Here is a 50,907-nt window from a genome sequence, read left to right on the forward strand (position 1 = left end):
CCCCTGAAGGCATGCGCTCCGCGCAGCCTTCCCCCTGGAGGTAGCGCACGCAGTGCGCATCTCCAGGGGCGCGGGGAACTGCGCGACCAGCCACGGACGGCCCGCGGCCCGCGACGAAAGGTCAGAGGCAGACGCTACGGCGCACCCGCACCCTCACCCTGACGAGCCCGAGCCCAATGACACGCCACCTGCGCCCCACCCCCACCCGACAACACCGGCAGATCCACGGACCGGCAGGAATCGGCGACGCCAACCCGCTCGGCCTCCCCGCCGGCCAGCACCTGACACCGCGCATGGAACCGGCAGCCCCCCGGAATCCGCGACGGATCCGGCGGCTCCCCGGTGAGCACGACGGGCTCACCCGGCGCCTCCGGCAGCACCGACAACAGGGCCTGCGTGTACGGGTGCTGAGGCGAGGTCAGCACCTCCTCCACGGCCCCCGTCTCGACGATGCGCCCCAGATACATCACAGCCACCCGGTCCGCGATGTTCCAGGCAAGCCCCAGATCATGCGTGACGACCAGCGCGGACAGCCCCAACTCGTCGCGGAGCCGCAGCAGGAGCGCCAGGATCTCCCCCCGTACGGACGCGTCGAGCGACGCCACCGGTTCGTCCGCCACGATGAGTTCGGGTTCCAGGACCAGCGCGCCCGCGATGACGACCCGCTGGCGCTGCCCGCCGGACAGCTCGTGCGGATAGCGCAGGAAGAACCGCTCGGGGGGCCGAAGCCCGGCCCGGGACAGCGCCCCGGCGACGGCCTCGCGCTCGTCACCGCCGTACCCATGGATCCGTAGACCCTCGGCGACCGCGTCGTACACGGTGTGCCGCGGATTGAGCGACCCGCTCGGGTCCTGCAGCACCAGCTGCACCCGCTTGCGGTACGCCTTCAGCGCACGGGACGCGTAGTTCAGCGGCTCACCGGCGAACGTGACCCGCCCCGCCGTCGGCCGTTCGAGCCCGAGCAGCGTGCGCGCCAGGCTCGTCTTGCCGCAGCCGGACTCGCCGACGAGGGCGACGATCTCGCCGGGCGCGATGTCCAGGTCGACCCCGTCCACGGCCCGCGCCTCGGCGGCGCCGCGCCGCCCCGGGAACGTCACCTTCAACTGCTCCGCGGACAACAGGGTCCGGGTCTGTGTCACAACCTGCGCCGTCATGCCGTGGTGCTCCTTGCCTCGACCGAGCCCGCCGCACCGGCTTCGCCCGCTACGTGTACACACGCCGCCCGGCGCCCGTCGCCCGCGTCCCGCAGCGGCTGGTCCTCGACGGCGCACACGTCGAGCGCCACCGGGCAGCGCGGATGGAACGTACAGCCGGACGGCAGCGCCGACGGGTCGGGCGGATCGCCCGGCAGCCCGCGCGGCGCGAACCGGGACGCCGGGTCGCCGATGGTCGGGAACGCCGCCGAGAGGGCGTTGCCGTACGGGTGCAGCGCGTTCTCGTAGACCTGGGCGGCCGGGCCCTCCTCGACGACGCGGCCCGCGTACATGACGGCGAGCCGGTCGCAGGTGTCGGAGAGGACCGCCAGGTCGTGGCTGATCATGATGAGCCCGACCTCCTGCTCCGTCACCAACTGCTCGATGAGGCGCAGGATCTGGGCCTGGATCATCACGTCGAGGGCCGTCGTCGGCTCGTCCGCGATGATCAGCTCCGGCTCGCAGGCGAGCGCCATCGCGATCATCACGCGCTGGCGCTGACCGCCGGACAGCTCGTGCGGGTACGCGGCCGCGCGCGCCGCCGGAAGCCCTACGTGTTCGAGCAGCTCGGCGACCTTCTTCCTCGCGCCCGCCTGCGTCGCCTTCTTGTGCAGCAGGATCGGCTCGGCGATCTGGTCGCCGATGCGGTGCACGGCGTTGAGGGAGTGCATCGCACCCTGGAAGACGATGGAGGCACCGGCCCAGCGCACCGCGCGGACCCGCCCCCACTTCATCGTCAGGATGTCCTCCCCGTTGAGGATGATCTCGCCGGTGACCTCGGTCCCGGCGGGCAGCAGCCGCAGGAGGGCCAGCGCCAGTGTTGATTTGCCGCAGCCGGACTCGCCCGCGATGCCGAGCTTGCTGCCCGCCTCGACGGTGAGGTCCACGCCGCGCACGGCCCGCGCCCCGCCCGCGTACGTCACCGTCAGGTCGTTCACCTGGAGCAGCGTCATGACCGGGCCCCCAGCTTCGGGTTCAGGACGGACTCGATGGCGCGCCCGCACAGCGTGAAAGCGAGCGCCACGACGGCGATCGCGACACCGGGCGGCGCCAGGTACCACCAGTCGCCCGCGCTGACCGCGCCCGCCTCGCGCGCGTCCTGGAGCATGCCGCCCCAGGACGTGATCGTCGGGTCGGAGAGCCCCAGGAAGGCGAGGGTCGCCTCCGTCAGGATCGCGGACGAGATGATCATCGTGGTCTGGGCGAGGACGAGCGGCATCACGTTCGGCAGCACGTGCCGGGTCATGATGTGCCCGTGGCCCCCGCCGAGCGCGCGGGAGCGCTCGATGTACGGGCGCGACTCCACGGCCAGGGTCTGCGCGCGCACAAGGCGGGCCGTCGTCGGCCACGTCGTCACGCCGATCGCGATGATCACCGTCCACATGGAGCGGTCCATCACCGTGGCGAGGGCGATGGCCAGGACCAGGGTCGGCATCACCAGGAACCAGTCCGTGATCCGCATGAGCACGGTCGAGTACCAGCCGCGGAAGTGACCCGCGACGATCCCGATGACCGTGCCGATCGCCACGCACAGGAACGCGGCGAGCAGGCCCACGGTGAGCGAGACGCGGGCCCCGTACACCAGGAGCGCGAGCACGCTGCGTCCGAACTGGTCGGTGCCGAGCGGGAACTCACCGCTCGGGCCTTCCAGGGGGCCGCCGGGCGCGTCCGTCACGTTCTGCGAGTCCGCGCCGACCAGGACGGGCGCGAACACGGCGATGAGCGCGATCAGGATGAGCAGGCCGAGGCCCCACAGCCCGCTGCGGTGGGCGCGGTACGAGCGCCAGAAGCGGGCCAGGGACTGGCGCTTGCGGGCCCGTGCGAGCGCGCGCGGGTTGCCCGTCTTCGTGACGGGCGCGGTCTCGGTCGTCATCGGCCCACCCTCGGGTCGAGCAGCGGATAGAGGATGTCGGCGAGGGTGTTCGCGAGGATCACCGCGGTCGCGAAGACGAAGAACAGGCCCTGGACGAGCGGAAGATCAGGCACGGACAGGGCCGAGTAGAAGAGACCGCCGAGGCCCGGCCAGGAGAAGACCGTCTCGACGAGGATCTGCCCCGCGACGACGTGCCCGAGGTTCACGAACATCAGCGTGAACGTCGGCAGCATCGCGTTCGGCACCGCGTGCTTACGGCGCACCACGTCGTCCCGCAGCCCCTTGGCGCGCGCCGTCGTCAGATAGTCGCTGCCCATCTCGTCGAGGAGTGAGGAGCGCATGACGAGCAGCGTCTGCGCGTACCCGACGGCCACGAGCGTGATCACGGGCAGGACCAGATGGTGCGCGACGTCGATGATGTACGCGAATCCGCTCTCGCCGCCCGATTCGAGGCCGCCGGTCGGGAACATGCCGGGGATCGGGCCGATGCCCACCGAGAAGACGATGATCAGGAGCAGGCCCAGCCAGAACGACGGGACCGAGTAGAGGGTCAGCGCGAACGCCGTGTTGAAGCGGTCGCTGCGCGAGCCGTTGCGCCACGCCGTGCGCGTGCCCAGCCAGATGCCGAGCAGCGAGTACAGGACGTACGCCGTGCCGGTCAGGAGCAGCGTCGCGGGGAGCGCGTCGATGATCTTGTCGATGACCGGCGTGTGGAACTGGTACGAGGTGCCGAAGTCGCCGGTCAGCGCGTCCCCGATGTACGACGTGAACTGCTTCCACATCGGCTGGTCGAGGCCGAACTGGTGGCGCAGGTTCTCCAGTTGCTGCTCGGAGACCCGCTTGCCGCCGGTCATCTGCTTGACCGGGTCGCTCGGGATGAGACGGAAGAGGAAGAAGCTGGTGACGAGGACGGCGAAGAGCGAGACGATCGCGCCCGCGATCTTCGCCGCCGCGTACCTGAGGTACGCCTTGGTGTTGCGGGCCCGTGGGCCGTGGGCGCCCGACGTCGCTCCGGCCGGGGAGGCCGGAGAGCCGTCGGGCGCGTCCGCGGACCGCACGAGCGCGGGGGTGCTGTCAGCTGTCATGGGGCATGCGAACTCTCGTTACTCGTGCGGGTGGTGACCGTCGCAGGCTCGCGCGGGTGCGCGTCTGTTCGCAGGGTGCGCCTACTCGCGGTCGTCCGCCGTGGTCCTCCGCCGCATGGCGAAGAAGACGCCGCCGCCGATGACGACGAGCGCGGCGATCACGATCCCGATCACGACACCGGTCGAGGAACCGGACGAGTCCGAGTCGCTGCTCGACGCCGACGCGGGCTCCGCCGACCACCAGCTCCAGTAGCCGTCCTGGCCGTAGATGTTGCCGGCCGCGGTGGGCATCGTCTGGATGGACTTGATCTGGTCCGTGCGGTACGCCTCGACGGCGTTCGGGTACGCCATGACATTCATGTACCCGGAGTCGTACAGCCACGACTCCATCTGCTTGACATAACCGGCGCGCTTGGCGGGGTCGTACTCGGCGAGCTGCTTGTTGTACAGGTCGTCGTACGTCTTGTCGCAGATGCCGTTGTCGGTCGCAGCCGTCTCGCGCGCCTTGGTGGGCAGGGCGTCACAGGTGTGGATGCCGAGGACGAAGTCCGGGTCGGGGTTGACCGACCAGCCGTCGAAGGCGACGTCGTACTCACCGGCGTACCAGGGCACGGAGACGTCGTCGACGCAGTTCAGCTCGAGGCCGACGCCGATCTTGCCCCACCACTCCTTCAGGTACTTGCCGACCGCCTTGTCGTTCGGGTCGGTGGCGTGGCAGAGCATGCGCAGGTTGATCGGCTTGCCGTCCTTGCCGACGCGCTTGCCGTCCTTGAGCGGGTAGCCCGCGTCGTCGAGCATCTTGCCCGCGTCCGTCGCGTCGTACGTCAGCTCCTGGCTGCCGTTCGGCTCCCAGAAGTACTCCTTGAAGCGCGGCGGGATGTACCCCTCGCCCTGCACGGCGTGGCCCTGGAAGACCTTGTCGACGATGGCCTTGGTGTCGACCGCGCGGAACAGCGCCTGGCGCACCTTCTGGTCGAGCAGCGCCTTGTTGCCGTCGCCGAACTTCTTGCCGTCCTTGGTCTGCCACCCGGGGTTGACCGCGATGGCGTAGAAGCGGCGCCCCGGACCCTCGTTGACCTTGATGTTCTTCTCGCCCTTGAGGGAGGCGGCCTGCGCGGGCGTCAGGGCGGGGGAGCCGGCGACGAAGGAGACCTCGCCCTTGCGCAGCGCCGCGACGGCCGCGTCCTGGTCCTTGTAGGTCTTGAAGACCAGCTCGTCGAACTGCGGCGTCTTCGACTTCCGCCAGAAGTCCTTGTTGACCTTCAGTTTCACGTACTGGTCGGTCTTGTAGTCGGTCAGCACGAACGGCCCGTTGCCGACGATCGGGAACGTCTCGTCGTTGTTGAACTTCGAGTAGTCCTTGACGTCCTTCCAGATGTGCTCCGGCACGATCGGGACGTCGAGCGCCGTCATGGTCGCCTGCGGCTTCTTCAGCTTGATGACGAGCTGCGTGTCGCTCGGCGCGGTGACCTTCTCGAAGTTGCCGACGAACGAGCCGTTGGCCGTCGCCGCGCCCTCGTCGGTCATCATCTTGTTGAACGTGAAGGCCGCGTCCTTGGCCGTCGCCTTCTGGCCGTCCGACCACTTCGAGTCCGACCGGATGGTGTACGTCCACGTCAACTTGTCGGCCGAGGGTTCCCACTTCGTGGCGAAGCCCGGGACTACGTGGTTGTCCTTCGGGTCGTAGTTGGTCAGGAACTCGTTCGTCAGGCGGAGGATGCTCGTGCTGAGCAGGCGCTGCGCCAGGAACGGGCTCAGCGAGTCGACGCTCTGCGCGACCGCCACCGTGAGGGTCTTCTTGCCGCCGTCGGCCTTGGCCTCGGCCTGCTGAGGAGCCGGGTTGAGCGGCGTGGCCAGGCCCGCGGTCAGGGTGAAGGCGGCGGCGCCGGCCGCGAGGAGCACCCGTACGCCGCGGCGGACGGGCCGGGCCGTTCTGTCGTACGTGTCTGGCTGAGCCTGTGTATCCATCGGTCGGGGACCTCACGCATCGCTCGCACTGCATGGCTGGACTCGGGTGTCGGGTGGAGTCTTCAGAGTCTTCAGGTGGAATGAAGTGCCGGTTTATCAGCGGCGGTTGACGCACGTCAACGGCCGGTGAACCCCATGTGGCCTGCGGAAATAACGAGTTGACCAGCAATTCACGCACATTGGACGAGACCTGTGACGCTTTGCAGGCCAGGGGATGGCGCCCAGAAGAGGACGGTACGCGTACGTACCCGCCGGTACGGGCCGGTACACGCGAAAGGCCCGCACCGTCCAACGGTGCGGGCCTGACGAGGAGTTGCCGTCTACTGCTGCTGCGGCGGCTGCTGCCAGCCGGGCGGCGGTCCTGGCTGCGCCTGCTGCGGGGGCGGCGGAGCCTGCTGCCAGCCCGGCTGCGGACCCGGCTGCTGCGGGTGGCCCTGCGGCGGCTGGCCCGGGGCGCCCTGCGGCGGGTACGGCGCGGGCGGCTGCTGGCCCGGGTACGGCGGCTGGGCGGGCGCACCCTGCGGCGGGTACGGCTGCTGCTGGCCCGGGTAGGGCTGCTCCGGGTACGGCTGCTGGCCGCCCGGCATCGGCGGGGCCATGGTGGGCGGCGGGTTGCCGTCCGAGGTCCACAGGCCCTGCTGCTGCTGGGCGCGCGAGAAGTCCTCGGCGACCATCGCGGAGAGGTTGAAGTACGCCTCCCGCACCTTCGGCCGCATCATGTCGAGGTCGACCTCGGCGCCGGCCGCGAGGTGCTCGTCGAACGGGACCACGACGACACCGCGGCAGCGCGTCTCGAAGTGGCTGACGATGTCCTCCACCTTGATCATCTTGCCGGTCTCACGGACCCCGGAGATGACCGTGATCGAGCGCGAGACGAGGTCGGCGTACCCGTGCGCGGAGAGCCAGTCGAGCGTCGTACTGGCGCTGCTCGCACCGTCCACCGACGGCGTGGAGATGATGATCAACTGGTCGGCCAGGTCGAGCACGCCGCGCATCGCGGAGTACAGCAGGCCCGTACCGGAGTCGGTCAGGATGATCGGGTACTGCCTGCCGAGCACGTCGATGGCGCTGCGGTAGTCCTCGTCGTTGAACGTCGTCGAGACCGCCGGGTCCACGTCGTTCGCGATGATCTCCAGACCGGACGGCGCCTGCGAGGTGAACCGCCGGATGTCCATGTACGAGTGCAGATGCGGGATCGACTGCACGAGGTCACGGATGGTCGCGCCGGTCTCACGGCGCACACGGCGGCCGAGCGTGCCCGCGTCCGGGTTGGCGTCGATCGCGAGGATCTTGTCCTGCCGCTCGGTCGCGAGCGTCGAGCCGAGCGCCGTGGTCGTCGTCGTCTTGCCGACGCCGCCCTTGAGGCTGATCACGGCGATCCGGTAGCAGGACAGGACCGGCGTACGGATCAGCTCCAGCTTCCGCTGCCGCTCGGCCTCCTCCTTCTTGCCGCCGAGCTTGAAGCGCGCGTTGCCACCGCCGGGGCGGGTGCTCTTCGCCTTCTGCCTCTTGTTGTTGAGCAGCCGGTCGGCCGACAGCTCCACGGCCGCCGTGTAACCGAGCGGCGCGCCACCGACGTTCGTCGGCTGCCGCTGGTCGTGCTGTACGGGCTGCGGCCAGGCGGCGCCGGTACGCGGGTCAGCGGCGGCCGGGGGCTGGGGTGCGCCGTACGGGGGCTGGGGCTGGGGCTGCGCCGGGGGCTGCGGGAAGCCGTAGCCGGGCTGGGCACCGGGCTGGCCGCCGGGCTGCTGCGGGTGCGGCTGGCCCTGGGCGGGCGGCTGGGGCTGGGCCTGCGGCTGGGCGCCGGGCTGGGCCTGCGGCTGGGGGAAGCCGTAGCCGGGCTCCGGGGCGGGGGGCAGGCCCTGGACCGGCGGTTGCGGCTGGGGCTGCGCTCCCGGCTGGGCGGGTGGCTGGGGGAAGCCGTAACCCGGCTGTGCGGCCGGGGCGTTGGGCGCGGGATGGCCCTGGACCGGCGGCTGGGGGAAGCCGTAACCGGGCTGGGGCTGCGGCTGGGGCGGCTGTGCCTGCGGGGGCACGGTCGGGCCGGGCGCCGCGGCGGCGGGCTGGGCGGGCCAGCCGGGGTGCTGCTGCGGGGCCGGGGCCGCCGGGTCGGTCCACTGCGGCGCCGCGGGCGGCGCGGCGGGCTGGAACGCCGGCGGCAGCGGCGGCACGCCACCGTCCGGGGCGGGCGGGGGAGTCCAGGCCTCACCCGGCGTGCCGGGCGGGTTCGGCGCGTCCGGCATACCGACGGGAGCGGTGGGGGCGGCGGGCGCCGCCTCGGGGGTGGCTGCGGGGGCCGGGTCCGGGGTCTGGGCTGCGACGGGCTCGGAGGCGCCGTCGTCCCCGTTGCCTTCGGCGGCCTCGCCGCTGTCGGCGTGGGCATCGGCGTCGGGGTTCGTAGCGGCAGCGGCCGGAGCGGCAGCGGCCGGAGTGGCGGCGGGGGCGGCCTCCGGGGCGGCGGCCTCGTCCGGCGCCTGCGCTGCGTCCTGGCCGTCCGTCCGCGCGGGTTCGGCGACGGGGGCGGCGGGCTCCGCGGCGGGCTGCGGCAACTCCTCGGCGCCGGTAGCGGCCGAGGCGGCGGCACCCGTGTCGGCACCGGCACCAGTGTCGGCACCGGCACCCGAATCGGCCGAGGGCGCGCTCGGCGCCTGCGCATCCGGCGTCTCCGCCGCGGCCTGCTGTTCGCCGAGAGCCGCCAACTCCTCGAACTCCCGCTTGAGCGAGGCCGCGGAGAACTTCATGGTCGCGCCGGACTCCAGATCACCGGCGCCGGAGTTCGCCTCGGGCGCGACAGGCGCGACAGGCGCGACAGGCGCGACAGGTGCCACGGGTGCGACCGGTGCGGCCGGGGGAACCGGCGCGGGTGTGGGAGCGGGGGTGGGCGCAGGTGTGGGCGGTACCGGCGGGGCCGGCGGCTCGGGCGCCGCGCTCGCCGACGCGTTCTGCGTGTACCAGGCCGGAGGGGCGTAGTCGATGGTGAACTCGCCCGTCATCTCGACACTGGACTCCGCGTCGGACTGATCATCGACGGGTGAATCCCAGCCCCCGCGGATACCGTCCCGATCGCTGTTCACAATGCCTCCTGGTGTGGTCGCGCACCCTCGTGCCGTGCTGGGGGCCGACCGTTCCTGATCGATCCGCCGGGCTGACCCCTGGCCCCCTGACGCCCGCGGCACCCGCACACGAGTACTCACAACACGTCCTGCCCCAGCCTAATCACGAAAACCACGTGCACGGCAGGCCCGTCCGCCCCGGCGCGGATGTCCGCTGCGTCACGTACGGCCCCGGGCCGCCCACGCGCACGTCGGACGTACACCAAAACGTGACGAACGAGCACTGCTCAGCACTGCCAAATGTCCGGATCGTTCGTGAAACGGCCGAAGTTGACCGGGCGTGCGCCCGCGTCCCCGTACGACCGGCGACGCGCCCGCACGCGTCAGTCCATGCGTCGTGCCGTTCCCAACAATCCGGTCTCGGCGTCCGTCGCCTGCGTCATCACGTACTGCCTGTCGCGGTCGGTGCACCACAGGGTCACACCGTCGGCGAGCGTCGGCAGCGACTCGTACTCGGCGCGCGGCAGCCCTATGACGCGGCCGATCTCCGTCGCCTCGTCGGGGGAGACCCGCTGGACGCCCACGAGCCGGGCCTGGCGCATCAGGCGCGGCGCGACCGGACTCAGGTACGGGAGCAGCGTGAGGACGGACTGCCAGGGCGCGGAGGCCACCCGCCCGCGCGGGGGCCGCATGCCGCAGTCCCGGATGACGAGGACAGGGCCACCGGCCGAGGCGCCCTGCGGCGGAACGCGGCCCACGTCGTGCACCGTCATCCCCGACTGCCCGCCGCCGACCGCCTGCACGAGCTGCGCCCACTGCTGCGCGCGGCCCGTCTCCACGGCCACGCGCGCGCCGGTCGCCGCCGCCCGCAGCGCGAGCACCTGCGCCGTCCACAGGCCGCCGATGAGCACGATGTCGTACGGCGTCGGGCGGTTGATGCCCATCACCGCGGGCTGGCCCTCGGCGTCGACGCCGACGACCACACCGTCGTCCCCGATCGGCAGGGCGAGCGTGTCGAGCTGTTCGGGGGAGAGCGCGTGGCGCTGGTGGCGCGGTCCGAGCAGGCCGAACCCGGCCCGCATGCGCTCACCGATGTCGGAGATCTGGCTGGTCACGGCCATCAGCGGGCACCTCCGAGCGGCAGGGTGGCGAGAACGCCGGGCAGTTGCTCACGGTCGAGGCGGACGAGCCCGGTACGCGCCTGGCGCGCGGCCCGCTCCAGGTCACGCCGTGCGGTGGTCAGCTCGCTGTCGCTGCGCCCCGTGATCCGCATGTGCCCGGCCAGGGTCACGTCCTGCTGGTCGCCCTTGGCGAGGGTCAGGCTGAACGTCGTGGCGAGCGCGGGCACCGTCGTCAGCTGGGCGACCAGCTGCGGCAACGTGGCGCCGCCGGTGCCGAGTTGGGGCCAGCGCCGCACCCAGTACGTGGTGTGGCGGCGGTTGTCGCACCGCCAGCTGCGGCCGGACTCCTCGGTGCGCCGCTGCGGCGTCTCGCTCCGTCCGGCCTGCGCGGTCACCATCGGGTTGGCGCACGCGGACGTGGCGACCGCGGAGATCAGCTCCTCCTCGGTCAGCACGCTCGCCCGGAACCCGGCGCCGGTGAGTCGGCTCGACAGATGCTCGGCCACGCGCGCGAGGCACTTCTGCGCGCCCACCACGCCACCGCCACGGGCGGCGACGGCCTCCGGGCACAGCTCCGGGTCGAGCTTCAGCGCGATCCAGGTGATGCGCACCGCGGGCGACCCGGTCTGCGCCTGCAGCGGCGCGTAGTTGCTCACCGCCACCGACTGCTGCGGCAGGTGCAGCGCGGGCGCGGGCTGCGTGTGCAGCACGATCTGCGCCGACTCCAGGGAGATGCCGTCCACTTCGAGGGCGTCCCGCACGATGCCGACCGGCAGTGGTCTGCGGCTGCGCTCGGCGCGCAGCGCGGTGGCGTCGGACTCGACCTGGAGGACGGCGGTCAGGAAGCCGCCGTCACCGACCATGCCGACCGGCCGCTGGTCACGGTCGTCCCCGCGGTTGTGGCTGTAGGTGCGCAGGCTCGGGTCGCACTCGACGGCGGGCGCGAGCCCCGGCTCGGTGCCCGGCGGCACCGGGGTGCTCGCCGCGCCGCGCCGCCTGGCCCGCATCGCGAGCACGGTGCCCAGCCACTCCGGCAGGGAGCGCCCCCGGCGTCGTACGAGCGCGAGAAGGAGCAGGGTCGCGGCGACGGCGCCGCACGCGCTCAGCGCGACCGTCCCGGCGACCCAGCCGCACAGGACGAGCGCGGCGGCCAGCTCGATCATCACGAGCCGCTGCGCGCGGAACGATCCACCGCGGCCCGAGCGCGACTTCAGATGCGGGGTGACCGCTCCGCGCGCGGGAGGTGTGACTCCTCCGCGCGCGGAAGGTGTGTGAGGCATCTGTGAAGACGGTGGGGGACTCTGCGCAGAACGCTCACTCGATCGTGACCTCGATTGCGACCGTGATCGAGCCCGCGCTGCGGAAGCCATCACTGCAAACCCCCCGAACTCTCCCGAAATACCGTGCGCCAAGGTCTTCCGGAAGGCTCCACACGCCTGCCTGGAAGGCCTCAGCACCCTACCCGTGCCACACGCACAACGGCGCAACAGGCATAGTAGGGGCCTGGTCTGACAGCCTCGGTGGCACCGGCGATCCCAGTCGCACGCGCAGCCGGCCGTCAGCCGATCGAAGCGGGGGAAGCTGCCCCCACGGCTCCGCACGGGGAGAGAGCGGACACAGATGGCATCACGGCGGGACGAACTCAACGCCTACACCTTCGCGAAGCGCCGCACTCTCGCGGCCTTCGTGCAGCCTTCACCGTCGGGCTCGGAGGAGGGGGCGCCCAGGCCGCTGCGGGCGGTACTGCCCGGCACCATCATGGGGGTGGTGATCCTGGCGGTCTTCGGCGGCATCGGCCTCTTCAAGCCGACCGCGCCGAAGGACTGGGACAAGGCGGCGACGAACGTCATCGTCGCCAGCGACTCGACCACCCGCTACGTGGTCCTCAAGACGGGCGACCAGAACCAGCTCCACCCCGTTCTCAACATGGCGTCGGCCAAGCTCCTCCTCAAGGACTACACGGACAAGGTCGTCACCGTCGACGAGGGCGTCCTCGACAACGGCAAGATCCCGCACGGCGCCACCCTCGGCATCCCGTACGCCCCCGACCGCCTCCCCAGCGCCGAGGAGGCGGAGGCCGCCAAGCGGTGGATGGTGTGCGAGCGCCCCAGCGACGGCGGGCGGGCCATACAGAAGGCGGCGTTCGTCTTCGCGAAGAAGGACTGGGGCAAGACGACGAGGAGCAAGGCCGGCAGCCAGCTGCACGGCGGCGACCTCATGTACGTGGCCGACTCGGTCACGAAGAAGCAGTACGTCGTCGACGCCCAGGGCACCGCCTACCCGATCGCCGACCCGGCCCAGGAGGGCGTGCTCACCGCGCTCGACACCCAGAGCCGCGCCCCCCAGCGCGTCTCCTCCGAGTGGCTGAAGACGCTGCACCAGGGTGACCCGATCGCCATCCCGCAGATCAACGGCCCCGGTCGGACCGCCAACGCCGTCGTGGGCAGCGGCAACGCCAAGTACGACAAGGTCGGCACGGTCCTCAAGTCGCTGGACGGCACGAAGACGCAGTACTACGTGGTGCTTCAGAGCAAGGTCGCGCGTATCTCCGAGTTCACGTCCCGCCTGCTCCTCAACAGCACGCAGCTCGTCGACGTCAACCCGGACGCGGAGGCGCAGCAGGTGAACCCGGCCGCCGTCCCGACCGACGAGGACTTCGAGGGCCAGAGCGCGAAGTGGCCCACGCGGCAGCCCCAGACGGTGAACGACGGCACGAGCACGACCAGCGGCCGCAACACCGTCTGCAACGTCCTGCGGGACGTCGGCGGCGCCGACGGCACCACGCTGACCACCTGGTCCGGCACCGACTTCCCCGCCGACCTGCCGACCGGCTCCTCCAGCGCGTACGTCACCCCGGGCTCCGGCCAGGTCTTCCGGCAGATCCAGGGCACGGCGACGAAGGCGGGCCAGATCTTCCTCGTCACCGACACCGGTCTGCGCTACGCGCTCCAGTCCAACGGCGACAGCATCAGCAAGGACGACAGCGTCGGCCTCACCGCCAAGGAGCTCAAGGAGCTGGCGAACGAGACCAAGGTCACGCAGAAGCTGCTCGGCTACGACCAGGTGACGGCACGGCCGATCCCGATGACCTGGTCCACGTTCCTGCCCACCGGACCGCGCCTGTCGAAGCCGGACGCGGGCCAGCCGCAGGGTTCATGACCGATGCGACCGATGCGACCGATGCGACCGACGGTGAGAACAGAAGACGGGAAGCTCATGACGCGACGGCCGTACAGGGGTGACGTGGTGCGGATCCTGCGGCGCCCGGCCGCACTGCTCGCGGCCACGGCGCTGACGGCCTCCGTGTCGGTGCTCGCCCTCCCGGCGGCACCGGCCGTGGCGGACAGCGGCGAATGCACGTTCGGCGGCAAGGAGTACAAGGGGCGGCCCTGGTCGCTGCAGCGCGTCAACCTGGACGAGCTGTGGGAGACCGCGACCGGCAAGGGCGTCCGCGTAGCGGTGATCGACACCGGCGTCGACCCGAGCCACCCGCAGCTCAAGGCGGCGGTCGACGTCAAGGCGGGCAAGAACTTCCTCCCGCCGAAGGACGACAAGGGGGAGAAGATCGCGGACCGCGGCAATGAGCACGGCACCACGGACACGGTCGGCCACGGCACGCGCGTGGCGGGCATCATCGCCGCCCGCAAGTCGGACAAGACGACGGGTTTCGTGGGCCTGGCCCCGGACGCCGAGATCATCCCCATCAAGCAGAACGACGCTGAGGGTCACGGCACGTCGACCCACCTGGCCAACGCGATCAACTACGCGGTGGACACGGCGCACGCCGACGTCATCAACATCTCGCAGGACACGGAGAAGGCGCTGTCCGCCAACTCCAACCTGGCGCTCGCCGTCCAGCACGCCCTGCAGAAGAAGGTCGTCGTGGTCGCCTCCGCGGGCAACGACGGACTCGGCGGCAACCAGAAGGAGACGTACCCCGCCTCCTACGAGGGCGTCCTCGCGGTCGCGGCCTCGGACCGCAACAACGAGCGGGCCCCCTTCTCCCAGTCCGGCGACTTCGTCGGCGTGGCGGCCCCCGGCGTCGACATGATCTCCACCGTCCCCAAGGGCGGCCACTGCTCGGACAACGGTACGAGCTTCTCGGCTCCCTACGTGGCGGGCGTCGCCGCGCTCCTCAAGCAGAACCACAAGGACTGGACGGCCCAGCAGATCGTCGCCCAGATCGAGGAGACGGCCGAGCGTTCGATCCCCGGCCATGACAACCGCGTCGGCTGGGGCGTCGTCGACCCGGTCAAGGCCGTCACCGAGATCGCCGACCCGAAGAACCCGATCGAGTCCCCGCGCCCCGACCGGGCCGTCATCAGCGTCGACCCGCCGGACCAGGCCCCCGTCCACTTCGGCGAGACCGCCGACGAACGCAACTCCCGTCTCGCCACCTACGCGGCGGTCGGCGCGATCGTCACGGTCGTGGCGCTCGCGGGCGGGGCGGTCGCGGTACGGGACGCGCGACGCAGGCGTACGCGGGTGGAGCGCGGCGCATGACAGGTCTGGCACTGACGCTGTTCGTCCTGGCGGCCGTGCTGGTGGCGATGTGCTGCGTCGGGGCGGACCGGGTCCGCTCGGTCCGCCGCCGCACCCACCCGTCGGGCGGCGACCTCCCCGCATCGGCCTTCGTGGCGGCACGCACGGCGCTCCTGGTGATGGCCGCGATCTGCGTCTGGCAGGGCGTGGAGGGCCTGGCGGCGGCGAACGGCGACGAGTGGAGCGACGACGAGCTGACCAGCGCCGTACGGCAGTCCGCCGACGATCTGGACGGCTACTGGTACCGCGAGTCCTCCCTCACACACGACACCCCCTACTTCGACGACTACGCCTCACTCATCGAGGAGCGGGTCGTGCGCTACGGGGGCGGCGGCGCCCCGCAGACCGGCGTGAGCGCGTCGCCGCTCTCCGGGGACCCCGATGCCGATGGCGAATTCACGGTGTCGGCGGACGGCACGGACCGGGCCTTCTGCCTCCACGTGGAGAAGTCCCGCTGGAAGAAGCAGGACTACACGCCACCGGGCATCACGGGCGGTGAAAGCGCCACTGTCTACCGGGAGTTGGCGTACCGGCTGACGGTGCGGGCGCGGGGCGGGGCCTGCTGAGACGCCCCGTCAGGCGGCGGCCCAGGTCTGTGCGGGGATCCGGTCGAGCACGTCGCACAGGTAGTTCAGCCGGTCCTCGAGCGCCTGCGGCGACAGTGTGCCGGTGTACCAGGTGAAGAGTTCGTCGTGGCGCACGCGCAGCGGGTTCTCCCGGCCCCGTTCGTCCGCCAGAAGGAAGCTGCGCACGTCGTCGCCGAGGAAGGTGCGGGCGAACGTCTCGTCCTCGGTGACGACGCGGAACGTGTCGTCGAACTCCGGCACACCGAGCAGGGTCCGCTGCCCGCGGCCCATCACCGTGTCGAACTTGCTGACCCGCCCCACCTGGAGGAACGGTCCCGGCCCGGGCGCAGAGACGAGGAAGACCGACTCGAACGTGAGCTTCTTGCCCTCCCCGACCTGGCTGCCGCCCGACAGAGGGTTGGAGTACCGGTACTCGAAGCACGTGAAGGCGCGGCCGCGGAACTCACCCGTGATGTGGTGCCAGGCGGTCAGGTTGTCCCCGCTGCCCGGCATGGGACCCACGCCGCAGAATGCGGTGGCCCGCCCGGGCGCCCGCCGCTCGTGCGTCCACCCGCGCTCCGCGGCGACCCCGGCGAGTTCCTCCCAGCCCCGGCGGATCCGTCTGTCCTCCTGGCCGCTGCGTACGAACGCTCTGATGACCAGGGTGAACATGCCCGCGACGAACAGGAACAGAAGGACGGGCACGAGGATCTCAACCATGGGCCGAGATTATTGCGGACGCCTTGTGCGACTGCGAACCGAGCCTTCGCGGTCCGCCCCGCCTCACGTGCAACTGCTCGACGCCTCGACTTCCTTCGTGTAGCCGGAGATGAGTTTCAGCATGGCCTCCGCGTCCTCATGGTCGGAGCGGGTGGCCTGGACAGCGGTGAAGAGCACCTGATCGGAGTGTTTGCTGTTGTGGCAGTCCGTGGTCTTGCCGAACCCCTGCTTGTCCGCGTACGCATATCGCCCGTCGTCCGTCCGGTGCTCGGGAGTCTCTTCCGTCAGCCCCTGGGCGAAGTTCAGCACGGACATGTCGTTCCACCACTCCTGAGCGGTGTAGACGACCGCCTTTCCGTCCACCGAGACAGCGCATCGGCTGGCCCTGGACGTGGCGACGGTCTCCTTGACCGTGACCTTCTTCCCCGGAGGGAGGAACTTCGAGAGCTCGTCCGCGTCGACCGGGGTGCCGCACAACGATGTCGGCGTGGCGTAGTCGCGCTGCTTCTCCTCGTCGTGCCCGTCGTCGGAACACGAGACAAGGGCGAGGAGAAGGACGGGCACAGCGGCGATGACGCGCGCGACGGATTTCGGGTGCATGGGATGCTCGCAGATGGTGAGGGTCACTTGGTGGTACTGCCCGGGGCTTGGCCGTCAAGGATGGCACGGGCGTTGATGTAGCCCTGGCGGGAGCCTTCGCGGGCCCATGTGCCGATGTCATCCGCGTTCTTCAGGTGGTACTCGTTCGCCGCCGTCTGGGCGCCCAGCGCGACATACTCGTTGTTCTTCGACAGCCCTGCTTGCCAGCGGCTGCCCATCTCGTCGGACGCCTTTTCGAGTGCGTGGCCTTCCGCGTCCTTGAACACGCCCTCCAGGACAGCGCTCGTAGCGGTACCGGCGGCTCCGCCGACGGCCGCGCCCACCCAGGGGGTGGCGACGAAGGAGGTGCCGACTCCCACGGCCGTCCCGACGGTGCCCGAGATGATGTTCTTGCGCTGGGAGACGCTGTAGTCGAAGTCCTTGTCCTCGTCACCGGCGGGCTTGGCCAACTCCTCCTGCCGCCCGAGCCCCAGGGTGCCCGACACCTCTCCTGAACGCTCGGAGATGTACTTGACCGTGGTCTCCTGGTCAGTGGAGAAACGCTGGTCAGCGGGGAGGTCGGGATCGAGGTGGTGTGCCATGAGCTTGCCCATGTACGCCTCTTGTCCCACCTCGACGGCCGCGTAGCCCTCCGGGTTCTGCCCGACGGCGAACAGGAACTTGGTAACGTCCCTGTGGTGCACGCCTGAGTCCGCGCCCTCGACCGGGTACAGATTCTCGATTTCGGGCCAGTCCTTCGAGTCCCGCGACACATCGGTCGTGGCCCGGTTGATGTCCGGAAGGTACTCCGAGGCGATCTGACCCATGCTGTCCGACATGTAGCCGTTGCCGGTGAGCCGTTCCGGGTCGTCGCCGATCGACGAGACGATCGCGTTGAACAGCTTGGCCTGATCGGCGTTGTGCGCGGGCGTGTCCAGCGTGGGGATCTCGCCGGCGGGATGCCCCGTCGTGGCGGCCTCCAACGCCAGCGCCAGGTTGTTCTGTCCGACGTACAGGTCGTCGCCGTGGTCGTTCGTCTCCTCGGGCCACTTCCGGTCCTCGAAGAGGTACGAGAAGTTGCTGACCGCCTTCTTGTGGTCGTCGTCCTTGGGCAGGTACTCCTCGTTGAAGAAGTCCGTCGCCGCGTCCGGGCTGTTGGACAGGCCCTTGAGATACCCGGTGAGCGGGTCGGCACCGCTGTCGTCACCGATGTGGTTGAGCCAGGGCATGTTCATCCCGCGCATCCAGAGGCGGTTTTCGACCTCGCCGTCCCTGGTGAGCTCGCGCTCGGTCTTCATCAGCTTGGTGCCGTAGCTTTTGAGGAAGTCATCGTCGTAGTCACCCGTGCGCATCAGGTTGCTCATGACCTGGAAGCCTGTCGGGCCGAGGTCGTTCGGGCCGACAGGCTTGTCACCCAGCCTGATCATGTTGCCCTTCCAGCTGGCCATGTCGGCGGAGTCGCTCTGGGTGGCGGTGGCGAGCGTCATGCCGAGGTTGCGCTGGAGGTCGCCCAGCTGATCGAAACGTTCACGGGCGACGTTCGGGTTCACGTGCGGGTCGTTGATGCCCTCCCAGAACTCCAGAGTCCTCTTCGGCCCGAGCTGAGTGGCGAACCGCTCCGCGAACAGCGGATCTTCCTTGTACTTGGCCAGACCTGAGTTGATCTTGTCGAAGTCGGCCGGAGTGAGGTCCCCGGGCTTCTTCGCCGCGATCTTGGCGAGGTCCTCGGCCGCCTCGACGGCCTCGGCCGCGGAGTCGCGATCCTTGTAGTTGGCGTCGGAGAAACCCATGCGGGTCTGATCGGCGATAGCGGTCAGAACCTTGCTCGCCGAGTTGTCGCTCTCCGAGGCATTGTCGAGAATCTTCTGGACCTCGTCGCGCAGCGCGGTGACGTCCTTCTCGCTGTGCTCGGGCACGGTGGTGCCGTGAGCGGCCCGGTCCGGGTGAATGTTCATGGTGACGGTGAAGCCACCGCCGGTGCTCGTGACGGTCAGATTCTTCTTGAGCCCGCGGTCGATGGCGGACTCAAGATCCGTCTTGTACTGCTTCAGCTCGTCCCGGGTGTCGCTGAGTATCCTGTGGACGGTGTTGGCCTGCGTGTGGGCGTCGGTGAACACACCGGCCGTCTTGCCGATGAACTCTTTGGTGACCGCGGCGTTCATGCCGCTCCAGTCGGCTGTGTTGGCAGCCTTGTGCAAGCCGTCCTCAGCCTGCTTCTTGAGGTCCACGAGGTGTCGTACGAGCTGTTCCCAGTCGGAAACGGCATCGTCCAGCGTCTTGAAGTTGGCGAAGCGCAGCGCGTCGAAATCCATGGGTTTCCGTTTCTCCTGTCCGTACGTGTGCCCTGTGCTGCGCGTCGCTACTTCTTCTTGGGCGGCCCGTAGACCTTGTTCTTGGCGCCCGGCTCGCCGGCCCGTTCGTCGAACCCCGCGTCCAAGGTGTCGATGCTGCTCATCTGCCGCTGGATGTAGTGCTCGTCACCGGCGTGCACCTTCTTGGTCACCTGCATGTGGTTGGAGATGTGCGCACACGCGTCCATGAGTGACTTCAGCTGTTCGTCCCACCGGTTCGACACGTGCTTGAGCCCGCCGCCCAACGCGAAGCCCTGCCCACTGAGATCACCGGCGGCCGTGTCGCTGCTCGGAATGGCCACGCGGGCCTTGTCCCACAAGTTGTTGTACAGCGTGTGCGCCTGGCTGCCGATCTTGGCCAGGTCGTCGTGGCCCACCTTGAGGTCGCCGGTCTTCCCGGGCAGCGCCGGGGTCCCACCGCCTCCACCGTCAAGCTGGTTCAGCCGCGTGTGCGCGGACTGGCGATCGGCGGCGTCCGACTTCAGCTGCTCCCATTCATCCCAAGCCATGGATGATCCTTCCCCCGCGTAGCTGTTCTGTGTGGGCCGGTGGCGGCCACCTCACCTCCCGGTCAAGCTAGCAACTCGCCAACTTGTGCACATCGGCCGGTGCCCGGATCCATGCGTTGCTGGTGTGCACATTTCGTGGAGGCTGTGAGGTCGGAGCTCTGGTCGGCATTCACCCGGGTGGAGTTGTGCCGTTTCGCTCCGGAAGTGACTGTTCCTGCCGCCACCTCGTAACGGAGTTAGTGCACAGGCTCGGTTGGAGCGGATGTGCAGGGTGACTACAGTGGTAAGTACGTTGTGAGACGTTGTGGGACGCGGGCTTGCTCAAGCGATCATGCGGTGGCTGCCAGACCGCCACGATCGAGTTACATCACGGGGAACGGGGAGGAAGGTGTCGTGCTTCCAGCAGACATGGTGGGGGGACCGTCAGCGACCAGGGCCGCCAACCTGGAGTACACCAACGAGGCGCTGACCACATTTCAGAAGCGTGTCGACGCGGTGCTCAAGGACCTGGATTCCTCGGCGGGCAGCCCCACGAAGGTGAGCGCTCAGAGCATCAACAAGTCGTCGCTGCACTCGGGCGCGGGAGACTTTCCCGAGGCGGAGCAGCTGTATACGCAGTACAACGCGGTGCACACCAACCTCGTGACGCTCTCCAAGACACTGACCCTGCAGATCGAGGCGATCAGCATCGCCGTGCAGGGTGCCCATCGCGGCTTCGGCAACCTTGAGGAAGAGCAGCGGCAGCGGTTCTGGGCGATCCAGACGGAGATCTCCAAGCTGCAGGACACGGGCTCCAAGCCCACCAACCACGCGAACAAGCCTGGGTACTGATCATGACCAAACACAGTCACGATGCGGACCGGGAACGGGTCCAGCACCAGAACCAGTTCACGGACTTCGCCCACGACGTCGAGGACAACCGCGACAAGGGCGGCCTGTGGGACAACATCCTGCGCGTCACCGTGGGAGTCACTCCGACGGGTCAGGCCCTCGATACCCGACGGTCCAAGTTCGACTCCGACGACCTGCTGCTCAACGACATGCTCGACATGGTCGCGCATACGAACCCGGCGGAGCTCGAATCGTCCGGCACGGCCCTGTGGAACGCGCGCGACGCGATCAAGAAGGCGGCCTCCGAACTCGACGGGCACGTCACCCGGGTCCACTGGGCCGGTGAGTCCGGAGACAGTTTCCGTGACTTCGGCAAGGACCTTGTCACGTACGGCGAGAAACTGAGCGACTTCGCGGGCTCCGCCGGTGACCAGCTGTCCGCCGCGTCCATGGGACTGTCGTCCGTCAAGAGCGCGATGCCGGAGCGGGACTCCCGCCCGCTGGACGAGCAGAAGAAACGCCCCACCCAGTTCGCGTCGCACGAACAGGTGGACAGCAACGCGAAGTACGCGGCGGCAGTCAAGGCTGAAAAGAACCGCCAAGAGGCGATCAACCAGATGAACCGCCTGTCCTCGTACTACGTCGTCTCCGCCAGTGAGCTGGAGACGCTGAACGCGCACCCGCCGCAGCTGCGGTCGATGCCGGACGTGGGCGTGCCGAAGCCCAAGGCCGCACAGCACTGGAGCGATGGCGGTGAGGGTGGCTCCACCGGTACGTCTGGTGGCAGTGCGGCAGGCGGCTCGGGCGGCACCGCACACGTCACGGAACGCTCGCGCCCGCAGGCGGACGGCACGGGAGGGCATGTCGTCAGTACGCCGCCCGCCGGACACACGCCCACGGTCACCGACTCGAACGGCACCGTCGTGCCCGCGGAGCGACCTGTCGGTACGGAGATCGACAGCGTCGGCACGCTGCCCCCGCCCACCACGACAGCACCCCCGACCGGCCCTTCGCCGGTGCCGGGATCGAGCCCCGTGGCCCCTTCCGTCCACGCATACGACAACGGCTACGTGCCGCCGATGGGCCGCGGGACGACCAACCGCAGCACGGGACCGGCGGCAGGGCCCCGCGCCCCCTTCACCGCGCAAGGGCGGCCCGGGGGCGGCCCCGGCGGTACGACCGAAGCGGGCACGACGCGTCCGGGCGGACGTGGCGGCATGGGCGAGACGGGCAGGTCCGGCTCGACCGGCCGGTCCGGTGGACCCGGTGGACCCGGCGGGTCCAGTGGGAAGGCGTCGCCGGCGGCGGGCGGGGGCATCTCGGGTGGTTCGCCGCGTGCCACCGGGGGACAGACACCCCGCGCGGGCGGCGGCACGGGCGCTGGCCGGTCCAACGGTGTGGTGGGCGGTCGCCCCCAGGCCGCACGTCCCGTGCAGAGCGGTTCGCGCATTCCTCGCGGCTCCGTGATGGGCGCCGAGGGCGGTGCCGGCGGCGGTCGCTCGACCGCAGGGAGCGTGGGGCAGCGCGGCGTCTTCGGCGGACCCGGTTCCGCCGCGAAGCCGACAGGCGCGAACGCGGCGCGGGCCGAGCGCAATGGCATGACGCGCGGGGGCAGCGGTCTGGTGCGTGGCCCGGGCAAGCAGGGCGAGCCGCGTGAGGAAGAAACGGATGCGGCGGAGCGGCCCGACTACGTCGTCGAGGACGTGAACACGCATCTGCCCGCCAACCGGCGCGACGTACCGCCGGTCGTCAACTGACCCCGAGCGAGGACTGAAAGCACCATGAAGTCAGCTACCAGCCGACGAGCCGATCGTCCGGCGCCGCTCAAGGCCCGCAGCGGCAGACGTGCGCGTGCGGTCGGGGCGGTCGTCGGCGCGCTGGCCGCGGTGAGTGTGGGGTTCGCGCCCGGCGCCGCGGCCTACGACGCCCAGTCCAAGCAGTGGTATCTGGACGCGATGCGGGCCGAGCAGATGTGGAAGGTCAGCACCGGCAAGGGCATCAAGATCGCCGTCATCGACTCCGGGGTCAACCCGCGGACGCCGGCGCTCAAGGGGCAGGTGCTCACCGGCGAGGTGGCCAAATCCATGTCGTACCACGTGACGCAGGACTACTCCGGTCACGGCACGAGCATGGCGGAGCTGATCGCCGGGACGGGCGCAGGAGGCGGCATCAAGGGGATCGCGCCGGACGCGAAGATCATCCCCTACCGGATCCAGATGGAGGAGCTCAAGGACAAGGCGGAGCTGAGCAGGACGCCGGAGCCCGCCGAGGCGATCAGGGCGGCGGCGGACTCGGACGCCAAGATCCTCAGCATGTCGTTCGGTTCGGAGACCATCGACCCGGACCAGGAGGCCGCACTGCGGTACGCGGCGTCCAAGGGCAAGCTGATGATGGCCGCAGTCGGCAACGAAGGCGCACGGACCGGGCACGTCTCATATCCGGCCGCCTACCCGTACGCCGTCGGCATCAGCTCGCTGGACGAGAGCGGAACGGTTGAGAAGACCTCCTCGTACGGCAGTCACGTGGACCTCGCCGCCCCCGGCAGCAACATTCCCAGCTGGTGCGACTCGTCCTTCCAGTCGTACTGCGTGCGTGACGGCGGCACCAGTTCGGCCGCCGCGCTCGCCTCGGGCGCCGCCGCCCTGGTCTGGTCCGTTCACCCCGACTGGACGGCGAACCAGGTACTGCGCTCATTGATCGACACGGCGAGCCGCACCTGGAAGAAGGACGACCCGAGCATGTACGCGGGCTACGGGACCGTGCGCCCCCGCACCGTACTCGCGAACCCGGACTACGACGCCGGCCCGGCGGAGACGGACCCGCTGGCCAAGGAGAACGGTGGCGCGGCACAGCCCGCGTCCGAGGACGAGACAGAGCCCTCCACTTCTGCATCAGACTCGTCACAGCCAACGCAGAACGCTTCAGAAGTCCCCGCCGAAGCGGCAGGATCAGAGGCGAAGTCGTCGTCAAGTGACAGCAATACGTTGTGGATTGCGCTCGGCGCCGTCGCCGCGGTCATCGTCATCGGGGGCGGGGGATTCGCTGTGATGCGGGCGCGTCGTAGCCAGTGAGACTTTCAACCGTGGGAATTCCTTCGCCTCTTGGGCGGGCCACGGGGGAGCGGTTCGGCCCCTAGCGGGCTGGGTCGAAACAGTTGGAACCAGGGGCACACCTAAGGAAAGGCAGGAGCGCCATGGCCGGGCAGCAGAAGCTCGAAGACCAGCAAGTAATCAAGCTCGAGAAGCAGATGTCGGAGAAGTACGACGGCATCCGCCAGCGTGTCCACAAGCTGCAGGGCGTCATCGACGGCCTCGAGGGCAAGTGGCAGGGCATCGGTCGCGCCGAGTTCGACAAGAAGCAGATGGAGATCAACACCTCTCTGCAGAACATCGGCAAGATCCTGGCCGATGTCATCGACTCGATGAACAAGACGCGCAACATCAAGGACAGCACGGAAGACGACGTGCGTTCCTCGGTGGCCAAGATCTCGACCACGGACGGTGCCTCTTCGCTGAGCGGCTACTGAGACACCAGCGCGGCAGAACGCACCAGTAGTCGGACCACACACAGAATTCAGCGGAGGTAAACGCAATGGTCAGTAACGGCGACGGCCTGCTCGTAACGTACGACGGGCTCGACAGCGCGGCGACCCAGATCGGCAACGAGGCGAAGACCCTCGAGTCCGACCTGCAGGAATTGAAGCAGCTGGTGATCAAGAGCCAGGAGTACTGGGCCGGTGAGGCGCGGGGCACCTTCGGCGAGAAGCTGGCGAAGTGGGACAAGGAAGCCGCCGACATCCACGCGGCGCTGCAGAGCATCGGCCACGTGGTCGGTACGTCCGGCGGCCAGTACATGGACGGCGACAAGAAGGCGGCCAGCTACTTCCAGTAGCAGAACCGCTGTAAAAGAATTCAGGTGGGCGCGCGCGGGAGGCGCCCACCTTCTTTTTGCGCCGGTGAGTCGGCCGACGATGGAGAAAGGTACAGACTGCCATGACGTTCGGGCCGCCGCCCTCGGAGTTCACGCAGTCGCGGCAGCAAGCGCGAGGCCGGAGCCGGCACCGTTCTTACGTACTCGTCGCGTGTTTCGTGGCTGTCGCGGCCCTGCTCGTCGGCGGCTGGGTGCTCTGGCCCAAGGGGTCGGACCCGTCGGTCGCGTTGAACAAGAAGTCCTCGCCGGCACCTGCGGCGGACGACATCCGGGAAAGCGTGGAGGCACGCCCCAAGGGCGGTGTAGGGCATCTCGAGGCCACGATGATGGCCCGCGGTGTCGCCCCGGGGAAGTCGCAGTCCACTCCTGGTACGTGGGTGACCGACAAGACCCTGGTGAAAGGGAACGGCTCCTCCCTTGTCGCCGTGAAGATCGGCACAGCGGAGGAGGACGCCTGGGCGAAGCACCTGCCGGGGCCGATCTGTGCGGCCACGCCGTATGTGACCGTCGACGGCCGTACCGCTGTCGCGTACAAGAGCGGTACGAACAAGGACCCCGACGCCTGCGACCGCCTGGTGATGTTCGAGCTCGACACCGGAGAGAAGCTGTGGGACAGCAAGATCCCCTGGAAGGAGTCCTTCGGCGAGCCCACCCGGATCACCATGGTGCGAGGTGTGGTCGTCGCGACATGGTGGGAAGGCACGGCCGCCGTGGACATGCAGTCCGGGCGGACCCTCTGGGAGCGGGGCCGGACGAAGCCGTGCCACGACGACCAGGTCCAAGGCGGAAAGGCGCTGACCGTCAGCGTCGGCTGCTCGTCCGGGACGGACTACAGGGACGTCCGGTACCAGGTCCAGAAGCTGGAGCCGCGATCCGGCCGAGTGGTGTGGACGTACCGTGCCGCTCGCTATGTCCACGCCTACGTCGTGTCCAGCGAGCCGACGGTCGTGGCGGTGGAGGCGGGAGAGGACGAGATCACGGACCTGCTCTCACTCGACGACCACGGAAAGCACCGGGCGACGATCCGCATGGAGGGGGACCACTACCAGGTGAAGTGTGATCCCGAGCGGGGAGACGGCTGCGCCGGCGCCATCGTCACGGATTCCGAGGTCTACGTGCTGAGCGGGGCCACGAGCGAGACGCTCGGGAACAACACGAACTGGCTGGTCGGCTTCGACCTGGCCACCGGAAAAACGGGCGTCAAGTTCGATGCGGGCCCCAACCAGCAGTTGCATCCCGTCCGGATGAGCGGCGACCGGATCCTCGCCGTCAAGGAGGGAACGGATCTGGTGGCTCCGATGAGCCTCGTCGAACTGGATCCCGCCACCGGGAAAGAGCGCCCTTACTACAGTTTCACCATCCCCCAGGGCTCCGGCAGCGGTTCCGCGTCCGGCGGAGCGACCGTCGTGATCGAGGACGGCAGGGTCTTCTTCGGTAACTCCGGGGTGACGGGGAGTGGCGAGGAGCGTATGCCGGACGCGCAGTGGATGGCCGTGGGAATCGGCAGGGCGGATTGAGCCACGGCAGCTGATGGCTAGCCGCTACAGCGGCTTCAGTAAGCTCACGCCGCCCGCGCCAATAGATGGGGAGTTGTTGTACGTGCAGAGGGTCGACACCGGTGTCGCGGCGGGGCGGAGGGCGCGGACGGTCGGGCCGTATGTGGTGCTGACGGCGCTGGACCGGTCCGGTTCTGTCGCCAAGGTCTCCGCTGCGCGGTACATCGCCCGTACCCCGGACGGTGAGCGCACCGTCCTCCTCAGCACCCCGCCCCCCGGAGTCGACCCGGCCCGTTTCATCACGGAGGCCGACGCCTCGCGGTACCTGGTGGGGAGGTGGGCGCTGCCCGCCGCCGAGTGTGCCGGGCCGGGGAAGGGGGTGGCGTGGCACGCCAGTCCGTACGTACCGGTGCTGCCGTTGCCGACCGTCCTCGCCGTGCACGGCGGGCCGCTGCCGGAGGCGACCGTGCGGGCCCTCGGTGTCGCCCTCGCCGAGACGCTCTCCGTGACCCACGGGCAGAACCTCGTCCACGCCGGAGTCTCACCCGCCGCCGTGCTCGTCGCCCACGACGGGCCCCGCCTCGGCTGTTTCGGCGCCGTACGCGCCGCCGCGCCCGCGTTGTCGGGGATCGACGCGGGTGCCCTCGCCCCTGAGCAGGCCTCGGGCGGGATGCCGAGGCCGCTCGGGGACGTGTACGCGCTGGGCGCGACCCTCGCGTACGCCGCCACCGGCAGCACGGCGCCCGAGCGGGACGAGGTGCCGACGTGGTTGCGGTCCGTCGTCGCGGGGTGCCTCGCGCGGGATCCGGCGCATCGCCCTCAGCTCAGGGACGTCGTCCACCAGTTGGCCTCCATCGACGGGCCCGCCGAGCCGCCCCTGGGTTTCGGCGCCACCGAAAGGGCCGCCGCCCTCCTCGGCCCCGGCTGGCTCCCGCCCCGTATCGTCGCGGCGCTCGCACACCAGGCGGCGTCCGTGCTCGCGGCGGAGACGGCCGTCGCGGCGGCCGGGCCGTTCCACCAGCACCCATAGCACCGCATCTCACCGAACCGCAGCACCTCACCGCACCTCACCGATACGACGGACGCGACGCCCCGATGCCCAGACCCCTCGCCCACGACGACCCCGCCACCCTCGGCCCGTACCGCCTCATCGCGCGGCTCGGCAGCGGCGGCATGGGCACCGTCTACGTCGCCCGGAGCGCGGGCGGCCGTACCGTCGCGCTGAAGACCATGCATCCCGGCATCGCCGAGGACCCGGCGGCGCGGACCCGGTTCCGCCTCGAGGTCGACGCGGCGCGCGTCATCGGCGGGCAGTTCGGAGCGAAGGTCTTCGACGCCGATCCGCTGGCGGTACCGACGCCCTGGTTCGCCACCGAGTACGTGCTCGGGCCCGCGCTCGACGAGGCCGTGGAGGCGGTCGGTCCACTGCCCGAGCAGGCCGTTCGCGCGCTGGGCGCCGCGCTCTGCACGGCCCTCGGCCAGCTGCACCGCAGCGAGGTCGTGCACCGTGACCTGAAACCGTCCAACCTGCTCGTCACCGCGTACGGCCCGAAGGTCATCGACTTCGGCATCGCCCGCGCCATCGGCGACGACCGGCTCACCCGCACCGGTTCCGCGGTCGGCACCCCCGCCTTCATGTCGCCGGAGCAGGCCACAGGCCTCGAGCACGGCCCGGCCGGGGACGTCTTCGCGATGGCCGGTGTGCTGGTGTACGCGGCCCGGGGCAGCGGCCCGTTCGGGCGCGGGCAGGCCGCCGACCTGCTGTACCGGGTGCGCTACAGCGAGCCGGACCTCACCGGCGTGCCCGCCGCGCTCGTCCCCGTACTGGCCCAGTGCCTGCACAAGGATCCGGCGCGGCGGCCCACCACCGAGCAGCTCGCCGCTCACCTGCATGACGGACGCGGAGAGTTCGTCGATCACCTCCCGGCCGGGCTGCTCGCGGAGCTCGGGCGGCGGGCGGCGGACGTGTGGCAGTTGCGGCCGCAGCGGCTGCCGGCCCCGCAGGTCGCCGCGGAGACGGCGCCCGCGACCCCCACCAGCACGAAGACCAGATCCTCTCGGCGCGCCTTCCTTGCCGGAGGGGTGGCGGTCGCCGCCGCGGTGGCCGGTGGCGGGACGTGGTGGTGGCGCTCCGCGCAGGCGGAGAGCGGCGGCGGGAACGGGAAGGGCACGAACGGTCCCGTGCAGACGCGCAATCTCGATCCGGTGTGGGAGAACGAGCAGGCCTCGTACCTCATCTACGGCTACGGCCCGGCTGTCCCCTTCGCCGTCGAGGGTGACATCCACGTCCCCTTCCGCGCGGTGACCTTGCGCTTCAACCCGGACAGCGGTCTGCGCAAGGAAGACATCCGAGCGGACTGCTGCCCCTGGCAGACACAGGCGGTGAACGGCACGGAGTACCGGCTCAACCGCAACTTCGACACCGGGGCGCGCACGCCCCCGGCCGGTGTCGCGACGTGGGACGAGGCACAGGACTACGTGCACCCGACCGCGGGTGTCCTGGGCGGCACCAACGGCGGCCTGGACGGCAATCAACTCCTCCGGGTGTCCGGCACAGTCGCCTACGTGGCCGTCGGTGCCGGTAAGGAGTCCTCGGAGGGTTTCCTCGCCACGCAGAAGTTCACACTCCGGGCTGTCGACACGGACTCCGGTGAGCAACTGTGGTCGAAACCGCTGCCGGCACGTCCCGACAAGAGCCACCGGCTGCACTTCCTCGCCGCCGAGGTCGTCGGCGACCGTCTGGTGACCTTGCAGGAGACCGAGCCCAAGACCGTGCGCGTCGTCGTCCGGTCCACCCGGACCGGTGACGTCCTCTGGGACCGGCCGTACGGGCGGGTCGACGACCTCATCGCTCTCCTGAGCGACCTCGCCGTCGATGACGGACATCTCTACCTGGGCGGCGACCGGCTGCGCGCCCTGCGTCTCACCGACGGGGATGAGACATGGGCGACCAAGGCCGGACGCGCGTACAGCCCGCCCATGGTCGTCTCGGGCGTCGTGTACGCGGTCGGACAGGACGCCGGTCTCACGGCTGTGTCGGCGGACGACGGAAGCGTGGCATGGACCGAGCGGTCGACCGAACTCAGCAGAGTCTCCCTGGCTTGGCGGCCCGTCATCGGCAAGCGGTACGGCTACTACCGCAACGGGGTCCAGTTGCACGCGATCGATCTGCGGACGCACCGGATCGCGCGGACGTACAAGACGCGCGCCACGCGGTTCTACGTGGACACCCCGGACCGGTTCGTCCTCGGCATGGGGGAGACGACCATGAGCGCCTACCCGCTGAGTTGAGCGGCGGACCCGTACACCCACCTCTCACCAGAAAGGCCCGCCCATGAAGCCCCTCGGCGCCGGCGACCCCCTCCGCCTCGGCCCGTACCGCCTGTCGGGCGTGCTCGGGGAGGGTGGCATGGGCAAGGTCTACGTGGGTCAGGACGCGTCCGGGGCCCTCGCAGCCGTGAAGGTGCTGCGGCCCGAACTCGCGCACGACAACAACCTCGCCCAGCGTTTCGTGCGCGAGGCGCAGGCCGCGCAGGCCGTGCGCAGTCCGGGCGTCGCCGCCGTGCTCGGGGCCTGGACCGAGGGCGGGCGGCCGTGGATCGCCACCGAGTTCCTCGCCGGGCTCACGCTCGACCAGGCCGTCGGGACCTTCGGACCGTTCCCCGAGCCCGCCGTGCGCGCGCTGGCCGCGTCGCTCGCCCGTACCCTCGTCGACATCCACGCCGCGGGCTTCGTCCACCGTGACCTCAAGCCGCCGAACATCGTGCTGACATCGGGTGGCCCGCGCGTCATCGACTTCGGCATCGCCCGGCCCGAGCACGGGCTCACGCTCACCACCACCGGGCAGGTGCCCGTCACCCCGGGCTACGGCGCGCCCGAGCAGGTGCTCGGGCAGCGCGTCGCCCCGGCCGCGGACGTCTTCTCGCTCGGGGCCGTCCTCGTCTACGCGGCGACGGGGCAGCGGGCCTTCGACGGTACGCACGTCGCGGCCGTCCAGTACGCCGTAGTGCACGACCAGCCGCGACTCACCGGTGTCCCTCCGCGGCTGGCCGAGCTCATCGCCCCGTGCCTCGCCAAGGATCCGGCGCAGCGGCCCGCGCCCGCCCGGATCGCCCCGGCGATGGCGCCGCCGAAAGGGGCCGAACAGGCGTGGCGGCGGGGTGCGTTCGCCGATGCCATCAAGGAGCGGGAGCGTACGGCGCACCAGCTGACCACGCAGGTCACGGGTGGTTCCCAGGCGGAGCGCGGACCGTCGGTCGGACGCCGCGGACTGCTCACGGGGCTCGCCGCGGGCGGCGTCGTGGTCGCGGCGGGAGGCGCCGCCGGTGCCTGGTGGTTCACCGGGCGAGCGAAGGGCGAGGCGCCCCGGCCGGCCGCCAAGAACGACCCCTTCGACATCCCGCCGGCGGCGCGTACGCCCCTGCAGGCTCTTGAGGAGAGAGTCGGCGGCCCATCGATCGGGCTCGGCGAGCCGGGCATCGTCTGGGGTCTGGAGGACGAGGCGAACGTATATTCGCCGACGTTGCTCCCGGTGCGGGACGTGCTCGTCTTCGGTGCGGCCAGCGGAGGTGTCGCCGCGTACGACGTCAGGAGCGGCGAACGCCGCTGGAGCGCACCGGGCGCCCGCCCGGAGTCGGGGTACCTGTCGTTGTCGGACCGGCTCGTGGCGGTGACCGATGAGAAGGGCGTCCTGCGTACGTACGTGGCGTCGACCGGCGTGCCCAAGTGGACGTGTCCCGCCGCCGAGGCGGAACTCCTGTTCGCCGCCGACGACGAGGCCGTGTATCTCTTCACCAAGACCGGTCGGCTGCGCAGTGTCGGACAGGCCGACGCGAAGGTTCGGTGGACGGTCAGGGCCCCGGCCGAGTTCCGGGGCGACAGCGTGCGGCTCGAGGCTGTCGCCGCCCGGCAGCGTCTCCTGCTGTCCACGGGCAAAGGCCGGGTCCTGGCGCTGGACACCCGCACCGGACGACCGGCATGGACCAGGACCGAGACCGCCGACGCCGATGTCGGCTTCGCCGTGGACGGGGACCGGGTGTACGTCAACGGCAGGACGCTGGAGGCACGCCGCATCACGGACGGCAAGGTGATCTGGCAGGCCACGATCAGAAGGCCCGAGATCGTCGGCGAGTACTGGGGGCCACCGACGGTCCACGGCGACGCCGTCTACGCCAATGGGGGCTATCTCCCCCGGCGGCTGGCGGCGCGCGACGGCAGTGAGGTCTGGCGAAGCGTCTGGGCGGCCGACACCTACCAGCCGGTGCTCGTGCAGGGCCAGGGTGCCTGGTCCTTGCAGACCAACGACGAAGAGGGCAAAAAGCAGTACGTCAGCGTGAACACGGTGCTGTCAGGCGATGGCGGGCGCGTGTGGAGCTACGACCTCCCGTTGACCGACAAGCAACGGATCGCCGCCGACGGCAACCGCGTCTTCGTCATGAACGACAGCGCCGTGACCGCTCTGACAGTCTTCTGACCCCGTACGACCTCCTCCGACCCGCTGACGGCGCCGAATTCCACAGGGGACCCCGCAAAGTGAAGCGACGCACCGGACACACCCTCCTCTGGACCGCCCTGGCTGCCGCCGTCCTCGGCACAGCCACCTACGTCGCCGAACCCACCGTCCGTGACCACCTCGTCGCCCGCAACGTCTGCGACGGAGCCGTCCCGAAGTCGGTCGTCGACTCGCTCACCCCCGACGACGTGCATCTGAAGGAGTCGAAGGCGCGGCGGATCTCCGGGCTCGGCAGTTACACCTGCACCCTCACCGTGAAGGCGGGCGAGCACGACGCCCGCGACTGGTCACTGCTGCGCATGGAGGCGTACACGCGCGCCGACGACCGGGACCGCGAGATGCGCGTGTCCCTCCCGCAGTACGGGACCGAGTACCAGGAGGCGCTGCCGGACGGGCTGCCCGGGTTCGTGGACCGGCTGCAGAACATCGTGCTGCGGGTCCCTTGCCGAGGACGAGGACGAGGACGAGGCGAGGGCGGGCCGGAAGCGCTGCTGACCCGCGTCGCCGTGGCCCGCGACGCCCTGCACGGCGTGCCGGGAGCGGCCTACCGCGCGGCCGCCTCCTTCACCGACGCGGCCGCGCGCGAAGTGGGCTGCGACGCCGCCCCGCTGAAGGTGACCGGCGCCGCCGCACGCTCGGCGCTCGCCGACCCGGCCGCCCGCGACGACGGCAAGGCGCCCGCCCGGAGCGTCTCCGTGCCCGACGCCGCGCGGACCGCCTGCGGCTGGGCGGCGACCGCCGGGCTGCCGCACGCCGACACGTGGACGGTGTCCGCCACCGGCCGGCCCGCGTCCATGATGACGACCTGCGCGCTCGCGGGCCCGGACACCCAGGCGGTCACCCTGCACGCCTGGTACGGCGACTGGGGCACCCGTTTCCTCAGCCGCGACTCCTACGCCGCGGTGCGCGACCCGATGACCGCGGTCGCCCACTGCGACGGCGCCCGCGCCAACTTCTCCCTCACCGCCGGGCGCGAAACGGGCAGGAACGACTCGGACGAGCAAAGCGTCAGTGACACGGTGCGCAAGCGCTTGCTCCGCGCCTTCGTGGCGGATCAGATGCGCCGCGCGGGCCATTGTGCGGGCAAGCCGGACTTCACGTTCTGAACCGCACACCCGTTGCCGGTTCGGGTGGCCCTCAACGCTGCCCCCACCGCAAAGACGCCGACCACAACCCCGACACGTACCGCTCGTCCACCAGATCCCGCAACTGCGCGGCCCGCTCCGCGCTCACCCCTCGCTCACGCACCCACCCCTCGAGGGCGGCGTTCAACTGCTCGCGCCCGTCGAAGAGATCCCCGCGCACGTCGCCCGTCGTGCGCCGTGCCGCGATCGTGTTCATCGGCGGGCGCGCCGTCACGCGCCGCGCCGACGGCCGGTACGCGCCCCGCGTGTGCTCGCGCACCAGGCGGTCGAACGTGGCCAGGTCCTCGATGTCGCCGTCCGTCGCGTAAGCCGTCCGCAGCCCCGCCAACGTGCCGATGCGCTCGGCGATGCCGCCCAGGTCCGTGTCGGGCTGCGTGAGGTCGTAGCGCCGCCAGTCCGAGGCGGACTTCTCGGCGTCCGCCTTCCGCTCGGCGGTCAGCCGCGCCGCCGGGTCGCCGCCGCGGTCCGTCAGGCGCTCCAAGTAGTACGCGAAGTAGGCGCGTTCGGCGTCGTAGAGGATCGCGAACGCCTCGGGGTTCCGGGACAGGCGCGACGTCAGCACGTCGGAGGTGACGTACTCCGCGCCCGCCGGCCGGTCCTCGTAGCCGAACGCCGCGTGCGTCTCGCGCGGGTCGAGGAACGGGCCGTACTCCGCGCGGCCCGCGTCGTCCAGGGCGGCGGCACCGGTGCCCGGCTCGACCGGCCCCGTCGCGTCGCGATCGATCCCCGCCGACTGCGCGCGGGCCACGTCGACGACGTACTCGGCCATCACACGCGCCACCGCGGTCTCGAGCCCCGCCGGGATGCCGCTCCGTCCGGAGAGCGCGGACAGCACCGCGTACGCGCTACGGGCCTGCGGCGCGCTGTGCGGCTTCCCGGGGGCCGAGGACGCGGCCGCCACGATCACCCGGCCGACGTCCCGCGCGCCGTCACCGCAGTACGTGTCGTGGTCCAGGAGCTGCCGGGCGCGGCTCATGCGGCTCGTGTCGTCCCGCGGGTCGAGGCCGGAACGTGCCGGCAAGGCGTCGCGTCGGCCGGGTCCGCGAGCGTCACCGGCACGACGACCGCCGTCGCGAGAACCACCACGGCCGCCGCACCCGCCACCAGCCGGTGGCGGCGCAGCCAGCCGCCACCGAGCCGCCATACGGAGGGCGCGGGGGTACCGGCGGACGGTGTGTCCGGATCTATGGTCATGGCGGCGTATCCATGGTCGTGGCTCTTGGCTTTTGGCTCGTGACTCGTTGCTCGTGGCTGCGAAGTGCGTGCCGAGTTCGAGTTACTGGGCCTGCTCAGAGCCACGTACCGCCTGCTGCTCCGGTACCGCCTGCTGCTCCCGCGCTTCCGCTTCCGCCTCCGTCACCCCGCCGTTCGCCACCGTCGGCTCCAGATCGAACTCCCCGTCCCTGGCGCCAAGGACGAACGCCGTCCACTCCGCCTCCGTGTACCGCAGCACCGTCTCCGGCTCCAGGGACGACCGCATCGCGACCGCGCCGTCCGGCAGGTACGCGATCTCGACGCGCTCCTCCTGGTCCTCCGTGCCGGGGGCGCTGTGCCACTCCACGCCGGAGATGTCGAGCGCGTACAGCTCGTCCTTCTCGCGCTCCTTGCGGGCCGTGATCTCCTCGGGGGTCTCGGGCTGCCGAGACTCCTGAGCGGTGTGCTCCTGTGCGTCCGCCATGGTGAGCGGCCCCTTCCGGACGTGCGAAGTACTTGCGCGGTCACCCTACTTGGCGCGGTCCCCGCCGACCCGTGAGTCCCGGCAGATCACCCCGTACGCAGGACGAAGGGGGCCGCACCCCATAGAGTGCGGCCCCCTTCGCGGATCCGGCCAGAGCGCCAGAGCGCCAGAGCACCAGAGCGCCAGAGCACCAGAGCGCCCGGGCGGGCGGGTCTACTGCTCCAGGCCCACCTGGACCAACGGCTTGCCCCGCTTGCGCGAGACGAACGTGCCGCGGCCCGGCGGCATCGCGCGCGGGCGCACGCCGCCGAGCAGGTCGCCCTCGTTCGGGTCACCGGCGAGGACGACGCCCTGCGCGCCGAGCTCCTTGACGCGCTGCATGAACGCCTCGTAACCGGCACGCCCGGAACCGGCCGTGGAGCGGGCGATGATGAAGCGGACGCCGACATCGCGCGCGAAGGGCAGGAGTTCGGTCAGGCCGGAGAGCGGGTTGCCGCTGGACGTCGACACCAGGTCGTAGTCGTCGATGACCACGTAGACCGTGGGGCCGCGCCACCAGCTGCGGTCGCGCAGCTGCTGGGCCGTCACGTCCGCGGTCGGCGTGCGGCGTTGCATGAGGTCGACCAGGGCGTCCATGTGGTGCCCCATCTGGTTCGACATCGGGATGTACTCGGCCAGGTGGGAGGCCGGGGTGACGTCGAGCAGCGAGCGCCGGTTGTCGACGACGAACAGCTTGCAGGTGTCGCCGCTGTAGCGCTGGGTGAGCTGGCGGATCAGCAGCTTCAGCAGGTTCGACTTGCCGGACTCGCTCTCGCCGAAGATCAGGAAGAACGGGTCCTGGTCGAAGTCGACGAAGACCGGCTCCAGGTTGTCCTCGTCGAGCGCGAACGCGATGCCCCGCTCCGGGAAACGGTCGCCCGGCGGGAGCTGACGCGCCGCGAACTCGCGCGGCAGCAGCCGGACCTCCGGGGCGCCGGGCTGCGTCCAGTGCCGGGTGACCTCGGCGGAGAGCGCCGACGTGGCCTCGGCGAGGTCCGTGTCGGAGGACAGGCCGTCGATGCGCGGGACCGCCGCCATGAAGTGCTGCTTCTGCGGCGTCTGGCCACGGCCGGGCACGCCGGTCGGGACGTTTGCCGCGATCTTGCGGTCGAACTCGGAGTCCATCGTGTCGCCGAGCCGCAGCTCCAGGCGGTTCATGAGGTGGTCCTTCATGTTCGCCCGGACCTCCATGGACCGCGACGCCGTCAGGATCACGTGGATGCCGTAGCCGAGACCGCGCGCGGCGATGTCCAGGACCAGCGGCTCCAACGCCTCGTAGTCCGAGCGGAAGTTGCCCCAGCCGTCGATGACCAGGAACACGTCACCCCAGGGCTGGTCCGTGACCGAGATGTCGCCCCGCGCGCGGCGGTTGCGGAAGTCGGCGATCGAGGCGATGCCCGCCGTGCGGAAGTACTCCTCGCGCCGGGTCAGGACGCCGTAGACCTCGGCCGCCGTACGGCGCACCTTCTCGGGGTCGAGGCGCGAGGCCACGCCGCCCACGTGCGGCAGGCCCTGCACGGCCGCCATACCGCCGCCACCGAAGTCGAGCCCGTAGAACTGGACCTCCTGCGGCGTGTGGGTCAGCGCGAACGACGCGATGATCGAGCGCAGCAGCGTCGACTTGCCCGACTGCGGACCGCCCAGGATCTGCATGTGGCCCGCGGCGCCGCCGAAGTCGATCCACAGCGGGTCGCGCCGCTGCTCGTACGGCTTGTCGACGAGGCCGACGGGGACGACGAGGCGCCCGGCGCCCTCGTAACCGGGCTGGGTGAGCCCGCGGCCCTGCACGGGCGCGAGGCCGGGCAGCAGCGAGTCGAGCGACGGCGGGCTGTCCAGCGGCGGCAGCCACACCTGGTGCGCCGCCGGGCCCTGCGCCTCCAGGCGCCGCACGATGACGTCGAGCACGGTGTCGGCGAGCGCGTCGTCCTTGTCGTCGCGCGGCGCCTCCTCCTCGCGCTGCTGCGGCACGGGGATGTACTGCACGGGTACCTCGGCCGCCGTGAACAGCGCGGGGCGCCGGTCCACCGGAAGGGGCCCGCCGGGCGTCGTGACCCGCGCCGAACCGGTGCGGTAGACGCCCGACACGTACGCCGCCTTGAAGCGGACCATCTCGTCGGTGCCGAACTTCAGGAAGCCGGAACCCGGCACGTTCGGCAGCTCGTACGCGTCCGGGACGCCGAGAGCCGCGCGGGATTCGGCGGCGGAGAAGGTCCGCAGACCGATCCGGTAGGACAGGTAGGTCTCCAGGCCGCGCAGACGGCCTTCCTCGAGGCGCTGCGAGGCGAGCAGCAGGTGCACGCCGAGGGAGCGGCCGATGCGGCCGATCTGCACGAACATCTCGATGAAGTCCGGCTTCGCGGTCAGCAGCTCGCTGAACTCGTCGATCACCAGGACGAGTGACGGGATCGGCTGCAGCGGGGCACCGGCCGCGCGCGCCTTCTCGTAGTCGTGGATGTTCGCGTAGTTGCCCGCGTCGCGGAGCATCTCCTGGCGGCGGTTGAGCTCACCGCGGATCGAGTCACCCATGCGGTCGACGAGCGTGAGGTCGTCGGCGAGGTTGGTGATCACGGCCGCGACGTGCGGCATCTGGGCCATGCCCGCGAAGGTGGCACCACCCTTGAAGTCCGCGAGGACGAAGTTCAGCGTCTCGGAGGAGTGCGTCACCGCGAGACCGAGCACCAGGGTGCGCAGCAGCTCCGACTTGCCGGAGCCGGTGGCGCCGACGCACAGACCGTGCGGGCCCATGCCCTCCTGCGCGGCTTCCTTCAGGTCGAGCATGACGGGACGGCCGTCGTCGCCGACACCGATCGGCACGCGCAGCCGCTCGGCCTGCGAGCGCGGGCGCCAGGTGCGCTTGGTGTCGACGGCCGCGGCGTCCCCCAGGTTCATCAGGTCGGTGAAGTCGAGGTTGGCGAGCAGCGGCTCGTCGTCGCTGTCGCCGCCCGTCGCCATGCGCAGCGGCGCGAGCTGGCGCGCGAGCGCCTCGGCGGCGGCGTACGAGAGGACGTCCGGGGTGCCCTCGTAGACCATGCCGTGCGCGGACTCCAGGCGCAGCACCTTCGGGTGGACGACGACGGAGAGGTCGCCGCGCCCGGCCGCGAGGTCGCCGGGCACGACCTCCAGGACCGTGACGCCCTGCAGACCTTCGGGGCTGGCCAGCATCGACGTGGGCGGCAGCGAGACGCCGTCGAGGACGACCACCAGGTGCGGCTTCTCCGGCACCGGGGCGCCGCCCGGGTGGAAGCGCGGCCGCCCCTCAAGGCGCGTGCCGAGCAGTTCTTCGAGCTCGCCGGGGTCGGTGCTGATGAGGCGGCGGGAGCCCGCGCCGTCGGTGAGCCCCGGCACCTGGTTGTGGGGGAGCCACTTCGCCCACTCCCACTCCGGCACGGTCTGGCGCCCGGCGGCGACCGCGATGACCAGGTCCTCGGGGGAGTGCATCGAGGCGAGCGAGGCGACGAGGGCGCGGGCGGAGCCGCGCACGGTGTCCGGCTCGCCGCTGACGGACACGTGGTAGAAGGCGCGCAGCGAGACCGCCATCGGCAGCTCTTCGAGCGTGCTGTGCGTGGCCAGGAAGCGCTGCATCGCGCCGGCCGTCAGCGGCTCCAGCTCGTCGACCGGGGCGGTCTGCGGCGGCACCAGGGGAGTGGCGAGCCCCTGCGGGCCGAGGCCCACCCGGACCTGCCCGAAGTCCTCGTCACCGCTGCGCCGCTCCCAGACCCGGCTGCCCTCGGCGACGAGCGCCCACAGTTGCTCGGGCGAAGGGTGCAGGTAGTACTGCGCGTCGCGCTGCTTGCGGGCCGTGCCGAGCGCCTCGCGCCGGGTCTGCGACAGATAGCGCAGGTAGTCGCGGCGCATGTCCGCCATCTGTCCCTGGTTGCCCTTGCGGTAGCGGGCCAGCATCGCGATGCCCATCGCGATCGTCGACGCCACCATGACCATGCCCATGATCTTCATGAAGGGCTGGGCCTGGGGGTTGAAGAAGAACACGACCGAGCCGCCCATGCCGAGCATGGGCAGGATCTGCATCAGCGCGCCCTCTTGCTGCCCACGTGGGAGCTCCGGCGGCGGCTGCAGCACCACCTCCTGCGTGGGCACCTCGGACGGCAGTGCCCGAGGTGGGCGCTTGACGACGATGTGGCTCACTCTGCACCAATTCCCTTGACGGACCGAGTTGTTCCGTCCGCCGCCCCGTGTCAGGCGGACGTCGATCGCGGTTCGCGATCCTACTGACAACCACTGACACGGGCGGGCGGTAGGGTGCCGGAGGTACGCGTGAGCAGGTGCGAATCCGCCCAGAGAAACCGGGCAATCCACGCAGTCCGGACCGTGCGCCTTCGCCGGAATCCAGCCGGAAGAGCGCGCGTGACCGGCCCGCGGGCCGCGCCGCGCAACGTACACAATTTCTTTACGGAGCAAGGGGGAACAGCAGGTGACCATGACGGCCTCCGCGCCGGCCGGCCGAGCCGGCGCAACGGGTACCGGAGCCCCTGCCGCAGCAGGCACGGGCCTCGGCTTCTGCCGCGTCACCATCGTGGCGCCCGACAGCCGCATCGACGTGGCGCTGCCCGACGACGTACCGGTCGCCGACCTGTACCCCGAGATCCTGCGGCTCTCCCAGCAGAGCCCCGCCGAGGGCGCCCCCGTCGGCTACCACCTCGTACGCCGTGACGGCACGGTGCTCGACAGCGCCCGCTCCTTCGCGGCGCAGCGCATCCTGGACGGCGAGCTGCTCACGCTGCGCCCGTTCTCCGAGTCGCTGCCGCCCGCCGTCTACGACGACGTCTCCGAGGCCGTCGCCTCCGCCGTCACCAAGGACCGCGCCCTGTGGAGCGGCGACCTCACGCGCGCGGCGGGCCTCGTCGCCGGCGGCGTCCTGCCCGCCCTGATCGCCTTCGTGGCCTGGAGCTCCGAGCTCCGCCACGACATGCACAGCCTCCAGGGCATCCTCGCGGCCGTCGCGGGCGTCCTCCTGGTCACCCTCGCGTGCATCCGCGCGCGGGTCTACAACGACCGCGGCTCGGCGGTCGCGCTCGGCCTGGGCGCCCTGCCGAACATCGCGGTGGCGGGCTCGGGCCTCCTCCCGCTCTCCGAGGGCCAGGGCATCGGCCGTCTCCAGTTCCTCCTCGCCTGCGCGGCGGTCCTGGTCGCCTCCGTCGTCCTCACCCTGATCTCGCCCGGCGGCGACGGACCCTTCGTGGCGTTCGTCTTCGCCTCCCTGATCGGGCTGCTCACCACCTTCGTCGCCAACCTGACCGACCTGAAGCCGATCGAGACGGCCGCCATCTGCGCGCCGCTCGCGGTGAGCGCCCTGGCGTTCCTGCCCGGCCTCTCCATGCGCTTCGCCCGGCTGCCCATCGGCTTCGCTGCGCCGAACCCCGCGCGCGCGGGATACGACTCCACGGCCGAGCCCGCCGACCCGCACGAGGCCGTCGATGCCGAGCGCGTCGCCGCCCAGGCGCGGCGCGGCCACGAACTGCTCGTCGGGCTCGTCGGCGGCTGCGCCCTCGTCTCCGTCGGCGCCTCGATCGTCCTCGGCTTCTCCAGCAACGTCTGGGGCCAGCTCCTGGCCCTGGCCACCGGCATCGCGATGCTGATGCGCGCCCACCTGTTCCGCTACACCGCGCAGGTCGGCGCCACCCTCGCGGCGGGCCTCGCCGCCCTCGTCTTCCTCGGACTCGGCCTCGCGCTGCACCCCCCGATGGACTACGTGCGCGAGGCCATCATCAAGAACGACACCACCTCGCTCGACATCCGCACGGTGTGGATCGCCGCGGCCATCGGCGCGACCGCCGCCCTGGTCACCGCGATCGGCCTGATCACCCCGCGCCGCGGCGTCACTCCGTTCTGGGGCCGCTTCCTGGAGATCGCCGAGACGTTCGTCCTGCTCACCCTGGTTCCGCTCGCCCTCGCCGTCTTCGACGTCTACGCGTCCGCGCGCGCGATGACGAGCTAGGTCTCAAGGGATCCAGGCACCCGTTCGGGGGCGCTCCAAGCTGCTGGTACGCTGTGTGACGGCCGCTTGTGTATGCGCCCCCGTTTCCATTGGCGGGGACAGCGCCCAGCGGATCCCCGCCTCCGAGTTACGGAAGCTTCCCTGAGATGTAGACCAGGGGCGCTCGGTGGCCATGAACACCACGAGGAGTACGCGTGTCGCTCGACGCCGCTACGAAGAAGCAGCTCATTGCCGAGTTCGGCCAGAAGGAGGGCGACACCGGCTCCCCCGAGGTCCAGGTCGCCATGCTTTCCCGCCGTATCTCGGACCTGACCGAGCACCTCAAGACGCACAAGCACGACCACCACTCCCGTCGTGGTCTGCTGATCCTGGTCGGCCAGCGTCGCCGCCTGCTGCAGTACCTGGCCAAGAAGGACATCCAGCGCTTCCGTGCGCTGGTCGAGCGCCTCGGCATCCGCCGCGGTGCGGCCGGCGCCCGCTAGAGCAGCGTGAAGGGGAGCGGTTCCCACTTTTAGGGGGCCGCTCCCTTTGCCGTACGTGCGCACTGTCACCGAGGCTTTGTAGTCTGGTGACGTACGAAGAGGAGAAGCGCACCATCGCCGCCGCCGGTCCTCGGTAGTGGCCCCCGGAGACGCACGAGGATCCCCGGGAGCTTCGATCGAAGACCGGCCCGCATTCACGGCGCGCTTCTCCGCCCGTCCCGCTGCCACACGGGCAGCAGTGGACAAAAGACGAAACAGACGAAAGTAACGGAGAATTTTTAGTGGAGAACGAGACCCACTACGCCGAGGCCGTCATCGACAACGGCTCCTTCGGCACCCGCACCATCCGCTTCGAGACGGGCCGCCTCGCGCGCCAGGCCGCCGGCTCCGCCGTCGCCTACCTCGACGACGACACCATGGTGCTCTCGGCCACCTCGGCCTCGAAGAACCCCAAGGAAAACCTCGACTTCTTCCCCCTCACGGTGGACGTCGAGGAGCGGCAGTACGCCGCGGGCAAGATCCCCGGCAGCTTCTTCCGCCGCGAGGGCCGCCCGTCCGAGGACGCGATCCTCACCTGCCGCCTGATCGACCGCCCGCTGCGCCCGTCCTTCAAGAAGGGCCTGCGCAACGAGATCCAGGTCGTCGCCACGATCATGGCGCTCAACCCCGACCACCTGTACGACGTCGTCGCGATCAACGCCGCGTCCGCGTCCACCCAGCTGGCCGGTCTGCCCTTCTCCGGCCCGGTCGGCGGCGTCCGCGTCGCGCTGATCAACGGCCAGTGGGTCGCGTTCCCGACGCACACCGAGCTCGAGGACGCCGTCTTCGACATGGTGGTCGCCGGTCGCGTCCTGGAGGACGGCGACGTCGCGATCATGATGGTCGAGGCCGAGGCCACCGAGAAGACCATCCAGCTGGTCGCGGGCGGCGCGGAGGCGCCGACCGAGGAGGTCGTGGCCGCCGGTCTCGACGCCTCGAAGCCCTTCATCAAGGTGCTGTGCAAGGCCCAGTCGGACCTCGCCGCGAAGGCCGCCAAGCCGACCGCCGAGTTCCCGATCTTCCTGGACTACCAGGACGACGTGCTCGAGGCCCTGACCTCCGCGGTCAAGACCGAGCTGTCCGCCGCCCTCACCATCCCGGGCAAGCAGGACCGCGAGGCCGAGCTGGACCGCGTCAAGGGTCTGGCCGCCGAGAAGCTGCTCCCGCAGTTCGAGGGCCGCGAGAAGGAGATCTCCGCCGCGTACCGTTCGCTGACCAAGTCCCTGGTCCGTGAGCGCGTCATCAAGGAGAAGAAGCGCATCGACGGCCGCGGTGTCACCGACATCCGCACCCTGGCCGCCGAGGTCGAGGCCATCCCGCGCGTGCACGGCTCGGCCCTGTTCGAGCGCGGCGAGACCCAGATCCTGGGCGTCACCACGCTGAACATGCTGCGCATGGAGCAGCAGCTGGACACCCTCTCCCCGGTGACCCGCAAGCGCTACATGCACAACTACAACTTCCCGCCGTACTCCGTCGGTGAGACGGGCCGCGTCGGCTCCCCCAAGCGCCGCGAGATCGGCCACGGCGCGCTCGCCGAGCGCGCGATCGTGCCGGTCCTGCCGACGCGCGAGGAGTTCCCCTACGCGATCCGCCAGGTCTCCGAGGCGCTCGGCTCCAACGGCTCGACGTCGATGGGCTCGGTCTGCGCCTCCACCATGTCGCTGCTGAACGCCGGTGTGCCGCTGAAGGCCCCCGTCGCCGGTATCGCCATGGGTCTGATCTCCCAGGAGATCAAGGGCGAGACGCACTACGTCGCCCTGACCGACATCCTCGGTGCCGAGGACGCCTTCGGCGACATGGACTTCAAGGTCGCCGGCACCAAGGAGTTCGTGACCGCGCTCCAGCTCGACACGAAGCTCGACGGCATCCCGGCCTCCGTCCTGGCCGCCGCCCTCAAGCAGGCCCGTGACGCCCGCCTCCACATCCTCGACGTGATGATGGAAGCGATCGACGTCCCGGACGAGATGTCCCCGAACGCCCCGCGGATCATCACCGTCAAGATCCCGGTGGACAAGATCGGTGAGGTCATCGGCCCGAAGGGCAAGATGATCAACCAGATCCAGGAGGACACCGGCGCCGACATCACGATCGAGGACGACGGCACCATCTACATCGGTGCCGCCCAGGGCTCGCAGGCCGAGGCCGCCCGCGCCACGATCAACGGCATCGCCAACCCGACCATGCCGGAGGTCGGCGAGCGCTACCTGGGCACCGTCGTGAAGACGACGACCTTCGGTGCGTTCGTGTCACTCATGCCGGGCAAGGACGGTCTGCTGCACATCTCGCAGATCCGCAAGCTCGCCGGCGGCAAGCGCGTGGAGAACGTCGAGGACGTCCTCGGTGTGGGCCAGAAGGTCCAGGTCGAGATCGCCGAGATCGACTCGCGCGGCAAGCTCTCCCTCGTCCCCGTCGTCGAGGGCGAAGAGGGCGACGAGGCGAAGGACGACACCGACAAGTGACGTCTCGTACCACCAAGGCGACGGCCCGCACCTCTTCGGAGGCGCGGGCCGTCGCCCGTACCCAAACCCTGATCAAGGGCGCGAACGGCGCCGGGACGGTCCGTAGGACCACCCTCCCGAGCGGCCTGCGCATCGTCACCGAGACGCTGCCCTCCGTCCGCTCGGCCACCTTCGGCATCTGGGCGCACGTCGGCTCCCGCGACGAGACGCCCGCGTTGAACGGCGCGACGCACTACCTGGAGCACTTGCTCTTCAAGGGCACCTCCCGGCGCAGCGCACTCGACATCTCCGCGGAGATCGAGGCGGTCGGCGGCGAGATGAACGCCTTCACGGCGAAGGAGTACACGTGCTACTACGCGCGCGTGCTCGACAGCAATCTCCCGCTCGCCATCGACGTCGTCTGCGACATGCTGACCGGCTCCCTCATAGAGCAGGCGGATGTCGACGCGGAGCGCGGCGTGATCCTCGAAGAGATCGCGATGACCGAGGACGACCCGGGCGACTGCGTGCACGACCTGTTCGCGCACACGATGCTCGGCGACACGCCCCTGGGCCGCCCGGTCCTCGGCACGGTCGACACGATCAACGCCCTCGACCGAGGCCGGATCAGCCGCTTCTACAAGAAGCACTACGACCCGACCCACCTGGTCGTCGCCGCCGCGGGCAACGTGGACCACAACAAGGTCGTACGCCAGGTCCGCGCGGCCTTCGAGAGGGCAGGCGCCCTGGACGTCGCGCCCGCCGCCCCGGTCGGCCCGCGCACCGGCAGCAAGGCGCTGCGCGCGGCGGGCCGCATGGAGGTCATCGGCCGCAAGACCGAGCAGGCCCACGTCATCCTCGGCATGCCGGGCCTGGCCCGCACCGACGAGCGCCGCTGGGCCATGGGCGTCCTCAACACCGCCCTCGGCGGCGGCATGTCCTCGCGCCTCTTCCAGGAGGTCCGCGAGAAGCGCGGCCTGGCCTACAGCGTGTACTCGTACACCTCGGGCTTCGCGGACTGCGGCCTGTTCGGGGTCTACGCGGGCTGCCGCCCGAACCAGGTGCACGACGTCCTGAAGATCTGCCGCGACGAGCTCGACCAGGTCGCGCGCGACGGGCTCAGCGACGACGAGATCAGCCGCGCCATCGGCCAGCTCTCCGGCTCCACGGTTCTCGGACTCGAGGACACCGGCGCGCTGATGAACCGTATCGGCAAGAGCGAGCTGTGCTGGGGCGAGCAGATGTCGGTCGACGACATGCTCGCGCGTATCGCCGCGGTGACCCCGGACGAGGTGCGCGAGGTCGCACGCGACATCCTGGGACGGCGCCCGTCCTTGTCGGTCATAGGCCCGCTCAAGGACAAACAGGCCGCCCGCCTGCACGAAGCGGTCGCGTAAGAACTCACAGGTCAAGGAAGTGGACAAAAGATGAGCAAGCTGCGCGTGGCGGTTCTCGGCGCCAAGGGGCGCATCGGCTCCGAAGCCGTACGGGCCGTCGGGGCCGCCGAGGACATGGAGCTGGTCGCGGCCCTCGGCCGGGGCGACAAGCTGGACACCCTCGTCGACGCGGGAGCCCAGGTCGCGGTCGAGCTGACCACGCCGGACTCCGTCATGGAGAACCTGGAGTTCTGCGTACGCCACGGGATCCACGGCGTCGTCGGCACGACGGGCTGGACGGAGGACCGCCTCGCGCAGCTGAACGGCTGGCTCGCCGCGTCCCCCGGCACGGGCGTGCTCATCGCGCCGAACTTCTCCATCGGCGCGGTCCTGACCATGAAGTTCGCCGAGGTGGCGGCCCCTTACTTCGAGTCCGTCGAGGTCATCGAGCTGCACCACCCGAAGAAGGTCGACGCCCCGTCCGGCACGGCCTCCCGCACGGCGCAACTGATCGCCGCCGCCCGGCAGAAGGCGGGCAGCGCCCCGCAGCCCGACGCGACGGCGACGGCGCTCGACGGAGCGCGCGGCGCGGACGTCGACGGCGTCCCGGTCCACTCGGTCCGCCTGCGCGGCCTCCTCGCCCACCAGGAGGTCCTCCTGGGCGGCGAGGGCGAGACGCTGACCCTGCGCCACGACTCGCTGCACCACAGCAGCTTCATGCCCGGCATCCTGCTCGGCGCCCGCAAGGTCGCGACGACCCCCGGCCTCACCTTCGGCCTGGAACACTTCCTCGACCTGAACGGCTGACCGGCAGCGATGCGCGCGAAAATCACCTACGCGGTCACCGCCGCGGTCCTGGTCGTCTACTTCGTCCTGGCCGGCGACCGCGGCGTCATGCTCATCCGGCAGGGCACCGCGCTGACGATCACGTTCGGCGTCGCCGTGCTGATCCTGCCCCTGATCGGCATCTGGTTCCTGTGGGCGAACACCCAGTTCGTCCGCAAGGCCAACCGCCTCGCCGAACTCCTGGAGGCGGAGGGCGGGCTGCCCGTCGACGAGCTGCGGCGCGACCAGTACGGCCGCATCGACCGCGACTCCGCCGACGAGGTCTTCGGCCGACGCAAGGCCGAGACCGAGGACGCGCCGGGGGACTGGCGCTGCTGGTTCCGGCTCGCGGTCGCGTACAAGGACGCGCGGGACACCCCGCGCGCGCGGAAGGCGATGCAGCGCGCGATCGCGCTCCAGGAGGGCCGCCCGGTCAACGTCTGAGGTGTGCGAGAGGGGCCCGCACCGTCGTCATCAGCACGACGGAGCGGGCCCCTCTCCACGTCTCGTTCGAGTCGGCGGCTGTCTCTTGAGGGTCAGCGCTGCGTCCGGTACTCGTCCGCCCAGACCTCGACACTGTCGCTGGCCCGGTCGAACGCCGTGGTCCGGCCGAGGAAGTCCCCGTTGTGGCTGGTGAGCAGAGTCGTCTGCTCCCCGCGCCGGTCACGGCGTACGAGGACCAGCGCCTGGCCCTGCACGGTGCGCGGCAGCCCGAGCCAGCGCACCGGCTGCTGCACCGTGCGCGCGGTGACGACGACGTCCCAGGGCGCCGTCTGCGTCCTGAAGAAGCCGACGTGGCGCAGACCGCGGGCGCTCACCCACGTGCCCATGCGCAGCAACCGCATGGCGGCGGCGATGACCAGGACGGCGACGACACCGCAGATCCCGGCGGCCGTGGGGTCCCCGGCGGTCGCGATGATCACCCCGGCGAACAGCACGTACGACGCCAGGAGCAGCAGCAGCGCGGCCGCCCCGACCCGGTACGGGCCCGGGCGGTAGGGGCGGCGCCACTGGTCACGGTCGTCGAAGGGCAGCGCAGTCTCGGCGGCCTCGTCAAAAGCACGGTCGGCCGTCAGGAAGGACAGGGGCACGACGGGTCCTCACTCGATCATCCACGCGATGGGGGCTGTGCCCGGTGAGGTTATCCGTGCGCGCTCCGGCCTTCCACCTCAGGGGGGCCGGTCGAGTGCGACGGCTCAGCGACCGTCGGAGGCTTCCGACTGCTGGGTGTGGCGGGGGGCCTGGTCGGCCGAGAGCGCGGGCATCCCGAACAGCAGGGAGCCGACGAGCCCGGCCACGACGGTCAGCCCCACCAGCGTGCGGCCCGCGATCTGGCCGACGGAGGGACGCTCGCGCGTGGGCGGCGTGACATTGCTGCGGAACTTGTCGGCTTCGGCGATGAAGGCGAACGGTACGGGCTCGCGCCGACGAAACATGGGCGGTGCTTCTCCTCAAGGGGTTCGAACTAAGTGTGTTCATCTACACAGACGATCGATCTCCTCAAATGGTGCCCACTTTCACCGAATTAACAGATGTTCGCTCTCGTTCGGCGGAGATCGTCGGGAGAAGCGAGCAGATGAACCGTTGTCAGTGGCGGCCCGTAGAGTGGGCGCCGCCCGAGCGACGTGATGGAAGGACCCCCCGAGCCGTGACCGAGACCCCTGCCGAAGACCTCAAGCCGACGTTCCGAGGCGACGTCACCGTCGAGTTGGTGAAGCACACCGCGAGCGATTCGGACGTGCTGTTCGCGGCTCGCGTCTCCACGGTGGGCGAGCAGTCCCTGGACGAGCTGTCGAAGGACCCCGAGCGCTCCAAGGGCCTCATCAACTACCTGATGCGGGACCGGCACGGCAGCCCCTTCGAGCACAACTCGATGACCTTCCTGATCACCGCGCCGATCTTCGTCTTCCGCGAGTTCATGCGGCACCGCGTGGGCTGGTCGTACAACGAGGAGTCGGGCCGCTACCGGGAGCTCCAGCCCGTCTTCTACGTGCCCGCCGCCGACCGCAAGCTGGTGCAGGAGGGCCGCCCCGGCAAATACCGCTTCGTCGAGGGCACGCCGGGCCAGTACGAGCTGACGTCCTCCACCATGGAGGCGTCCTACGTCCAGGCGTACGAGGCGTACCAGAAGATGCTGGCCGAGGGTGTGGCCCGCGAGGTCGCGCGCGCGGTGCTCCCGGTGGGCCTGTTCTCGTCGATGTACGCCACGTGCAACGCGCGCTCGCTGATGCACTTCCTGGGCCTGCGCACCCAGCACGAGCTGGCCAAGGTCCCCTCCTTCCCGCAGCGGGAGATCGAGATGGTCGGCGAGAAGATGGAGACGGCGTGGGCCGAGCTGATGCCGCTCACCTACGCGGCGTTCAACGCCAACGGCCGCGTGGCGCCGTAGTCCTGCGCCGTTCTGGACCAGGGCGTCCCTTGATCACGTCGGGGTGTCAGCGGCACAGATGTGCGGGTGCGCCGGTTGAAGTGTCCGGATTGCGGCATTTCATAAAGTTCATCTAGCCTGATCAAACGGACCCGGCACTGCCTGAACCCCCGAGCAGGCAGTGCCGGGCTCCACCTTTGTCGTGACTTGTCGGATCCCCCGAGGGGGGACCCGGCGCTGAGCAGCGAGTAGCGTGTTACCCATGGCTCCGACCTCGACTCCGCAGACCCCCTTCGGGAGGGTCCTCACCGCCATGGTCACGCCCTTGACGGCGGACGGCGCACTCGACCTCGACGGCGCGCAGCGGCTCGCCACCCACCTGGTGGACGCAGGCAACGACGGCCTGATCGTCAACGGCACCACGGGCGAGTCCCCGACGACCAGCAATGCGGAGAAATCGGATCTCGTACGCGCCGTGGTCGAAGCGGTCGGCGACCGCGCCCACGTCGTCGCCGGTGTCGGCACCAACGACACCCACCACAGCATCGAGCTGGCCCACGCCGCCCAGCAGGCCGGCGCGCACGGCCTGCTCACGGTCACGCCGTACTACAACAAGCCCCCGCAGGAGGGCCTGCTCCGCCACTTCACGGCGATCGCCGACGCGACCGAGCTGCCCGTGATGCTCTACGACATCCCGGGCCGCAGCGGCGTACCGATCAACACGGAGACGATCGTCCGCCTCGCCGAGCACCCGCGCATCGTCGCCAACAAGGACGCCAAGGGCGACCTCGGCCGCGCCAGCTGGGCCATAGCGCGCTCGGGCCTCGCGTGGTACTCCGGTGACGACATGCTCAACCTGCCGCTGCTCTCGGTCGGCGCGTGCGGCTTCGTCTCGGTCGTCGGCCACGTGGTCGCCCCCGAACTGCGCGCCATGCTCGACGCGTACCTGGCGGGCGACGTGCACAAGGCGACCGAGATCCACCAGAAGCTGCTCCCCGTCTTCACCGGCATGTTCCGCACGCAGGGCGTCATCACGACGAAGGCCGCGCTCGAGCTCCAGGGCCTGCCGGCCGGACCGCTGCGCCTCCCGCTCGTCGAACTCACTCCCGAAGAGACGGCGCAGCTCAAGGTCGATCTCGCCGCCGGCGGGGTACAGCTCTAGCACCGACTTCGTAAGACCTCACAACTGAATCAACAGAACACGAGCAAGACCGAAGCAACACCAACAACTGCTACTGCACGAACGTCCCGCGCGCCACGTGCCTACAGGTACGTGGCGCGCGGGCATAAGGGAGAATCTTTTGAGTCATCCGCATCCTGAACTCGGCGCCCCGCCGAAGCTCCCGAAGGGCGGCCTGCGCGTCACGCCGCTCGGCGGGCTCGGCGAGATCGGCCGCAACATGACCGTCTTCGAGTACAACGGTCGCCTCCTGATCGTCGACTGCGGAGTGCTCTTCCCCGAGGAGGAGCAGCCCGGAATCGACCTGATCCTGCCGGACTTCTCGTCCATCAGGGACCGCCTCGACGACATCGAGGGCATCGTCCTGACGCACGGGCACGAGGACCACATCGGCGCCGTCCCCTACCTTCTCCGCGAGAAGCCGGACATCCCGCTGATCGGCTCCAAGCTGACCCTCGCCCTGATCGAGGCGAAGCTCCAGGAGCACCGCATCCGGCCCTACACCCTCGAGGTCGCCGAGGGCGACCGCGAGCGGCTCGGCCCCTTCGACTGCGAGTTCATCGCGGTCAACCACTCCATCCCGGACGCGCTCGCGGTCGCCATCCGCACCCCGGCCGGCATGGTGGTCCACACCGGCGACTTCAAGATGGACCAGCTCCCGCTGGACCGCCGCCTGACGGACCTGCCGACCTTCGCGCGACTCGGCGAGGAGGGCATCGACCTGCTCCTCACCGACTCGACCAACGCCGAGGTCCCGGGCTTCGTCCCGCCCGAGCGCGACATCTCGAACGTGATCCGGGGCGTCTTCGCCGGCGCCCAGAAGCGGATCATCGTGGCGTCGTTCGCCAGCCACGTGCACCGCATCCAGCAGGTCCTCGACGCGGCACACGAGTACGGCCGCCGGGTCGCCTTCGTCGGCCGCTCGATGGTCCGCAACATGGGCATCGCGCGCGACTTGGGCTACCTGAGGATCCCGCCGGGCCTGGTCGTGGACGTGAAGACGCTCGACGATCTCCCCGACAGCGAGATCGTCCTGGTCTGCACGGGCTCGCAGGGCGAACCGATGGCGGCGCTCTCGCGCATGGCCAACCGCGACCACCAGATCCGTATCGTCTCCGGCGACACGGTGATCCTGGCGTCGTCCCTGATCCCGGGCAACGAGAACGCGGTCTACCGCGTCATCAACGGCCTGACCCGCTGGGGCGCGCACGTCGTCCACAAGGGCAACGCCAAGGTGCACGTCTCGGGCCATGCCTCGGCCGGCGAGCTGTTGTACTTCTACAACATCTGCAAGCCCAAGAACCTGATGCCGGTCCACGGCGAATGGCGCCACCTGCGCGCCAACGCCGAACTCGGCGCCCTCACCGGCGTCCCGCACGACCGCATCGTCATCGCCGAGGACGGCGTCGTCGTCGACCTCGTCGAGGGCAAGGCGAAGATCGTGGGCAAGGTCCAGGCGGGCTACGTCTACGTGGACGGGCTCTCCGTCGGCGACGTCGGCGAGCCGGCGCTGAAGGACCGCAAGATCCTCGGCGACGAGGGCATCATCTCGGTCTTCGTGGTGGTGGACTCCAGCACCGGCAAGATCACCAGCGGTCCGAACATCCAGGCCCGCGGCTCCGGCATCGAGGACTCGGCGTTCCACGCCGTCGTCCCGAAGATCCAGGAGGTTCTGGAGAAGTCGGCCCAGGACGGCGTCGTCGAACCCCACCAGCTGCAGCAGCTCATCCGCCGCACGCTGGGCAAGTGGGTCTCCGACACCTACCGCCGCCGCCCGATGATCCTCCCGGTCGTGGTCGAGGTCTGACGCCTCGTCGGACGCACACAGGGAGCGGGGCGCCTCGATTTGCATCGGGGCGCCCCGCTCCAGTAGGTTTACGGCTCCGCCCGAGGGGGAACCCGGAGTGCTTTCAGGCTCCTGGTGTTCACCTCACGGGGCCGGAAATTCCGACTCAGAAACTCTGATAAAGTCGGAACCGCCGAAAGGCAAAGGCCCTCCAACGGCCACCGGAAATGAAATCCGAACCGGAAACGGAACGGAAAACGGATCTGGTA

The 50,907-nt window shown here is 70.3% G+C and carries 39 protein-coding genes and 1 pseudogene; 22 read left to right on the plus strand and 18 right to left on the minus strand.

All coding sequences use genetic code 11. The features are described from left to right. Positions 1-134 precede the first annotated feature (134 nt). The 8 genes from ACH4RC_RS39725 to eccE form a co-directional block, all read right to left on the minus strand. Positions 135-1,154, minus strand: coding sequence for an oligopeptide/dipeptide ABC transporter ATP-binding protein (locus tag ACH4RC_RS39725; protein ID WP_398209490.1), 1,020 nt, complete (start codon positions 1,152-1,154; stop codon positions 135-137). Next, positions 1,151-2,146 carry an ABC transporter ATP-binding protein gene (locus ACH4RC_RS39730; protein ID WP_398209491.1) on the minus strand — a complete coding sequence of 332 codons (996 nt, stop codon included), beginning with the start codon at positions 2,144-2,146 and terminating at the stop codon, positions 1,151-1,153. The genes ACH4RC_RS39725 and ACH4RC_RS39730 overlap by 4 nt, the downstream gene beginning before the upstream one ends. Beyond that, on the minus strand, positions 2,143-3,066 hold the full coding sequence (locus tag ACH4RC_RS39735) for an ABC transporter permease (protein ID WP_398209493.1): 924 nt from the start codon (positions 3,064-3,066) through the stop codon (positions 2,143-2,145). Before ACH4RC_RS39735 ends, ACH4RC_RS39730 begins: the two co-directional genes overlap by 4 nt. After that, the gene (locus tag ACH4RC_RS39740) at positions 3,063-4,151 is read right to left on the minus strand and encodes an ABC transporter permease (RefSeq protein WP_398209494.1); all 1,089 of its coding nucleotides are present in this window, start codon (positions 4,149-4,151) and stop codon (positions 3,063-3,065) included. The genes ACH4RC_RS39735 and ACH4RC_RS39740 overlap by 4 nt, the downstream gene beginning before the upstream one ends. Positions 4,152-4,232: 81 nt before the next feature. Beyond that, on the minus strand, positions 4,233-6,119 hold the full coding sequence (locus tag ACH4RC_RS39745) for an ABC transporter substrate-binding protein (RefSeq protein WP_398209495.1): 1,887 nt from the start codon (positions 6,117-6,119) through the stop codon (positions 4,233-4,235). A gap of 320 nt (positions 6,120-6,439) precedes the next feature. Beyond that, positions 6,440-9,193: an SCO5717 family growth-regulating ATPase gene (locus ACH4RC_RS39750; RefSeq protein ID WP_398209496.1), complete on the minus strand. Its 2,754-nt coding sequence runs from the start codon at positions 9,191-9,193 to the stop codon at positions 6,440-6,442. A gap of 362 nt (positions 9,194-9,555) precedes the next feature. Next, positions 9,556-10,293, minus strand: a complete 738-nt coding sequence (locus ACH4RC_RS39755; RefSeq protein ID WP_398209497.1) for a hypothetical protein — start codon at positions 10,291-10,293, stop codon at positions 9,556-9,558. Then, positions 10,293-11,663: a type VII secretion protein EccE gene (eccE, locus tag ACH4RC_RS39760; protein ID WP_398209499.1), complete on the minus strand. Its 1,371-nt coding sequence runs from the start codon at positions 11,661-11,663 to the stop codon at positions 10,293-10,295. The genes ACH4RC_RS39755 and eccE overlap by 1 nt, the downstream gene beginning before the upstream one ends. A gap of 250 nt (positions 11,664-11,913) precedes the next feature. On the opposite strand from eccE, the gene eccB reads away from it, so the two are divergent. From eccB to ACH4RC_RS39775, 3 genes are read left to right on the plus strand one after another with little or no spacing between them, the layout of a single operon-like run. Beyond that, a complete protein-coding gene (eccB, locus tag ACH4RC_RS39765; protein WP_398209500.1) occupies positions 11,914-13,452 on the plus strand; it encodes a type VII secretion protein EccB in 1,539 nt (512 codons plus the stop codon). Positions 13,453-13,509: 57 nt separating this feature from the next. Continuing rightward, a complete protein-coding gene (mycP, locus tag ACH4RC_RS39770) occupies positions 13,510-14,796 on the plus strand; it encodes a type VII secretion-associated serine protease mycosin (RefSeq protein ID WP_398209502.1) in 1,287 nt (428 codons plus the stop codon). Next, positions 14,793-15,401, plus strand: a complete 609-nt coding sequence (locus tag ACH4RC_RS39775; RefSeq protein WP_398209503.1) for a hypothetical protein — start codon at positions 14,793-14,795, stop codon at positions 15,399-15,401. Before mycP ends, ACH4RC_RS39775 begins: the two co-directional genes overlap by 4 nt. A 9-nt stretch (positions 15,402-15,410) precedes the next feature. On the opposite strand, the gene ACH4RC_RS39780 is transcribed toward ACH4RC_RS39775, so the two are convergent. The 4 genes from ACH4RC_RS39780 to ACH4RC_RS39795 form a co-directional block, all read right to left on the minus strand. Beyond that, positions 15,411-16,121 (minus strand): hypothetical protein, encoded by a 711-nt coding sequence (locus tag ACH4RC_RS39780; protein WP_398209504.1) that lies wholly within the window; start codon positions 16,119-16,121, stop codon positions 15,411-15,413. Positions 16,122-16,184: 63 nt separating this feature from the next. Next, the gene (locus tag ACH4RC_RS39785; protein ID WP_398209506.1) at positions 16,185-16,721 is read right to left on the minus strand and encodes a hypothetical protein; all 537 of its coding nucleotides are present in this window, start codon (positions 16,719-16,721) and stop codon (positions 16,185-16,187) included. A 23-nt stretch (positions 16,722-16,744) separates the two neighbouring features. Then, a complete protein-coding gene (locus ACH4RC_RS39790) occupies positions 16,745-19,012 on the minus strand; it encodes a hypothetical protein (RefSeq protein ID WP_398209508.1) in 2,268 nt (755 codons plus the stop codon). Between the two features lie 47 nt (positions 19,013-19,059). Beyond that, positions 19,060-19,560 carry a hypothetical protein gene (locus ACH4RC_RS39795; RefSeq protein ID WP_398209509.1) on the minus strand — a complete coding sequence of 167 codons (501 nt, stop codon included), beginning with the start codon at positions 19,558-19,560 and terminating at the stop codon, positions 19,060-19,062. Positions 19,561-19,953: 393 nt separating this feature from the next. Between ACH4RC_RS39795 and ACH4RC_RS39800 the strand changes: the two genes are divergently transcribed. From ACH4RC_RS39800 to ACH4RC_RS39845, 10 genes are all read left to right on the plus strand, one after another. Next, positions 19,954-20,391, plus strand: a complete 438-nt coding sequence (locus tag ACH4RC_RS39800) for a hypothetical protein (RefSeq protein WP_398209510.1) — start codon at positions 19,954-19,956, stop codon at positions 20,389-20,391. A gap of 2 nt (positions 20,392-20,393) precedes the next feature. Next, complete coding sequence (locus ACH4RC_RS39805; RefSeq protein ID WP_398209511.1) at positions 20,394-22,148, plus strand: hypothetical protein; 1,755 nt, start codon at positions 20,394-20,396, stop codon at positions 22,146-22,148. 24 nt (positions 22,149-22,172) lie between these two features. Next, positions 22,173-23,462, plus strand: coding sequence for a S8 family serine peptidase (locus ACH4RC_RS39810; protein WP_398209512.1), 1,290 nt, complete (start codon positions 22,173-22,175; stop codon positions 23,460-23,462). Positions 23,463-23,584: 122 nt separating this feature from the next. Next, complete coding sequence (locus tag ACH4RC_RS39815) at positions 23,585-23,917, plus strand: WXG100 family type VII secretion target (RefSeq protein ID WP_398209514.1); 333 nt, start codon at positions 23,585-23,587, stop codon at positions 23,915-23,917. A gap of 65 nt (positions 23,918-23,982) precedes the next feature. Beyond that, positions 23,983-24,282: a WXG100 family type VII secretion target gene (locus ACH4RC_RS39820; RefSeq protein ID WP_398209515.1), complete on the plus strand. Its 300-nt coding sequence runs from the start codon at positions 23,983-23,985 to the stop codon at positions 24,280-24,282. Positions 24,283-24,479: 197 nt separating this feature from the next. After that, positions 24,480-25,838 (plus strand): PQQ-binding-like beta-propeller repeat protein, encoded by a 1,359-nt coding sequence (locus tag ACH4RC_RS39825; protein WP_398209517.1) that lies wholly within the window; start codon positions 24,480-24,482, stop codon positions 25,836-25,838. 76 nt (positions 25,839-25,914) lie between these two features. Next, positions 25,915-26,847 (plus strand): serine/threonine protein kinase, encoded by a 933-nt coding sequence (locus tag ACH4RC_RS39830; protein WP_398209519.1) that lies wholly within the window; start codon positions 25,915-25,917, stop codon positions 26,845-26,847. A 65-nt stretch (positions 26,848-26,912) separates the two neighbouring features. Beyond that, positions 26,913-29,108, plus strand: coding sequence for a protein kinase (locus ACH4RC_RS39835; protein WP_398209521.1), 2,196 nt, complete (start codon positions 26,913-26,915; stop codon positions 29,106-29,108). 43 nt (positions 29,109-29,151) lie between these two features. After that, positions 29,152-31,290 (plus strand): serine/threonine-protein kinase, encoded by a 2,139-nt coding sequence (locus ACH4RC_RS39840; protein ID WP_398209523.1) that lies wholly within the window; start codon positions 29,152-29,154, stop codon positions 31,288-31,290. Positions 31,291-31,349: 59 nt separating this feature from the next. Continuing rightward, complete coding sequence (locus ACH4RC_RS39845; protein ID WP_398209525.1) at positions 31,350-32,435, plus strand: hypothetical protein; 1,086 nt, start codon at positions 31,350-31,352, stop codon at positions 32,433-32,435. Between the two features lie 31 nt (positions 32,436-32,466). On the opposite strand, the gene ACH4RC_RS39850 is transcribed toward ACH4RC_RS39845, so the two are convergent. The 4 genes and pseudogenes from ACH4RC_RS39850 to eccCa form a co-directional block, all read right to left on the minus strand. Next, positions 32,467-33,450, minus strand: coding sequence for a hypothetical protein (locus ACH4RC_RS39850; protein WP_398209527.1), 984 nt, complete (start codon positions 33,448-33,450; stop codon positions 32,467-32,469). After that, entirely contained in the window at positions 33,447-33,668 is a 222-nt protein-coding gene (locus ACH4RC_RS39855) for a hypothetical protein (protein ID WP_398209528.1), read from the minus strand. The genes ACH4RC_RS39850 and ACH4RC_RS39855 overlap by 4 nt, the downstream gene beginning before the upstream one ends. Before the next feature lie 163 nt (positions 33,669-33,831). Next, positions 33,832-34,152, minus strand: a pseudogene (locus tag ACH4RC_RS39860) (DUF397 domain-containing protein); the annotation flags it as partial. 213 nt (positions 34,153-34,365) lie between these two features. Continuing rightward, complete coding sequence (eccCa, locus tag ACH4RC_RS39865) at positions 34,366-38,334, minus strand: type VII secretion protein EccCa (protein ID WP_398209530.1); 3,969 nt, start codon at positions 38,332-38,334, stop codon at positions 34,366-34,368. A gap of 292 nt (positions 38,335-38,626) precedes the next feature. Between eccCa and eccD the strand changes: the two genes are divergently transcribed. From eccD to ACH4RC_RS39895, 6 genes are all read left to right on the plus strand, one after another. Further along, positions 38,627-40,144: a type VII secretion integral membrane protein EccD gene (gene eccD, locus ACH4RC_RS39870; RefSeq protein ID WP_398209531.1), complete on the plus strand. Its 1,518-nt coding sequence runs from the start codon at positions 38,627-38,629 to the stop codon at positions 40,142-40,144. 194 nt (positions 40,145-40,338) lie between these two features. Continuing rightward, entirely contained in the window at positions 40,339-40,626 is a 288-nt protein-coding gene (gene rpsO, locus ACH4RC_RS39875; protein WP_398209533.1) for a 30S ribosomal protein S15, read from the plus strand. A 281-nt stretch (positions 40,627-40,907) separates the two neighbouring features. Then, positions 40,908-43,124 (plus strand): polyribonucleotide nucleotidyltransferase, encoded by a 2,217-nt coding sequence (locus ACH4RC_RS39880; protein ID WP_398209534.1) that lies wholly within the window; start codon positions 40,908-40,910, stop codon positions 43,122-43,124. Further along, positions 43,121-44,500 carry a M16 family metallopeptidase gene (locus ACH4RC_RS39885; RefSeq protein ID WP_398209536.1) on the plus strand — a complete coding sequence of 460 codons (1,380 nt, stop codon included), beginning with the start codon at positions 43,121-43,123 and terminating at the stop codon, positions 44,498-44,500. The genes ACH4RC_RS39880 and ACH4RC_RS39885 overlap by 4 nt, the downstream gene beginning before the upstream one ends. Positions 44,501-44,530: 30 nt before the next feature. Beyond that, a complete protein-coding gene (gene dapB / locus ACH4RC_RS39890; RefSeq protein ID WP_398209538.1) occupies positions 44,531-45,286 on the plus strand; it encodes a 4-hydroxy-tetrahydrodipicolinate reductase in 756 nt (251 codons plus the stop codon). A gap of 9 nt (positions 45,287-45,295) precedes the next feature. Continuing rightward, complete coding sequence (locus ACH4RC_RS39895; RefSeq protein ID WP_398209540.1) at positions 45,296-45,748, plus strand: hypothetical protein; 453 nt, start codon at positions 45,296-45,298, stop codon at positions 45,746-45,748. Positions 45,749-45,840: 92 nt separating this feature from the next. On the opposite strand, the gene ACH4RC_RS39900 is transcribed toward ACH4RC_RS39895, so the two are convergent. Further along, complete coding sequence (locus ACH4RC_RS39900) at positions 45,841-46,395, minus strand: hypothetical protein (protein WP_398209541.1); 555 nt, start codon at positions 46,393-46,395, stop codon at positions 45,841-45,843. Positions 46,396-46,500: 105 nt separating this feature from the next. Continuing rightward, complete coding sequence (locus tag ACH4RC_RS39905; protein WP_398209543.1) at positions 46,501-46,740, minus strand: hypothetical protein; 240 nt, start codon at positions 46,738-46,740, stop codon at positions 46,501-46,503. A gap of 212 nt (positions 46,741-46,952) precedes the next feature. Here ACH4RC_RS39905 and thyX point away from each other — a divergent pair, with 212 nt between their 5' ends. The 3 genes from thyX (at position 46,953) to ACH4RC_RS39920 (ending at position 50,659) form a co-directional block, all read left to right on the plus strand. Further along, the gene (gene thyX / locus ACH4RC_RS39910; protein ID WP_398209545.1) at positions 46,953-47,693 is read left to right on the plus strand and encodes an FAD-dependent thymidylate synthase; all 741 of its coding nucleotides are present in this window, start codon (positions 46,953-46,955) and stop codon (positions 47,691-47,693) included. Positions 47,694-47,934: 241 nt separating this feature from the next. Further along, positions 47,935-48,834 (plus strand): 4-hydroxy-tetrahydrodipicolinate synthase, encoded by a 900-nt coding sequence (dapA, locus tag ACH4RC_RS39915; protein WP_398209547.1) that lies wholly within the window; start codon positions 47,935-47,937, stop codon positions 48,832-48,834. 139 nt (positions 48,835-48,973) lie between these two features. Beyond that, positions 48,974-50,659, plus strand: coding sequence for a ribonuclease J (locus ACH4RC_RS39920; protein ID WP_398209549.1), 1,686 nt, complete (start codon positions 48,974-48,976; stop codon positions 50,657-50,659). Positions 50,660-50,907 lie beyond the last annotated feature (248 nt).

It is taken from the genome of Streptomyces sp. NPDC016845 (assembly GCF_044332585.1).
Classification (GTDB): domain Bacteria; phylum Actinomycetota; class Actinomycetes; order Streptomycetales; family Streptomycetaceae; genus Streptomyces.

What these genes read in the sequence shown, in the direction of transcription:
- ACH4RC_RS39725 (WP_398209490.1), bottom strand. Translation starts at nt 1,154, where the DNA reads ATGACGGCGCAGGTTGTGACACAGACCCGGACCCTGTTGTCCGCGGAG.
- ACH4RC_RS39730 (WP_398209491.1), bottom strand. Translation starts at nt 2,146, where the DNA reads ATGACGCTGCTCCAGGTGAACGACCTGACGGTGACGTACGCGGGCGGG.
- ACH4RC_RS39735 (WP_398209493.1), bottom strand. Translation starts at nt 3,066, where the DNA reads ATGACGACCGAGACCGCGCCCGTCACGAAGACGGGCAACCCGCGCGCG.
- ACH4RC_RS39740 (WP_398209494.1), bottom strand. Translation starts at nt 4,151, where the DNA reads ATGACAGCTGACAGCACCCCCGCGCTCGTGCGGTCCGCGGACGCGCCC.
- ACH4RC_RS39745 (WP_398209495.1), bottom strand. Translation starts at nt 6,119, where the DNA reads ATGGATACACAGGCTCAGCCAGACACGTACGACAGAACGGCCCGGCCC.
- ACH4RC_RS39755 (WP_398209497.1), bottom strand. Translation starts at nt 10,293, where the DNA reads ATGGCCGTGACCAGCCAGATCTCCGACATCGGTGAGCGCATGCGGGCC.
- eccE (WP_398209499.1), bottom strand. Translation starts at nt 11,663, where the DNA reads ATGGCTTCCGCAGCGCGGGCTCGATCACGGTCGCAATCGAGGTCACGA.
- eccB (WP_398209500.1), top strand. Translation starts at nt 11,914, where the DNA reads ATGGCATCACGGCGGGACGAACTCAACGCCTACACCTTCGCGAAGCGC.
- mycP (WP_398209502.1), top strand. Translation starts at nt 13,510, where the DNA reads ATGACGCGACGGCCGTACAGGGGTGACGTGGTGCGGATCCTGCGGCGC.
- ACH4RC_RS39775 (WP_398209503.1), top strand. Translation starts at nt 14,793, where the DNA reads ATGACAGGTCTGGCACTGACGCTGTTCGTCCTGGCGGCCGTGCTGGTG.
- ACH4RC_RS39780 (WP_398209504.1), bottom strand. Translation starts at nt 16,121, where the DNA reads ATGGTTGAGATCCTCGTGCCCGTCCTTCTGTTCCTGTTCGTCGCGGGC.
- ACH4RC_RS39785 (WP_398209506.1), bottom strand. Translation starts at nt 16,721, where the DNA reads ATGCACCCGAAATCCGTCGCGCGCGTCATCGCCGCTGTGCCCGTCCTT.
- ACH4RC_RS39790 (WP_398209508.1), bottom strand. Translation starts at nt 19,012, where the DNA reads ATGGATTTCGACGCGCTGCGCTTCGCCAACTTCAAGACGCTGGACGAT.
- ACH4RC_RS39795 (WP_398209509.1), bottom strand. Translation starts at nt 19,560, where the DNA reads ATGGCTTGGGATGAATGGGAGCAGCTGAAGTCGGACGCCGCCGATCGC.
- ACH4RC_RS39805 (WP_398209511.1), top strand. Translation starts at nt 20,394, where the DNA reads ATGACCAAACACAGTCACGATGCGGACCGGGAACGGGTCCAGCACCAG.
- ACH4RC_RS39810 (WP_398209512.1), top strand. Translation starts at nt 22,173, where the DNA reads ATGAAGTCAGCTACCAGCCGACGAGCCGATCGTCCGGCGCCGCTCAAG.
- ACH4RC_RS39815 (WP_398209514.1), top strand. Translation starts at nt 23,585, where the DNA reads ATGGCCGGGCAGCAGAAGCTCGAAGACCAGCAAGTAATCAAGCTCGAG.
- ACH4RC_RS39820 (WP_398209515.1), top strand. Translation starts at nt 23,983, where the DNA reads ATGGTCAGTAACGGCGACGGCCTGCTCGTAACGTACGACGGGCTCGAC.
- ACH4RC_RS39835 (WP_398209521.1), top strand. Translation starts at nt 26,913, where the DNA reads ATGCCCAGACCCCTCGCCCACGACGACCCCGCCACCCTCGGCCCGTAC.
- ACH4RC_RS39840 (WP_398209523.1), top strand. Translation starts at nt 29,152, where the DNA reads ATGAAGCCCCTCGGCGCCGGCGACCCCCTCCGCCTCGGCCCGTACCGC.
- ACH4RC_RS39850 (WP_398209527.1), bottom strand. Translation starts at nt 33,450, where the DNA reads ATGAGCCGCGCCCGGCAGCTCCTGGACCACGACACGTACTGCGGTGAC.
- ACH4RC_RS39855 (WP_398209528.1), bottom strand. Translation starts at nt 33,668, where the DNA reads ATGACCATAGATCCGGACACACCGTCCGCCGGTACCCCCGCGCCCTCC.
- eccD (WP_398209531.1), top strand. Translation starts at nt 38,627, where the DNA reads ATGACGGCCTCCGCGCCGGCCGGCCGAGCCGGCGCAACGGGTACCGGA.
- dapB (WP_398209538.1), top strand. Translation starts at nt 44,531, where the DNA reads ATGAGCAAGCTGCGCGTGGCGGTTCTCGGCGCCAAGGGGCGCATCGGC.
- ACH4RC_RS39895 (WP_398209540.1), top strand. Translation starts at nt 45,296, where the DNA reads ATGCGCGCGAAAATCACCTACGCGGTCACCGCCGCGGTCCTGGTCGTC.
- ACH4RC_RS39905 (WP_398209543.1), bottom strand. Translation starts at nt 46,740, where the DNA reads ATGTTTCGTCGGCGCGAGCCCGTACCGTTCGCCTTCATCGCCGAAGCC.
- dapA (WP_398209547.1), top strand. Translation starts at nt 47,935, where the DNA reads ATGGCTCCGACCTCGACTCCGCAGACCCCCTTCGGGAGGGTCCTCACC.